52 protein-coding genes, 1 pseudogene and 1 riboswitch (2 of these 54 cut by a window edge) are annotated in these 56,220 nt (G+C 69.4%); of the genes and pseudogenes, 36 read left to right on the top strand and 17 right to left on the bottom strand.

Annotation, left to right across the window (positions count from 1 at the left end):
- A protein-coding gene (gene glyA / locus H4281_RS38685; RefSeq protein WP_182895805.1) for a serine hydroxymethyltransferase crosses the window boundary here: on the top strand, window positions 1-1,224 show its 3' portion. It extends 45 nt beyond the left edge of the window; 1,224 of the gene's 1,269 nt are visible here — the last part of the coding sequence; its start codon lies beyond the left edge, outside the window; the stop codon is at window positions 1,222-1,224.
- Between the two features lie 40 nt (window positions 1,225-1,264).
- Here the strand turns inward: glyA and H4281_RS38680 are convergent, their stop codons facing one another.
- A complete protein-coding gene (locus tag H4281_RS38680) occupies window positions 1,265-2,401 on the bottom strand; it encodes an RNA polymerase sigma factor (protein ID WP_182895804.1) in 1,137 nt (378 codons plus the stop codon).
- Window positions 2,398-2,805 (bottom strand): YciI family protein, encoded by a 408-nt coding sequence (locus H4281_RS38675; RefSeq protein WP_182895803.1) that lies wholly within the window; start codon window positions 2,803-2,805, stop codon window positions 2,398-2,400. The genes H4281_RS38680 and H4281_RS38675 overlap by 4 nt, the downstream gene beginning before the upstream one ends.
- 205 nt (window positions 2,806-3,010) lie before the next feature.
- On the opposite strand from H4281_RS38675, the gene H4281_RS38670 reads away from it, so the two are divergent.
- Window positions 3,011-4,660, top strand: coding sequence for an MDR family MFS transporter (locus H4281_RS38670; protein ID WP_182895802.1), 1,650 nt, complete (start codon window positions 3,011-3,013; stop codon window positions 4,658-4,660).
- Window positions 4,661-4,717: 57 nt separating this feature from the next.
- Here the strand turns inward: H4281_RS38670 and H4281_RS38665 are convergent, their stop codons facing one another.
- Window positions 4,718-5,236 carry an inorganic diphosphatase gene (locus H4281_RS38665; RefSeq protein WP_037369183.1) on the bottom strand — a complete coding sequence of 173 codons (519 nt, stop codon included), beginning with the start codon at window positions 5,234-5,236 and terminating at the stop codon, window positions 4,718-4,720.
- 172 nt (window positions 5,237-5,408) lie between these two features.
- Here H4281_RS38665 and dacB point away from each other — a divergent pair, with 172 nt between their 5' ends.
- The 13 genes from dacB to folK all read left to right on the top strand — a co-directional run bounded on the left by dacB (window position 5,409) and on the right by folK (window position 19,639).
- Window positions 5,409-8,240 (top strand): D-alanyl-D-alanine carboxypeptidase/D-alanyl-D-alanine endopeptidase, encoded by a 2,832-nt coding sequence (gene dacB / locus H4281_RS46705; protein ID WP_312872256.1) that lies wholly within the window; start codon window positions 5,409-5,411, stop codon window positions 8,238-8,240.
- 109 nt (window positions 8,241-8,349) lie between these two features.
- Window positions 8,350-9,366 carry an Rv3626c family coenzyme F420 biosynthesis-associated protein gene (locus H4281_RS38655; RefSeq protein WP_182895870.1) on the top strand — a complete coding sequence of 339 codons (1,017 nt, stop codon included), beginning with the start codon at window positions 8,350-8,352 and terminating at the stop codon, window positions 9,364-9,366.
- Window positions 9,363-10,334, top strand: coding sequence for a tRNA lysidine(34) synthetase TilS (gene tilS / locus H4281_RS38650; RefSeq protein ID WP_182895801.1), 972 nt, complete (start codon window positions 9,363-9,365; stop codon window positions 10,332-10,334). Before H4281_RS38655 ends, tilS begins: the two co-directional genes overlap by 4 nt.
- Window positions 10,335-10,337: 3 nt before the next feature.
- Entirely contained in the window at window positions 10,338-10,892 is a 555-nt protein-coding gene (hpt, locus tag H4281_RS38645; RefSeq protein ID WP_037369179.1) for a hypoxanthine phosphoribosyltransferase, read from the top strand.
- Between the two features lie 171 nt (window positions 10,893-11,063).
- Window positions 11,064-11,432, top strand: coding sequence for a hypothetical protein (locus H4281_RS38640; protein WP_182895800.1), 369 nt, complete (start codon window positions 11,064-11,066; stop codon window positions 11,430-11,432).
- Between the two features lie 23 nt (window positions 11,433-11,455).
- A complete protein-coding gene (locus H4281_RS38635) occupies window positions 11,456-12,877 on the top strand; it encodes a hypothetical protein (protein WP_446680399.1) in 1,422 nt (473 codons plus the stop codon).
- Between the two features lie 79 nt (window positions 12,878-12,956).
- Window positions 12,957-13,760, top strand: a complete 804-nt coding sequence (locus H4281_RS38630; RefSeq protein ID WP_182895799.1) for an ESX secretion-associated protein EspG — start codon at window positions 12,957-12,959, stop codon at window positions 13,758-13,760.
- A 186-nt stretch (window positions 13,761-13,946) separates the two neighbouring features.
- Window positions 13,947-14,768: an ESX secretion-associated protein EspG gene (locus H4281_RS38625; protein WP_182895798.1), complete on the top strand. Its 822-nt coding sequence runs from the start codon at window positions 13,947-13,949 to the stop codon at window positions 14,766-14,768.
- 206 nt (window positions 14,769-14,974) lie between these two features.
- A complete protein-coding gene (gene ftsH / locus H4281_RS38620) occupies window positions 14,975-17,377 on the top strand; it encodes an ATP-dependent zinc metalloprotease FtsH (RefSeq protein WP_182895797.1) in 2,403 nt (800 codons plus the stop codon).
- The gene (folE, locus tag H4281_RS38615; protein WP_182895796.1) at window positions 17,349-17,963 is read left to right on the top strand and encodes a GTP cyclohydrolase I FolE; all 615 of its coding nucleotides are present in this window, start codon (window positions 17,349-17,351) and stop codon (window positions 17,961-17,963) included. The genes ftsH and folE overlap by 29 nt, the downstream gene beginning before the upstream one ends.
- A 26-nt stretch (window positions 17,964-17,989) precedes the next feature.
- Window positions 17,990-18,796, top strand: coding sequence for a dihydropteroate synthase (gene folP, locus H4281_RS38610; RefSeq protein WP_182895795.1), 807 nt, complete (start codon window positions 17,990-17,992; stop codon window positions 18,794-18,796).
- Window positions 18,789-19,148, top strand: coding sequence for a dihydroneopterin aldolase (folB, locus tag H4281_RS38605; RefSeq protein WP_037808275.1), 360 nt, complete (start codon window positions 18,789-18,791; stop codon window positions 19,146-19,148). The genes folP and folB overlap by 8 nt, the downstream gene beginning before the upstream one ends.
- Window positions 19,145-19,639: a 2-amino-4-hydroxy-6-hydroxymethyldihydropteridine diphosphokinase gene (gene folK / locus H4281_RS38600; RefSeq protein WP_182895794.1), complete on the top strand. Its 495-nt coding sequence runs from the start codon at window positions 19,145-19,147 to the stop codon at window positions 19,637-19,639. Before folB ends, folK begins: the two co-directional genes overlap by 4 nt.
- A gap of 14 nt (window positions 19,640-19,653) precedes the next feature.
- Here folK and H4281_RS38595 read toward each other — a convergent pair whose 3' ends face one another.
- Entirely contained in the window at window positions 19,654-20,592 is a 939-nt protein-coding gene (locus H4281_RS38595; protein ID WP_370648138.1) for a helix-turn-helix domain-containing protein, read from the bottom strand.
- A gap of 70 nt (window positions 20,593-20,662) precedes the next feature.
- On the opposite strand from H4281_RS38595, the gene H4281_RS38590 reads away from it, so the two are divergent.
- The 7 genes and pseudogenes from H4281_RS38590 to H4281_RS38560 all read left to right on the top strand — a co-directional run bounded on the left by H4281_RS38590 (window position 20,663) and on the right by H4281_RS38560 (window position 28,161).
- Entirely contained in the window at window positions 20,663-21,115 is a 453-nt protein-coding gene (locus H4281_RS38590) for a DUF3180 domain-containing protein (RefSeq protein WP_182895792.1), read from the top strand.
- 69 nt (window positions 21,116-21,184) lie between these two features.
- Window positions 21,185-23,056 (top strand): DUF6779 domain-containing protein, encoded by a 1,872-nt coding sequence (locus H4281_RS38585; RefSeq protein ID WP_182895791.1) that lies wholly within the window; start codon window positions 21,185-21,187, stop codon window positions 23,054-23,056.
- Between the two features lie 607 nt (window positions 23,057-23,663).
- Window positions 23,664-24,770 (top strand): PrsW family intramembrane metalloprotease, encoded by a 1,107-nt coding sequence (locus tag H4281_RS38580; protein ID WP_037808268.1) that lies wholly within the window; start codon window positions 23,664-23,666, stop codon window positions 24,768-24,770.
- A 253-nt stretch (window positions 24,771-25,023) separates the two neighbouring features.
- Window positions 25,024-25,932 (top strand): annotated as a pseudogene (locus tag H4281_RS38575) (Rossmann-like and DUF2520 domain-containing protein); the annotation flags it as partial.
- Window positions 25,929-26,837 (top strand): pantoate--beta-alanine ligase, encoded by a 909-nt coding sequence (panC, locus tag H4281_RS38570; RefSeq protein ID WP_182895789.1) that lies wholly within the window; start codon window positions 25,929-25,931, stop codon window positions 26,835-26,837. The pseudogene H4281_RS38575 and the gene panC, both read left to right, overlap by 4 nt.
- A 12-nt stretch (window positions 26,838-26,849) precedes the next feature.
- Entirely contained in the window at window positions 26,850-27,344 is a 495-nt protein-coding gene (panD, locus tag H4281_RS38565; RefSeq protein ID WP_182895788.1) for an aspartate 1-decarboxylase, read from the top strand.
- 43 nt (window positions 27,345-27,387) lie between these two features.
- Window positions 27,388-28,161: a type III pantothenate kinase gene (locus tag H4281_RS38560; protein ID WP_182895787.1), complete on the top strand. Its 774-nt coding sequence runs from the start codon at window positions 27,388-27,390 to the stop codon at window positions 28,159-28,161.
- Here H4281_RS38560 and H4281_RS38555 read toward each other — a convergent pair.
- Entirely contained in the window at window positions 28,158-28,892 is a 735-nt protein-coding gene (locus tag H4281_RS38555) for an SDR family oxidoreductase (protein WP_182895786.1), read from the bottom strand. The two genes, H4281_RS38560 and H4281_RS38555, sit on opposite strands and share 4 nt — an antisense overlap.
- Window positions 28,893-29,033: 141 nt before the next feature.
- Here H4281_RS38555 and H4281_RS38550 point away from each other — a divergent pair, with 141 nt between their 5' ends.
- A complete protein-coding gene (locus H4281_RS38550; protein ID WP_182895785.1) occupies window positions 29,034-29,888 on the top strand; it encodes a sigma-70 family RNA polymerase sigma factor in 855 nt (284 codons plus the stop codon).
- A gap of 3 nt (window positions 29,889-29,891) precedes the next feature.
- Here H4281_RS38550 and H4281_RS38545 read toward each other — a convergent pair whose 3' ends face one another.
- Window positions 29,892-30,206 (bottom strand): DMT family transporter, encoded by a 315-nt coding sequence (locus H4281_RS38545; RefSeq protein WP_037808251.1) that lies wholly within the window; start codon window positions 30,204-30,206, stop codon window positions 29,892-29,894.
- Between the two features lie 33 nt (window positions 30,207-30,239).
- A riboswitch (guanidine-III (ykkC-III) riboswitch) is annotated at window positions 30,240-30,302 on the bottom strand.
- 49 nt (window positions 30,303-30,351) lie between these two features.
- Entirely contained in the window at window positions 30,352-31,116 is a 765-nt protein-coding gene (locus H4281_RS38540) for a class I SAM-dependent methyltransferase (RefSeq protein WP_237597483.1), read from the bottom strand.
- Between the two features lie 82 nt (window positions 31,117-31,198).
- Between H4281_RS38540 and lysS the strand changes: the two genes are divergently transcribed.
- Together lysS and H4281_RS38530 are read left to right on the top strand one after the other, a co-directional pair.
- Window positions 31,199-32,707: a lysine--tRNA ligase gene (gene lysS, locus H4281_RS38535; protein WP_182895784.1), complete on the top strand. Its 1,509-nt coding sequence runs from the start codon at window positions 31,199-31,201 to the stop codon at window positions 32,705-32,707.
- 162 nt (window positions 32,708-32,869) lie between these two features.
- Window positions 32,870-33,223, top strand: a complete 354-nt coding sequence (locus tag H4281_RS38530; RefSeq protein ID WP_009084272.1) for a histone-like nucleoid-structuring protein Lsr2 — start codon at window positions 32,870-32,872, stop codon at window positions 33,221-33,223.
- Between the two features lie 139 nt (window positions 33,224-33,362).
- Here H4281_RS38530 and H4281_RS38525 read toward each other — a convergent pair whose 3' ends face one another.
- Complete coding sequence (locus H4281_RS38525; RefSeq protein WP_182895783.1) at window positions 33,363-34,190, bottom strand: helix-turn-helix domain-containing protein; 828 nt, start codon at window positions 34,188-34,190, stop codon at window positions 33,363-33,365.
- Window positions 34,191-34,257: 67 nt separating this feature from the next.
- Here H4281_RS38525 and H4281_RS38520 point away from each other — a divergent pair, with 67 nt between their 5' ends.
- Window positions 34,258-34,827: a TIGR03086 family metal-binding protein gene (locus tag H4281_RS38520; RefSeq protein ID WP_182895782.1), complete on the top strand. Its 570-nt coding sequence runs from the start codon at window positions 34,258-34,260 to the stop codon at window positions 34,825-34,827.
- 18 nt (window positions 34,828-34,845) lie between these two features.
- On the opposite strand, the gene H4281_RS38515 is transcribed toward H4281_RS38520, so the two are convergent.
- Window positions 34,846-35,661: a (2Fe-2S)-binding protein gene (locus tag H4281_RS38515; RefSeq protein WP_182895781.1), complete on the bottom strand. Its 816-nt coding sequence runs from the start codon at window positions 35,659-35,661 to the stop codon at window positions 34,846-34,848.
- Between the two features lie 371 nt (window positions 35,662-36,032).
- Between H4281_RS38515 and H4281_RS38510 the strand changes: the two genes are divergently transcribed.
- From H4281_RS38510 to H4281_RS38500, 3 genes are all read left to right on the top strand, one after another.
- Window positions 36,033-38,582 carry an ATP-dependent Clp protease ATP-binding subunit gene (locus H4281_RS38510; RefSeq protein WP_182895780.1) on the top strand — a complete coding sequence of 850 codons (2,550 nt, stop codon included), beginning with the start codon at window positions 36,033-36,035 and terminating at the stop codon, window positions 38,580-38,582.
- A 63-nt stretch (window positions 38,583-38,645) separates the two neighbouring features.
- Window positions 38,646-39,635, top strand: coding sequence for an aminoglycoside phosphotransferase/choline kinase family protein (locus tag H4281_RS38505; protein WP_182895779.1), 990 nt, complete (start codon window positions 38,646-38,648; stop codon window positions 39,633-39,635).
- Between the two features lie 163 nt (window positions 39,636-39,798).
- Complete coding sequence (locus H4281_RS38500) at window positions 39,799-41,559, top strand: Hsp70 family protein (RefSeq protein ID WP_182895778.1); 1,761 nt, start codon at window positions 39,799-39,801, stop codon at window positions 41,557-41,559.
- Window positions 41,560-41,562: 3 nt separating this feature from the next.
- On the opposite strand, the gene pcp is transcribed toward H4281_RS38500, so the two are convergent.
- A complete protein-coding gene (gene pcp / locus H4281_RS38495; protein WP_182895777.1) occupies window positions 41,563-42,168 on the bottom strand; it encodes a pyroglutamyl-peptidase I in 606 nt (201 codons plus the stop codon).
- On the bottom strand, window positions 42,165-43,610 hold the full coding sequence (locus tag H4281_RS38490; RefSeq protein ID WP_182895776.1) for a M1 family metallopeptidase: 1,446 nt from the start codon (window positions 43,608-43,610) through the stop codon (window positions 42,165-42,167). Before H4281_RS38490 ends, pcp begins: the two co-directional genes overlap by 4 nt.
- A 145-nt stretch (window positions 43,611-43,755) precedes the next feature.
- On the opposite strand from H4281_RS38490, the gene H4281_RS38485 reads away from it, so the two are divergent.
- The 3 genes from H4281_RS38485 (at window position 43,756) to H4281_RS38475 (ending at window position 47,751) form a co-directional block, all read left to right on the top strand.
- Window positions 43,756-46,938, top strand: coding sequence for an AfsR/SARP family transcriptional regulator (locus H4281_RS38485; RefSeq protein ID WP_182895775.1), 3,183 nt, complete (start codon window positions 43,756-43,758; stop codon window positions 46,936-46,938).
- Window positions 46,939-47,168: 230 nt separating this feature from the next.
- The gene (locus tag H4281_RS45975; protein ID WP_237597477.1) at window positions 47,169-47,360 is read left to right on the top strand and encodes a hypothetical protein; all 192 of its coding nucleotides are present in this window, start codon (window positions 47,169-47,171) and stop codon (window positions 47,358-47,360) included.
- Window positions 47,361-47,409: 49 nt separating this feature from the next.
- Window positions 47,410-47,751, top strand: a complete 342-nt coding sequence (locus H4281_RS38475) for an ankyrin repeat domain-containing protein (RefSeq protein WP_182895774.1) — start codon at window positions 47,410-47,412, stop codon at window positions 47,749-47,751.
- Window positions 47,752-47,823: 72 nt separating this feature from the next.
- On the opposite strand, the gene H4281_RS38470 is transcribed toward H4281_RS38475, so the two are convergent.
- Together H4281_RS38470 and H4281_RS38465 are read right to left on the bottom strand one after the other, a co-directional pair.
- Window positions 47,824-48,630 (bottom strand): ABC transporter permease, encoded by an 807-nt coding sequence (locus H4281_RS38470; protein ID WP_182895773.1) that lies wholly within the window; start codon window positions 48,628-48,630, stop codon window positions 47,824-47,826.
- Window positions 48,627-49,604: an ATP-binding cassette domain-containing protein gene (locus H4281_RS38465; protein WP_182895772.1), complete on the bottom strand. Its 978-nt coding sequence runs from the start codon at window positions 49,602-49,604 to the stop codon at window positions 48,627-48,629. The genes H4281_RS38470 and H4281_RS38465 overlap by 4 nt, the downstream gene beginning before the upstream one ends.
- 109 nt (window positions 49,605-49,713) lie before the next feature.
- Between H4281_RS38465 and H4281_RS38460 the strand changes: the two genes are divergently transcribed.
- Window positions 49,714-50,667 carry an endonuclease/exonuclease/phosphatase family protein gene (locus H4281_RS38460; protein WP_182895771.1) on the top strand — a complete coding sequence of 318 codons (954 nt, stop codon included), beginning with the start codon at window positions 49,714-49,716 and terminating at the stop codon, window positions 50,665-50,667.
- Window positions 50,664-51,098 (top strand): GNAT family N-acetyltransferase, encoded by a 435-nt coding sequence (locus H4281_RS38455; protein WP_182895770.1) that lies wholly within the window; start codon window positions 50,664-50,666, stop codon window positions 51,096-51,098. Before H4281_RS38460 ends, H4281_RS38455 begins: the two co-directional genes overlap by 4 nt.
- Here H4281_RS38455 and H4281_RS38450 read toward each other — a convergent pair.
- Together H4281_RS38450 and H4281_RS38445 are read right to left on the bottom strand one after the other, a co-directional pair.
- Window positions 51,085-51,888, bottom strand: coding sequence for an SIR2 family NAD-dependent protein deacylase (locus H4281_RS38450; RefSeq protein WP_182895769.1), 804 nt, complete (start codon window positions 51,886-51,888; stop codon window positions 51,085-51,087). The two genes, H4281_RS38455 and H4281_RS38450, sit on opposite strands and share 14 nt — an antisense overlap.
- A complete protein-coding gene (locus H4281_RS38445) occupies window positions 51,881-52,189 on the bottom strand; it encodes an antibiotic biosynthesis monooxygenase family protein (protein WP_067576852.1) in 309 nt (102 codons plus the stop codon). The genes H4281_RS38450 and H4281_RS38445 overlap by 8 nt, the downstream gene beginning before the upstream one ends.
- A 55-nt stretch (window positions 52,190-52,244) precedes the next feature.
- On the opposite strand from H4281_RS38445, the gene H4281_RS38440 reads away from it, so the two are divergent.
- The gene (locus H4281_RS38440; RefSeq protein ID WP_182895768.1) at window positions 52,245-53,651 is read left to right on the top strand and encodes an AAA family ATPase; all 1,407 of its coding nucleotides are present in this window, start codon (window positions 52,245-52,247) and stop codon (window positions 53,649-53,651) included.
- Here H4281_RS38440 and H4281_RS38435 read toward each other — a convergent pair.
- Window positions 53,627-55,048, bottom strand: coding sequence for a M1 family metallopeptidase (locus H4281_RS38435; protein WP_182895767.1), 1,422 nt, complete (start codon window positions 55,046-55,048; stop codon window positions 53,627-53,629). The two genes, H4281_RS38440 and H4281_RS38435, sit on opposite strands and share 25 nt — an antisense overlap.
- Before the next feature lie 57 nt (window positions 55,049-55,105).
- Here H4281_RS38435 and H4281_RS38430 point away from each other — a divergent pair, with 57 nt between their 5' ends.
- Window positions 55,106-55,858 carry an alpha/beta fold hydrolase gene (locus H4281_RS38430; protein WP_182895766.1) on the top strand — a complete coding sequence of 251 codons (753 nt, stop codon included), beginning with the start codon at window positions 55,106-55,108 and terminating at the stop codon, window positions 55,856-55,858.
- Between the two features lie 46 nt (window positions 55,859-55,904).
- Here the strand turns inward: H4281_RS38430 and H4281_RS38425 are convergent, their stop codons facing one another.
- Window positions 55,905-56,220, bottom strand: the final stretch of a protein-coding gene (locus H4281_RS38425; protein WP_182895765.1) for a peptidoglycan recognition protein family protein. Its footprint extends 638 nt past the window's final position; 316 of the gene's 954 nt are visible here — the last part of the coding sequence; its start codon lies off the right edge, out of view; its stop codon occupies window positions 55,905-55,907.

The raw sequence follows: 56,220 nt of genomic DNA, 5'->3' as shown, positions 1-56,220 counted from the left end.
CAGATCGCCGGCCTGGTCGAGGACGAGGCGAAACGCCAGCACGACAAGATCCGCCTGATCGCGTCCGAGAACTACGTTTCGCAGGCGGTGCTCGAAGCCACCGGCAGCGTGCTCACCAACAAGTACTCCGAGGGCTACGCCGGCAAGCGCTACTACGAGGGCCAGCAGTTCATCGACCAGGTCGAGCAGGTGGCGATCGAGCGCGCGAAGGCCGTCTTCGGCGCCGACCACGCGAACGTCCAGCCGTACTCCGGTTCCCCGGCCAACCTCGCGGTGTACCTGGCGTTCGCCAAGCCGGGCGACACCGTGCTCGGCATGGCGCTGCCCGACGGCGGCCACCTCACGCACGGCTGGAGCGTGTCCGCGACCGGCAAGTGGTTCACGCCGGTCCGCTACGGCGTCCGGAAGGAAACCGGCCGCGTCGACCTCGACCAGGTCCGCGACCTCGCCCGCCAGCACCGGCCGAAGCTGATCTTCGCGGGCGGCACCGCCATCCCGCGCACCATCGACTTCCCGGCGTTCGCCGAGATCGCCCGCGAGGTCGACGCCGTGCTGGTCGCCGACATCGCGCACATCGCCGGCCTGATCGCGGGCGGCGCGCACCCGTCGCCGGTCGGCCACGCGCAGGTCATCACCACGACCACGCACAAGACGCTGCGCGGTCCGCGCGGCGCGATGATCCTTTCCGACGCCGAGCACGCGAAGGCCGTCGACAAGGCGGTGTTCCCCGGTCTGCAGGGCGGCCCGCACAACCACACGACGGCCGCCATCGCGGTCGCGCTGGGGGAGGCGCAGCAGCCGTCGTTCTCCGAGTACGCGCACACCATCGTCGCGAACGCGAAGGCGCTGGCCGAAGCGCTGGTCGAGCGCGGGTACGACCTCGTCTCCGGTGGCACGGACAACCATCTGCTGCTGATCGACCTGACGAACAAGGCGGTGCCGGGCAAGCCCGCCGCGCAGGCGCTGGACCGCGCGGGCATCGAGCTGAACTACAACACCGTGCCGTTCGACCCGCGCAAGCCGTTCGACCCGTCCGGCATCCGGCTGGGCACGTCTGCGATCACCACCCGCGGGCTCAAGCCGGAGCACCAGGTGCAGGTCGCGGACTGGATCGACCGGACGGTGACCGCCGCGGCCGCGCAGCAGGACGGCGCGCTGGACACGATCGCCGCGGAGATCCGCGAGTTCCTGCAGCCGTTCCCGATCCCGGGGTACAGCGAGTGAGGTCGTGAGTGGCGATCACGGTTCTAACCGTGATCGCCACTCACGAGTTGTTAAGCCGCGCCGCCTGCCTGATCAAGTGATCGCGCTCGGCCGCATTGGGTGCTTTCTCCGCCGCTTCGCGGTACAGCCGCGCGGCGGTCGCCAGATCCCCGTCGCGTTCGTGCAGGTAGGCCGCCACCGCGCGATACCGCGGCAGCTTCTCGTCCAGTTCCGCCAGCGCCTTCAGCCCGGCCCGAGGCCCGTCCGCCTCGCCGACCGCGACCGCCCGGTTGAGCCGGACGATCGGGCTGTCGGTCAGCGCGAGGAGTTCGTCGTACCACTCGACGATCTGCACCCAGTCGGTTTCCTCCGCCGCGAGAGCGTCGGCGTGCAGCGCGGCGATCGCGGCTTGGGCCTGGTACTCGCCGAGCTGGTCGCGGGCCAGTGCCGCCTGGAGGATGTCGACGCCCTCGGCGATCAGCCGGGTGTCCCAAACACCGCGGTCCTGTTCGGCGAGCGGCACGAGGCTGCCGTCCGGCTTCGTTCGCGCGGCCCGGCGGGCGTGGTGCAGCAGCATCAACGCGAGCAGACCGGCCACTTCCGGATGGTCGAATCCCGCCGCGAGCTGCCGGGTCAGCCGGATGGCCTCGGCGGCGAGGTCGAGTTCGCCGGAGTAGCCCTCGTTGAACACCAGATACAGCACGCGCAGCACGGTCGCGACGTCGCCGGGCGCGTCGAAGCGCACGGTGGACACCGTCTTCTTCGCGCGGCTGATCCGTTGCGCCATCGTCGCTTCCGGCACCAGATACGCCTGCGCGATCTGCTTTGTGGTCAGCCCGCCGACCGCGCGCAGGGTGAGCGCGACGGCTGACGACGGCGTCAAAGACGGGTGCGCGCACAGGAAGTAGAGCTGGAGCGAATCGTCCACTGCGGACGCCGGACCGGGTCGCGGCTCGGCGTCCATCGCCACTTCCCGGCCCCGGCGCGAGGATTCCGACCGCGTGGCGTCGAGGAACCGGCGCCACGCGGCCGCGATGAGCCACGCCTTCGGGTCGCGCGGCGGGTCGTCCCGCCACGCGTCCAATGCGCGGATCAGCGCTTCCTGCACGGCATCCTCGGCCGACGCGAAGTCCGCTCCGCGCCGGACGAGGATGCCGATCACCGCGGGCACGAGCTCCCGCAGCAACTCCTCGTTCACTCGGTCACCGAGGGAGTCACGCCGTAGCAGGGGCGCAGTTCGAGCCATTCGTGGATCGGCTTGCCGCCCGCGCCGGGAGCAGCGGAGAGCTCTCCGGCCAGTTCGAGCGCGCGCTCGTAGCTGTCGACGTCGATGATCATCCAGCCCGCGATGACGTCCTTGGTCTCGGCGAACGGGCCGTCGGTGACCGGCGGGCGGCCCTCGCCGTCGAAGCGGACCCAGGTGCCTTCCGAGGACAGGGCCTGCTCGCTGACGAACTCGCCGGTCTCCACGAGCCGGTCCGCGAAGTCGCGCATGTACTGGATGTGGGCGGTGACCTCCTCGGGCGTCCACTGGTCCATCGGGACGTCGTTCACCGAAGCCGGCGCGCCGCGGTAGTGCTTGAGCAGCAGGTACTTGGCCATCGTGGTTCTCCTTCGTGCTGGTGGCGGCTCCTTGCCGGCCACGTTCGCGCCAGGGACGGAGCCGTCCGCCCGTTCTCGACATCGCCCGGCGAGAGATTAGCGTCACACGATATTTGGTTGATGAATGCAAGCTTTTCAGGAACAGTTGTGGCGAGCAAGTAGTTGAGAGATACAAGCAACTAGTACGGCGCTGAGGGAGACCACCATGAGCGACACCGCCACTGCGGAAGGGGGCGCCACCACGAACGGACGGCTTTCACACCGGCAGATCCTCACGGTTCTGTCCGGACTGATGCTCGGCATGTTCCTGGCGGCCCTCGACCAGACCATCGTGTCCTCGGCGATGAAGACCATCGCCGACGAACTGCACGGACAGAGCCTCCAGGCCTGGGCCACCACCGCCTACCTGATCACCGCGACGCTTTCCACGCCGCTGTACGGCAAGCTGTCCGACCTCTTCGGCCGCAAGCCGATGTACCTGACCGCGATCTCGCTGTTCCTCGCCGGTTCGCTGGCGAGCGCGATGGCCGGATCGATGTACGAACTGGCCGCGTTCCGCGCGTTCCAGGGCCTTGGCGCCGGCGGACTGATGTCGCTCGCGCTGGCGATCATCACCGACATCACCTCGCCGCGGGAACGCAGCCGCTACCAGGGCTACTTCATGGCCGTGTTCGGCGTCTCGAGCGTCGCGGGCCCGGTCGTCGGCGGGTTCTTCGCCGGACTCGACTCGTTCGCCGGCCTCACCGGCTGGCGCTGGGTGTTCATGGTGAACGTCCCGATCGCGCTTGCCGCGCTGGTCGTCGTGAGCAAGGTGCTGAACCTCCCGCACACCCGCGTCGACCAGAAGGTCGACTTCCTCGGAGCGGGCGCGCTGACGGTCGGCCTCGTGCCGCTGCTGCTCGTCGCTGAGCAGGGCCGCGAATGGGGATGGGGTTCGCCCGCGTCGCTGGCGATGTACCTGGTCGGCGCGCTCGGCGTGGCCCTGTTCGTCTGGCAGGAACGCCGGATGGGCGACGCCGCGCTGCTGCCGCTGCGGCTGTTCCGCAGCGGGGTGTTCCGGGTGTCGACGCTGGTCACCGTGATCCAGGGCATCGGGATGTTCGGCGCGATGATGTCGCTGCCGCTGTACCTGCAGATCGTCAAGGGCGCGACGCCGACCCAGGCCGGGCTGCAGATGCTGCCGCTCACCCTCGGGATCATGGTCGCGAGCCTCGGCAGCGGCCGGATCATCACCAGGACCGGCCGGTACAAGGGCTTCGCGGTCGCCGGACTCGGCCTGATGGCCGCGGCGGTGTACGCGTTCTCGATGATCGGGGTGGACACCGCGCTCGGCGTGGTCATGGCCATCGCGTTCGTCCTCGGTCTCGGCCTCGGCTCGACCATGCAGACGCTGACCCTTGCCGCCACGAACGACGTCACGCCCCGCGACATCGGCGTCGCGACCTCGTCGGTCACGTTCTTCCGGCAGATCGGCGGCACGGCGGGCACCGCGGTGTTCCTGTCGATCCTGTTCAGCACGGTCGGCGACCGGATCGCGGCGGCGGTCCGCTCGGCGATGGCCTCCCCGGCCTACACCGCGGCGCTCGCGCAGCACCCGGAGTTCGCCCGGCAGATGGCGAGCGGCGGGCTCGACGTGAACGACACCTCGTTCCTGTCGACGCTCGACCCGGTGCTCGCCCGGCCGATCCTCGAAGGGTTCTCCAGCTCGATGAGCACGGTATTCCTGATCGGCGGCGCGGTGCTGACCGTCGGGTTCGCGCTGGTCTGGCTGCTGCGGGAGAAGCCGCTCTCGGACAAGTCGGCCATGGAGCAGCGCGCCGAGCAGGAAGCGGGCGAACTGGCCCTCGCGGGCTGAGCGGGCAGTAAAAAGGGGCCGTCCACCAGGCAGGTGGACGGCCCCTTTTCGCGTGCGTCAGTGGTGCTCTTCGCCGTTGATCTCTTCCTTGGCGAGGCGGTCCTTCTCGCGCTCGTACGAACGGGCGATCTCCGACTCGGCGTCGGCGCGGCTCACCCAGGACGAGCCCTCGACGCTCTTGCCCGGCTCGAGGTCCTTGTAGACCTCGAAGAAGTGCTGGATCTCGAGCTTGTGGAACTCGTTCAGGTGGTGGATGTCGCGCAGGTGCTCAAGGCGCGGGTCGTTCGTCGGGACGGCGAGGACCTTGTCGTCCGGGCCCTTCTCGTCGGTCATCCGGAACATGCCGATCGCGCGGCAGCGGATCAGGCAGCCGGGGAACGTCGGCTCCTGGACGAGCACGAGCACGTCGAGCGGGTCGCCGTCCTGGCCGAGCGTGTCGTCGATGAAGCCGTAGTCGGCCGGGTACTGGGTCGCGGTGAACAGGGTCCGGTCGAGCTTGATCCGACCGGTCTTGTGGTCGACCTCGTACTTGTTGCGCTCCCCCTTGGGGATTTCGATCGTGACGTCGAATTCCACGGCCGTCCTCGCTGCTTCTTGAATCTCGGTGTCCCACGCGCTCGTGGGCGGCAACCTAATGACCTCGTTGACGTCACTAGTGTGGACTACGCCCCGTCGGCCGGTCGCGCCGATGTCGGCCAGACGGCATGTGACCTTGGCCCCTCCGGGGGCGGGTGAGAAGGAGTGGTGGGTGCCGGAAAACGACCAGCCGAGGTGGCCCACGGGCGACGAGGACACCTCGTCCCAGGCGGACCGGGCGACCTCCCGCCTCCCCCTGCCCAAGCGCGACGCGGGCGCCACCGCGCAGCTTTCCGTGCCGAATGTCACACCGGGAGACGGACCGGGATCGTGGTTCCGGCCCAAGGTCGAACCGGAGGAGGTCCCCGGGCTCAACGCGCCCTCGGACGCCCCCGCGACGCCGCCGGAACCGCCTAGGTCGAACCTCGCGGACCGGATGAGCGGCACCTCGGTGCCCGCTCGGACCGAGCAGCCGAAACCGCAGGCGCCGTGGGTGCCGGTGGAGGGCCCGACCCGGTTCACGGCCGGGGTGCCGCGGCCGGGCGACAACGCGGGCCGTCCCGACGCTGAGGCGACGGTCGCCGAGGGATCCGCGGAGAAGACTTTTCAGGTTTCGCAGCAGCAGCCGAGGCCGTCCGGGGAAGGGACCGCGGAGCAGACGGTCCGGGCGCAGCCGAACGTTTCGCCTGGTCAGGGTGAGCAGCAGCAGTCCTCGCCCGCGTGGCAGGCCGCGCGGAAGCCGGGGAACTCGCTGTTCGAGCCCGCTGGAGCCGGAGCTTCGGACGAGCGGCAGGGGTGGAATCCGTTCCAGTCCGGCCAGCCCGCCGAGGCCGCCGAGCCCGCGGCGAAGCCAGGGCAGTTCGCCGCGTTCCGGGACGAAACGCCGGGAACGGGCGAAAACAACCAGGGCTGGGCGGCGTTCCGGCCGGTCGTCGCGCGGGACGAACAGGGGCAGGAGCCGGCCAAGGAGGGCTGGACCGCCTTCCGCAACGACTCCGGCGACGCGGCCGGCCCTGCTCAGCCGGGTCGTGGCGGCGACGGGACGCAGGGGGCCCGCGCCGCTGGTCAGGCTCAGTCCGGCCGCGGCGAGGAGCAGAACCACCCGGGCTTCCGGGGCGAATCGGGTCCGGTCCCCGGGTCGGCCGCCGCGCGGCTCAACCCCGCCCAGCCCGGTCGTCCGGGCAATGAAGCTCAGGAACACCGGGGTCAGCCCGAAGGGCGCGGGGACGAACAGGCCAACCGGAACGAATCCGGTTCGGAACCGTGGTCGCAGCAGATCGAGATCCCGGTCCGCCCCGCCCTGCCCGAACCAGCGCCCGGCACTGTCCCGCCGGCGGGCGGCGGCCAGGTGCGGCCGATGCGGATCGATCCGTCCGGAGGCCAGTTCCCGGCCGAGGCGACTGTCGGGATCCCGCGTCCGGCCGAAGGCTTCCGGGTGGCACCCGAGGTGCCGGAGGGGCCGTCCGAGGCGACCGTCGGCATTCCCCGGCCCGCGGACGGATTCGCCGAGCGCCCAGGTCCGGAGCAGATTCCGCCGCGCGCCGATGCGGAGCAGACGCCGCCGGAGCCGCCCGCCGGTGCCGGGCCGGCGCCGGCCGCGGGTGACGCGCCGAAGAAGTCTCGCCGGAAGGCGCTGATCCTGGCGCTCGTCGTGCTGCTTCTGCTGGCCGCCGCGGGCGGCGCGTCGGCCGTGCCCGCCGTGTCCAACCGGCTCGGGTTGCCGTGGGCGCCGAACGCGCCGAAGGGCAGCGCGCCCGACCCCTCCGACGCCAGCCTCGCGCTGCACGGCCCGGACACGTCCGGTCAGGGACCGTCCGCGAACGGTGTCGCCGCGAAGCTCTCCGGGCCGGCTGGGGCGGCCGCGCTTTCGCAGCTCAGCGGCAGCGTGATCGACCCGGCGAACGGCACCGTGCTGTGGGACCACGCGTCGAGCACGCCGCTGACCCCGGCGTCGACCACGAAGATCCTCACCGTCGCCGCGGCGCTGCTCGCGATGGAGCCGACGAAGCGGATCTCCACCAAGATCGTCCAGGGCGCGCAGCCGGGCACGGTCGTCATCGTCGGCGGCGGCGACCCGTCGCTGACCGCGCTGCCGGTCGGCACCGATTCGCCGCTCTACCCGGGCGCGGCGCACGTCGACGACCTCGTCAACCAGGTCAAGAAGGCAGGCGGCGACGTCAAGAAGGTCCAGCTCGACGCGAGCGCCTTCAGCGGTCCGAACACCGCGCCGGGCTGGGAGCCGGGCGACGCGCCGTCGCTGTACGGCGCCCCGATCGTCCCGGCCATGACCGACGGCGGCCGCGGCAACCCGAAGGTCGACGAGACCATGCGCTCGGGCAACCCGGGGACCGCGCTCACCCAGCTCGTCGCGGACAAGCTCGGCGCGAGCCCGGCCGGCGCCGCCAAGGCTCCGGACGGCGCGAAGGTGCTCGGCGAAGTCCAGTCGGCTCCGCTGCCGGATCTCGCGTACGCGCTGCTGCAGATCTCCGACAACGTGCTCGCCGACTCGCTCGGCCGCCAGGTCGCCATGGCCACCGGCGGGGAAGCGTCGTTCGCCGGTGCCTCCGCCGCGGTGAAGAAGGTGTTGGCAGACCACGGTTTCGACGTCAACGGCCTCCAGCTGTTCGACACGAGTGGACTGTCCAATCAGAACAAGGTGCCCGCCAGGCTGCTGGCACAGGTGCTCGCCGCGGCGGCCGGGCCGGACGGCAAGGACCCGAATACGCCGAAGCTGCGTCCGCTGCTGGCGGGCCTTCCGGTCGCGGGCAGCCCGGAAGGCACCCTGCACGGCCGCTACCACTCGGGCGAAACCCAAGGGGGCAAGGGCTGGGTGCGCGCCAAGACCGGCACGCTCACCGGCGTCAACACCCTCGCGGGGTATGTCCTCGACAGCGACAACCGCGTGCTCGCCTTCGCGTTCATGTCCAACGGTTCGGAGAAGAACTCCGGGCAGGCGGCGCTCGACGTGCTGGCGACGGCCTTGCGGGGTTGCGGCTGCAAGTAGCGCGCACTGCGCCGACTCGCTGAACCGGCTCGGCTGAGCTGCCCACAATCTCCGGCCGGAAGGTAGCGTCGGAGGGGTGAGCCAGGAAACCGAGACCCGACGGCGGCCCATGGTCGACTGGGACCGGGCAGCCGCCACCGGCGCGCTGCTGGTGCGCGGCGGCCCGCAGGTCGCGCGCGGCGAAGCGGACCGCGCGGTCGTCGACCTGCGCGAGCTGACCGCCGAGGCGGAAGGGCATGTCCGCGAGCTGACTGGCCTCGGCCAGGACCTGCCGCTGCTGCCGGGCACCGTGGTCGACCGGCCTGGCTGGGTCCGGTCCGCGGCATCGGGTCTCGGCGTGCTCACCGGACGCGCGCTGCCCGCGGCCCAAGGCGGTCCGCTCGGCCCGATCCTGGCGTCCGGCGCCGGCGTGCAGACCGGATTGCTGCTCGCGTTCCTGGCGTCGCGCGTGCTTGGTCAGTACGACCCGTTCGGCGGCCCCGAGAACAAGGGCGAACTGCTGCTCGTCGCGCCGAATGTGGTGGCCGCCGAGCGCGCGATGAAGGTCCCCTCGCACGATTTCCGGCTGTGGGTCTGCCTGCACGAGTGCACGCACCGGCTGCAGTTCACCGCGGTGCCGTGGCTGCGCGACTACTTCGCCGACGAGGTCGAACGGCTCGTGTCCGGGCTCGCGGAGAGCTCCACCGACGGTCTGGCCGAACTGGTCGGCAGGCTGCCCGACGCGCTGCGCAATCGCGGCAAGGGCGGCGGTATCGCGGAGTTGCTGCAATCGCCGAAGGAGCGTTCGGTTTTCGACCGGCTGCTGGCGTTGTCCACGCTGCTGGAGGGCCACGCGGACTACGTGATGGACGCGGTCGGCCCGCAGGTCGTGCCGAGCGTCGAACAGATCCGGGCGCGATTCACCGCGCGACGCCAGGGCGGCGGGCTGTTCGACCGGCTGCTGCGCGCGGTGCTCGGCCTCGACGCGAAGATCCGCCAGTACGAGGAAGGCGCGAAGTTCACGCGGCACGTGGTCGACGCGGTCGGGATGGACGGGTTCAACAAGGTTTGGCGCTCGCCGAACACGTTGCCGACCCGCGCCGAGATCGCCGACCCCGCGGCCTGGGTGCGGCGCCTGCACGGGTGAGCGCGCTCGCCGCGGTCCGGACAGCGGTCCGCGATTTCCTTGCGACAGTCGCTGTCCCCGGCGAAGTGTGCGTCGCGGTGTCGGGCGGCGCGGACTCCCTAGCGCTCGCTGAAGCGACGGCGTACGTCCTTCGGCACCGAGACGTTCGTACGCGGGCGCTCGTCGTCGACCATGGCCTGCAGGCCGATTCAGCCGTCGTTGCGGCCGAAGCGGCAACAGTCGTGAAGAGCCTTGGCATCGACGTCGTCGAAGTGCATGCCGTACACGTCGTGGGCAAAGGCGGTCCCGAAGCAGCCGCGCGCGCCGCGAGGTACCACGCGCTGCGCGAAGCGTTGCCAAACGGCGAAGGGCTCGTACTGCTCGGCCACACCCAAGACGACCAAGCTGAGACGGTGCTGCTCGGTCTAGGTCGCGGTTCTGGACCGCGGTCGCTGGCGGGCATGCGTCCGCACGATCCGCCGTGGGGCCGTCCGCTGCTGGGCATCACTCGCGCGCAAACGGTGGCGGCGTGCACAGAACTCGGCCTAGCGCCGTGGCAAGACCCGCACAACGCCGATCCCCGCTTCACCCGCGTACGGCTGCGTACGGAAGCACTGCCGCTCCTGGAGGACGTGCTGTCGGGTGGAGTCGCTCCAGCTTTAGCCCGTACGGCCGCACAACTGCGCGAGGACACCGAGGCGTTGGACACACTCGCCGCGCGCGTCCACGAGCGCGCGGAGCGCGAAGACGACCTCGACGTAGCCGTGCTCGCAGCCGAGCCCGCTGCGCTGCGCAGACGGGTTCTCCGCAGGTGGCTGCTGGACTCCGGGGTTCGCGAGCTGACCGATGCGCACCTGCGTTCGGTCGACGCGCTCGTGGCCCGCTGGCGGGGTCAGGGCGGAGTGTGGCTGCCGGGCAACTTGGAGGCTCGACGGCGGCGTGGCAGGCTCTCGCTTGCCGGACCCGAACCCACCACCCGAGGGGAATGACCCGTGTACGAGGGCGAGATCGCCTCCGTGCTCATCACCGAGCAGCAGATCAAGGACAAGATCGCGGAGCTGGCGGCGAAAATCGCCGCCGACCACCCGGAAAACGGCCAGGGCGACCTCCTCCTGGTCGGCGTCCTCAAGGGCGCCGTCATGTTCATGACCGACTTCGCGCGGGCGCTTCCGGTGCCGACGCAGCTGGAGTTCATGGCCGTGTCGTCCTACGGGTCTTCGACCTCGTCGTCGGGGGTGGTGCGGATCTTGAAGGACCTCGACCGCGACATCGCCGGGCGCGACGTGCTCATCGTCGAGGACATCGTCGACTCCGGGCTCACCCTGTCCTGGCTGCTGAAGAACCTGGCGAGCCGGAACCCGGCCTCGCTCGAGGTCGTCTCGCTGCTGCGCAAGCCGGAAGCCGTGAAGGTCGAGGTGCCGGTGAAGTACATCGGCTTCGACATCCCCAACGAGTTCGTCGTCGGCTACGGCCTCGACTACGCCGAGCGCTACCGCGACCTGCCCTACATCGGGACGCTCGATCCGCACGTCTACACGTCCGGATAGTCCGGTTCAGCCCGGTTCGCGATAATCCTTTCGGGTGCGGAACCCGGAAGCCCGAAATCGCGTCATAGGGCTCGACCAGGTGCGTTAACCTATGCGAAGACCTATTGCCATGCGGACGAGTGACACCAGCCGACGGGCTGGTCCTCGCGCGGGGGAACGGAGAGAGGGCAGATGGGCAACAACAGCTCGGCGGATGCCGCGGCGTTCAAGAACGCCGCTGTCAACGGCCAGGTCGGGATCGACCCGGATGCCGCGCAGACCGTGCTGAAGAAGATCCGGACCGGACGGGACGCGATCGAAGCTCTCCTGAACAGCGCGGGCACGCTCGCGCAGCCGCCGAAGCTCGGCGCGAACCCGGTCGGCAAGGCGATGGCGACCAAGTTCGTGCAGCGCGCCGACGGCGGCGGCGACTCCTACTCGTCCGCGCTGCAGAACCTGCTCAGCCAGTACCAGGCCGCGGAGGAAGGCATCGTCGCGGCGATGGCCCGCTACCACGAGATCGACCAGTCCGCCGCCGACCCGTTCCGCAACAAGGCCTGACGTCCTAGGGGGATCACGCAGTCATGGCACCGAACACCAACACCTCGGCCCCGGGCGGCTCCGTCCCGGACGGATCGGGCTACAACACCTCCGGCTACGGCACCTCGTCCTCGGTCCCCGCGCCCGGCTCCGCCGTCGCGATGGGCTCGAACTCGGCGGCCAACGACATCGTCGCGTCGGCGCGCAGCAGCTCCGGCGGCTTCGAGATCGGCGGCGACCGCGCGATCGGCAACCCGCCGAACTGGCAGTCGCAGGAGAGCCACCAGCTCTACGTCGGCGCGACCACGGACAACGACCCGGGCACCGCCGAGGCGACCGGGCAGCACTGGGCCAAGCACGGCACCGAGCTGAAGCAGGCGTCCGACGACCTGTACAACGCGATCACCGAACTGGGCAACGTGTGGGTCGGCCACGGTGCCGCGGGTGCGCAGGGCGCGCTCGTGGCGATCGCCAACTCCGGCACGCAGGCCTCTGACGCCGCGCACACGATGGCCGACCGGATGGCCCGCCAGGCCGCCGCGGCCGCCGAGGTCAAGAAGATGCCCGCCCCGCGCGACTACGACCCGAAGCAGGCCATGACGGCCGCGCTCGCGGGCGGCCCGGCCGCGCTGGCCGCGGACCAGAAGGCGCAGGCGGACGCCGCGAACGACGTCAAGGCGCAGCAGGTCGCGTTCTTCAACGCCTACACCCAGGCGATGAGCGAGGTCGACGGCTCCACCCCGAGCTTCGGCCCGGAATCGCTCGGCATGAAGCCGACCGCGACGCACTTCAACGGCAACTCGTTCAACAACGTCAACAACATCGGCCACACCGACGGCCCGGGCGCGCTCGGTTCGCCTGCCAGCTTCGGCACGGTGGGCGCGCACGGCGCGGCCGGCGGTGCGGGGGTCGCCGGGCACGGCGCTCCGGCGCACGTCTCGGCCGACTCGGGCAAGTACGGCACGTCCGGTCTCGAGGGCGGCGCGCTCGCCGGCGGTACCGGAGTGGGCGTCGGCGCCTCTTCCGGCGTCGGTGCGGCCCCGGTCGCGGCCACGCCCGCGAGCACGGGCGGCAGCGGCCTCGGTTCCGCGCTCGGCCTTGGCGCCATCGGCGCGGGCGCCGGGTTCGCCGGCGGCAAGCTCGGCGAGGGCAACCGCAGCGGTTCGCGCAAGGAGGAGGAAGGCAAGACCTCCGCGGCGTCCGAGCACCAGAGCGGGCAGAGCGCCGCGTCGGCGGCTCCGCAGCAGCAGGGCGTCGTCCCGGCGAGCGGCACCATCGGCCAGTCGCAGGGCGGCATGAGCCCGATGGGCGGCATGGGCGGAGCGGGCGCGCACGGCGCGGGCGAAGAGGACGAGGAGCACACGCACGCTTCGTTCCTCATCGAACCGGACCCGGACGACGCGTTCGGGGCCAACCAGGCCACCCCGCCGCCGGTCATCGGCGCGTGGTCGGACGACGACAACTGACGCAGTGCTCGCGGGCGCGTGACCGGACCGGTCACGCGCCCGCGAGCGTTCGCAAACACGTGGGGTAGGGGGTTGGTCGATGCCGAACGCGGAGTTGCTCGCGCCGATCGAGGTGGACTTCCTGTGGGAGTCGGCCGGTTTGGGCGAGCTGCCGTATCCGCTGCGGATCCGTTCGCACGGCGCGACGATGGACGAGCGCTCGGCGCTGCGCACGCGCACACTCGGCGCACTGGCTGACCGGGGGCTCGCGGACGACCGCGGCAGGCCCGCTCCGCACGTCGAGGACTACTTCGGCATCCTCGCGTCGCCAGACGTCAGCCTCGACACCGTCCAGCTGCTCGACCCGAACGGCGAACCGCTGCTCGCGGTCGCGGGCAGCGCGAACGGCGACGGCCTGTTCGCCGTCCAGGACCAGCGCGGGCTGCACCTGCACCCGTGCGCGCCGGACGGACTGGCCACCGCGATCATCTCGCTCCTGCCGGGCGCTCCGCGCGGCACCGAGAAGTCGATCACCGTGCCGCTGGAGCAGCTGGTCGGCGCTTCCGGAGTCGACTTCATGCAGCGGCGCGGCAACCAGGTCGACGCCTCCGGCCGCGCGAGCGTGGACGAGGACCGCAAGGCACTCGCCCGGCTGCACGCCCAGCAGCGCCTGCGCGGCGGCCAGATCGGCGCGAACGCCCGCAACCGCCTCGGCGGCCGCAGCCGGTCGACGGTGCTGAGCTGGTTCGACACCGAAACCGGCCGGTACTTCACGCAGGCGAGCCAGGGTCACGACGGCCGCGACTGGATCACCATCGCGCCCGCCGACCCGGCGACGCTGCGGCACCGGCTCGGCGAAATGCTCGCCGGGGTGGCCGACCAGGCCAGCGCGGGCGCGTTCTGACCCGCGTTGCCCGATCGACTCCCGCTCGGCTGAAAGCGCCCCAATGTGGCATTGGGTGCATCTGACGCACCGAACGCCACTTTGGGTGCGTGGGATGCACCCAAAGTGGCATTGGGGCGCTTGAAGACTGCCGATCCGGCGCTACGCTGGGCCGGAAATCGTTGACCGGAGGGTGAGCAGCACCGGATGCACCAAGAGTTCTTCTCGCCGCTGGCATTCGACTTCCTGTGGGAGTCGATGGAGCTGGGCGAGCTGCCCTACCCGCTGCGCGTGCGCTCGCACGGCGCGACCGAGGACGAGCGCGTGTCGCTGCGCCACCGGGTCGACACTGAGCTGAAGGCCCGCGGCATCCGCGACGCGCGCGGCCGGGTCGAACCCGACGTCGAGGACTGGCTGACGCTGCTCGCGCGCGCCCCGCACTCCATCGACGCGCTGCACATCCCGCAGTTCGAGGCGCATCCGGTCGCGCTGCTCGCGGCGGGCGACGAGCGCACCGGCGTGGTCGCGATCCAGGACGCCGACGGCATCTGGCTGCGCGCGATCCCGGCGGACGGGCTGGTGTCCACGATCGTCGAACTGCTGCCTGGCGGTCCGCGCGGCAGTGAGGCGTCGGTCACGCTTCCGCTGGACGAGGCGCTGCACACCCAGCCGATCCGGGTTCCGGTCGCCGCGGGCGGCGGCCAGCCCGAGGAAAAGGGCGGCCGGCGGGCGAAGCGGCAGTCGCTCAGCGAACGCGCCACGGTCGATCCGCGCGAGACCTACGGGCTCATCGCGGGCCAGCCGCGGCTGCGCGGAGGTCAGCTCGCAGCGAACAGCCGGTCCTCGCTGGGACACCGGCAGCGGTCCCGGGTGCTCGGCTGGTTCGACACCGCCACCGGACGGTATTTGAGCTTGTCGAGGGCGGGTTCGGACGGCCGGGAATGGGTCACCGTCGCCCCGGCGGACCCGGCGACGCTGCGGAGCAGGCTGGGTGAAATGGTGGCTTCGGTGGCGGTGGACACCCGGTAGCCGGGCGACGTCTCCTCCCGGAACGGGAACCCTCGCGCGGGATTGGCCGTTGACCTGCGAGAGGCTCGCCAGGCTTCTCCGCCCGCCCGGACGGTACCCTGGTGGGACGGGTGCCCTGCGGCGCCCACGGGTTGTCAAGATCGCGATGGCGGGTATCACAGGAGCCGCCCAACCAGGGAGGGTCGAGGCCGCAAGGGCCGAGTCGTATGAACCGGAAGAGCGTGCTCAGGAACCCACTGCTGTGGATCGTCGCGGGGTTGCTGGCGTTGTTCGCCTACAACACGATCTTCGACAGCGATCGTGGCTACACCCAGGCTCCTATTTCGACGGCGATGAACCAGGTCGCCCAGAACCACATCAAGGAAGCCAGCCTCGAGGACAAGGAGCAGCAGCTCAAACTGCTGCTCACGCAGAAGATCGACGTCGAGGGCCAGCAGACTGACCAGATCATCGCGCAGTTCCCCGCGAACGCCACGCACGAGATCTACGACAAGCTGATCGCCGCGCAGAACGGCGGCCAGCCCGTCAAGTTCACCACCAAGGTCACCCAGCAGAGCCTGCTGACCCAGATCCTGATCTTCGCGATCCCGCTGGCGCTGGTGCTCGGCCTGCTGATGTGGATGATGAACAACGCGCAGGGCGGCGGGAACCGCGTCCTGAACTTCGGCAAGTCGAAGGCGAAACAGCTCAACAAGGACATGCCGAAGACGACCTTCGGCGACGTCGCGGGCGCTGACGAAGCGGTCGAAGAGCTGTACGAGATCAAGGACTTCCTGCAGAACCCGGCGCGCTACCAGGCGCTCGGGGCGAAGATCCCGAAGGGCGTTCTGCTCTACGGGCCGCCCGGCACCGGCAAGACGCTGCTCGCGCGTGCTGTCGCGGGCGAGGCGGGTGTGCCGTTCTACACGATCTCCGGTTCGGACTTCGTCGAGATGTTCGTCGGTGTCGGTGCGTCTCGTGTCCGCGACCTGTTCGAGCAGGCGAAGCAGAACGCGCCGTGCATCATCTTCGTGGACGAGATCGACGCGGTCGGCCGCCAGCGCGGCGCAGGCCTCGGCGGCGGCCACGACGAGCGCGAGCAGACGCTGAACCAACTGCTGGTCGAGATGGACGGCTTCGACGCCCGCGGCGGCATCATCCTGATCGCGGCCACCAACCGGCCGGACATCCTCGACCCGGCGCTGCTGCGCCCCGGCCGGTTCGACCGGCAGATCCCGGTGTCCGCGCCGGACCTGCTCGGCCGCAAGGCGATCCTCGAGGTGCACGCCAAGGGCAAGCCGATCGCGCAGGGCACCGACCTGACCGGGCTGGCCAAGCGCACGGTCGGCATGTCCGGTGCGGACCTGGCCAACGTGCTGAACGAGGCCGCGCTGCTCACTGCCCGCGAGAACGGGCACGTGATCACCGACGCCGCGCTCGAGGAGTCGGTCGACCGGGTGGTCGGCGGTCCCGCGCGCAAGAGCCGGATCATCTCCGAGAAGGAGAAGAAGATCACCGCCTACCACGAGGGCGGGCACGCGCTCGCCGCGTGGGCGATGCCGGACATCGAACCGGTGTACAAGCTGACGATCTTGCCGCGCGGCCGCACTGGCGGGCACGCCCTGCTGGTGCCCGAGGACGACAAGCAGCTGATGACCCGGTCGGAAATGATCGGTCGGCTGGTGTTCGCGATGGGCGGTCGCACGGCCGAGGAACTCGTGTTCCACGAGCCCACCACCGGTGCGTCGTCGGACATCGAGCAGGCGACGAAGATCGCCCGCGCGATGGTCACCGAATACGGCATGAGCGCGCGGCTGGGCGCGGTGAAGTACGGCCAGGAGCAGGGCGACCCGTTCCTCGGCCGGTCCGCGGGCCGCCAGGCCGACTACTCGCTCGAGGTGGCGCACGAGATCGACGAGGAGGTGCGCAAGCTCATCGAGACCGCGCACACCGAGGCGTGGCACGTGCTGAACACCTACCGCGACGTGCTCGACAACCTGGTCATGGAGCTGCTGGAGAAGGAAACGCTGCAGCGCAAGGACCTCGAGCGGATCTTCGCGACGGTCGAGAAGCGCCCGCACATCACCGTCTTCAACGAGTTCGGCGAGCGCACGCCGTCGGACAAGCCGCCGATCAAGACCCCTGGCGAGCTGGCGATGGAGCGCGGCGAGCCGTGGCCCCCGCCCGCTCCGGAGAAGGAAAAGCCTGCCCTGCAGCCCGCTCCGACCCCGGTCGGCACGGCTCCGGGCGCGGGCGAACTGCCCGGCGGCCCGCCGTACCAGGCCCCGGACCCGAACGCGAACCCGTACGCCCCGCCGCCGAACGGCGGTCGTCCGGGCGGGCCGAACGGCACCGGCCGCTGGGGCCAGCCGTATGGTGGTCAGCAGCAGCCGGGCGGTCCGGCAGGCGGCGGCTACCAGCCCGGTGGCCCGGGCGGTGCGCAGAGCGGACCGCCGAACTACGGGGCGCCTCCGGGCTGGACCCCGGCGACGTCCCCGGGCGGCCAGCAGCCGTGGCGCCCCGCCGAAGACCGTCCGCGTGAGCAGGGCTGGTTCGCCGACGGCGCGAACGGCCAGCAGCCGGACGAGGGGCAGCATCGGCGTGACGTCGACGGATCAGACAAGCAGTAAAGACGGCATCCGCCCGGTCTTTGATTCCGACCGGGCGGAGCGCGCCGTTCGCGAGCTGCTGCTCGCCTGCGGCGAAGACCCGGATCGGGACGGTCTCCAGGACACCCCGGCCCGGGTCGCTCGCGCTTACCAGGAAATGTTCGCCGGCCTCTACACCGATCCGGACGAGGTGCTGGCGCGGACGTTCGACGAATCGCACGAGGAGCTCGTGCTCGTCACGGACATCCCGATGTATTCGAACTGTGAACACCATTTGCTCCCGTTCCACGGAGTAGCCCACGTCGGCTACATCCCGAACGGCGACGGCAAGGTGACCGGGCTCTCGAAGCTCGCCCGGCTGGTCGATCTCTACGCTCGCCGCCCGCAGGTGCAGGAGCGGCTCACCTCGCAGATCGCCGACGCGCTCGTGCGGCGGCTGGAGCCGCGCGGCGTGATCGTGGTCGTCGAGGCCGAGCATTTGTGCATGTCGGTGCGCGGGATCCGCAAGCCGGGTTCACGGACCACGACGTCGGCGGTGCGCGGGATGCTGCGGTCGTCGGCGACGTCGCGGGCCGAGGCGATCGAGCTGATCCGGGGGCGCCGGTGATCCCCCGGCCGGGGCGGTGCGCCGTGATGGGCGTGCTGAACGTGACGCCGGATTCGTTCTCCGACGGCGGCCGCTACCTCGATCTCGACCAGGCGCTGGAGCACGCGCGCGAGATGTGGGCGCGCGGCGCGGACCTGATCGACGTCGGCGGCGAATCGACGCGGCCGGGCGCTTCGCGAGTCGACGCGGAGACTGAGGCCGCGCGCATCTTGCCGGTGATCCGGCAGTTGGCTTCCGAGGGCGTCGTGCTGTCGGTCGACACCACGCGGGCCGCGGTCGCGGAGGCTGCGGTGGCGGCTGGCGCGAAGGTGATCAACGACGTGTCCGGCGGGCTCGCCGATCCGGCGATGGGACGGGTCGCGGCGGAGACCAAGGTGCCGTGGGTGCTGATGCACTGGCGCGGGCACAGCAAGGACATGAACGCGTTGGCCACGTACACCGACGTAGTCGCTGAAGTGCGCGGCGAGCTGCTGCAGCGGGTCGACGAGGCGATCGCGGCTGGGGTCGCCGAAAGCGAGATCGTGCTCGATCCCGGTCTCGGGTTCGCAAAGCACGCCGAGCACGACTGGGCGTTGCTGCACGGACTGGGTTCGTTGCTGGAGTTGGGTTTCCCGGTTCTGGTGGGTGCTTCGCGCAAACGTTTCCTCGGCCGGTTGCTGTCTGGAAAGGACGGCGTGCCGAGGCCGCCGGACGGTCGCGAGGTCGCCACCGCGTCGATCTCGGCGCTGGCCGCGGCTGCGGGTGCTTGGGGCGTGCGAGTGCACGAGGTGGGAGCTTCACTGGACGCCGTGGCGGTGGCCGCGGCCTGGCAGCAAGGACGGGCCGATGGCTGACCGCATCACGCTCACGGGACTGCGCGTGTTCGGCCGGCATGGGGTCTTCGACCACGAGAAGCGCGACGGACAGGAATTCGGCATCGACATCGTCGCGTGGCTCGACCTCGGGCCCGCCGCGGCGTCGGACGACCTGACCAAGACGCTGCACTACGGCGAGCTGGCCGAACTGGCGGCGGGGATCGTCGCCGGGGAGCCGTACGACTTGATCGAGAGCGTCGCCGGGAAGATCGCCGACGAGGTCATGCGCGACGACCGGCTGACCGCCGTCGAGGTCACCGTGCACAAGCCCTCCGCACCGATCCCGCTGACCTTCGACGACGTCGCGGTCACCGTCCGGCGGGAGCGGTGAGCCGCGCGGTCCTGTCGCTGGGCTCCAACCTTGGCGACCGGCTCGGTTACTTGCGCAGCGCGGTGGACGCGGTGCGCCCGGCGCTCGTCGCGGTGTCCGGCGTGTACGAGACGAAAGCCTGGGGCGTCGAAGACCAGCCGGATTTCCTCAATGCGCTGTGCATCGTCGACGACCCGGCGCGCGACCATTGGGCATGGCTGCGCGCCGGGCAGGCGGCCGAACAGGCAGCGGGCCGGGTGCGCGAATTGCGCTGGGGCCCGCGGACGCTGGATGTCGACATAGTGACAGTGCAGGGGGTGCTCTCCGATGATCCGGAGCTGCTGCTGCCGCACCCCGGGACGCCGGACCGGGCGAGCGTGCTGATCCCGTGGCTCGAGATCGACCCGGATGCCGAGGTTCCCGGGCACGGCCGGGCCGCCGACCTGCTCGCTCGGTTGCCGGAAGCCGACCGAGCGGGCGTGGTCTTGCGGCCCGACCTGACCTTGTCTTAGGCCCGGCCAGCCGATTACGAGGCCCGCAGTGCCGCCAGCAGGAACTGCACTTCCTCCTGGCGGCTGGGGATCGCGGGCCAGCCGTTGATGGTCGCGAGCAGTTGCCAGTACCGCTCGGCGCGTGGATCCGCCCCGACGGCGATTCCGTCGGCCATCTTGTAACGGACCGCCGGGTCGGCCGGGTCCTGGTCCGGCCGGGCCGAGGCGGTCGCGATCGCGTCCGCCAGCGCCTGTCCGGCCGGGGAGTCCGGCGCGTGGCCCGCGTCGAGCGCGGACCGGGCGTCGGTCATCCAGGCGGCCCAGTTTTCCTGCTGCGCCTTGGTCGGCTGCTCGTACTCTCCCGCTTCCCGCGTGGCCGAATGCCGCTCGCTCATCGTGCGGATGGATTGCCGGAAGCCCGGGTCCTGCACGAGTTCGGCGAACTCGATCCAGGCCTCCAGCTGTTCCGGCGTCGGATCATCCGGAAGATCCGGTTTCGCCGATTGCATTCGCGCGTAGAACTCGGGATCGACATCAAGCCCCTGCATCATTTCGGCCCAGAACTCCTCCACCAAACGGCGGCGTTCCTCGTCTGGCATTTGGGCGATGCGATTCATCAGTTTCACTTCCTCCAGCTCGGAATCCCGTTTCAGCACCGCGCGCAATACCGCGCGGCGCAGCCGCAACCGCCGGATCTGCTCGTCGAGCGCGTCGACGTGGCTCGTCGCCAGGTCGCGCACCGTCGTCTCGCGCGCCAGTGCGCGGGACACGTCGGGCAGGCCGATGCCCAGCTCGCGCAGCGTCCGCACCAGCTCCAGCCGGGCGAGCGCGTGCGCGTCGTACAGCCGGTAGCCGGCGCCGGTCCGCTGCGTGGGCGGGAGCAGGCCCTCGTCGGAGTAGAACCGGATGGTCTTCACCGGCAGCCCGGTGCGCCGGGACAGTTCGCCGATCGTGAAGACCGTGGTGGCAGGCATGTCAGGCATCGTGGAGTCTCCAGTCACTGGAGAGTCAAGCCTGCCAGAACGGGCTCGGTACGGTGGAGCCATGCACTTCACGCGGTCCCGGGACCTGGTCGTGGCCGCGGTCCTCGGCCTCGCCGTGGTCTACGTGCTGTTCCAGGCCGCTTACGGCGATCTGCCGCAGCTGCCGTTGCTCGCCGGGGTGACCTTCGCGGTGCTCGCGATCGCCGAGGCGGGTTTGGCCCTCTCGATCCGGTCGCGGATCAAGTCGGGCCGGGTGCACGGCGACGCGGTCGGGATCGCGCGGGCGGTGGCGCTGGCGAAGGCGTCGTCGCTGGCCGGAGCGTTTCTCGGCGGCGGCTGGCTGGCCGCGTTCCTCTACGTTTTCCCGCGACGTGACGAACTCGTCGCGGCGGTCTCCGACAGCAAGTCGGCGGTGGTCGGAACGGTGTCGTCGGCGCTGCTCGTAGCTGCCGGTTTATGGCTCGAACACTGCTGCCGGACGCCACCGGAGGACCGCAGGGGAACGACCGGTTAACGCTTCGATGGCGCCGCTCGAAGTACCGACTAGGTCTCATTCGGATCACCGGAAGGTACGGTGTCAGGCATGACTGGCGTGGGTGACGACTCGCACGGCCGCCGCCCTGGCAGGCCGTGGCTTGTCGTCGGATTGCTCCTCGCCGTCGGCGCCACCCTCGCATTGGTGCTCAGCGACGACCTCCGGTACCTCCGGCTCGGGATCGTCGCGGCGCTCTGGGCTGCCCTGATCGGCGCCTTCCTGGCTGTGCGGGCCCGCAAGAACGCGGCGCACAGCGAGGACGCGGTCGCCGAGGCGCAGGCGGTATACGAACTCGAGCTGGAACGCGAGATCGCGGCCCGGCGGGAGTACGAACTCGAACTCGAGACGGAAACGCGCGAGGCCGCGCAGGCACAATCACGCGAAGAATTGGATGCGCTGCGTGCCGAAGTGGCTGCGCTCCGCGAAAGCCTGCAATCGCTGTTCGGCGGCGAAGTGCTGCTCGAACGCGTCGCGCTCACCGCGCAGGCGACCCGGATGCGCGCGCTGAACGACGAGCAGCGGCTCGTTTCGGCCGGTTCGGAAACCAAGAACGGCAATGGCAAGAAACCGGCTCAGCTGCTCGCTCCGAAGAAGCCGGTGGTCGACGTTCCGGAGCGGCCCACCGAATTCATGGACCGGGTTCTCGACGCGGCTCCCGCGGAGCGCCGCCGGACGCCCGCGAACGGGACCGCGAAGACCAATGGCGCCAAGGGGACTTCCGGCGCGAACGGCTCGATCAGCGCTGGATTGAACGGTTCCGGGCCGAATGACGACCGTTCGACTCAGCTGCGTACTCAGCAGATGCCGCGCCTCAAGCCGAAGCGTCCGGAACCGCCCGCCGGGCCGGAGCCGTTCGAGGACGAGGTCGAAGCGGACAGTCCCGCTCCGCGTGGCGGTCGCGATCCGCGGGCCAACCTGGCGGAGGCGTTCGTGCCCCGCGGCGACTCGGGCCCGCACGAGGGACGCGCCAGTGTGGCAGATGCTTTCGCCGCACGGGAGCCGCGAAACGGGGCACCGGAACCGCATGCCGGACGGCCCGCTCGTGGCGGTGCGCCGGAGCCGCAGGCTGAGCGAGGGCCTCGCGGGGCTGCGCCGAAACCGCGCGGTGAGCGGGCACCGGAGCCGTATGAAGCCGAGCGTCGTTCGGCGGGCGACTCTGGGTCGCACGTCATCCCGGAGCCGTTTGAACAGGACGGTCCTGGGGCGCGCAATGTGACTGAGCCGTTGCCGCGCGAGGCTGAGCGGGTCCGGGAGCCTCGGGGGCCGGTGGGTCCGCGGGCTGCTCGGCCGCAGAAGGACGTGCCGGAGCCGCCTCGGCGGCCCGAGGCGCAGCCGACTCGGACTGTCGCGCCGGTGAGCAAGCCGGAGCCGGTCAAGGAGGAGCGAGCGGTGCCTCGGCTGGCGGCGCGGCCCGCGCCGCAGCGGGAGGAGCGGCCGGACGCTGCTGAGCAGACTGCGGTTTCGCGGCCTGCTGAGCCTGCTCGACATGCTGAACCTGCGCCGAAGAAGGCGGAGAAGGCGGTGCCGGAGAAGGAAACCGCGGTTGAGTCGCAGACTCGGGCTCCGTCTCGGTTGGAGCAGTTCTCGCGGTCGGATTTGTCGCCGTTGGCGGAGGACACGCCTACTGGGCGGCATGGGGCTCCTGGGGCGGATGCGGTTAATCCGACATTGCCGGAGTCGGTTCGCAGTTCGGTGAGCAGTGGGACTGGGGGGCGGCGTCGGCGGCCTGAGGCTGAGGCTGCTCCGGCTTCGGGCGGTGGGCGTCGGAGGCGGCCGGAGGGGGAACCGCCTGCTTGGCAGGCGCCTGCTGAGGAGGCTGGTTCGGGGCATCACGCGTCGGGGCGGTCGGTTACTGAATTGCTTGCGGCTAATGGGAAGACTGAGGGGAGTCCTCGGCGGCGGCGTCGGGCGGAGGACTGAGTTGGCTCGTCGCCTGGTGGCGACATCGGCCCGGTCTTGGGTTGCGTGGGGCACCCCGAAGTTTGATTGTGCTGACGGTTCGGGGGTGCTTGTCAAGGCGGGAAAGATGCCTTGACAAGCACCCCCGAACCGCAGGGCGGCTTTGTATCGGGGTTGGGGGAGGGACTGGGTGCCTCGTTGGTTGGGTGCAGCGGCTGCGGTTTGGTGGTGGGGCTTGCGCCCCAATGTGGCATTGGGTGCGTCCCACGCACCGAACGCCACATTGGGTGCGTCACATGCACCCAATGCCACATTGGGGCGCATCCCGGCGGGGCGGGGGGCGGGGGGCGGCGGTCCGTGAAGGGCTCCTTGAGGGAATCTAGGGTCGTGAAGGGGCCTCTCACGGCTGGTGGAGGGTCGTGAGGGAATCAGAGTCAGTGAGGGTGGCCCTCGCGGACTTCTGGGCGGGGGACGAGGGGCGCGGGCGGCATCGCGCGGTGGGCTGAAACCGGTGCGTCCAACCGGCATCCCTTGGGGGGCCTGCGTATGGTGACCGCTCGTGAACGGCACCCTTTCTGCCACGCCGCCTGGGTCTGCGGCCACGGGCTCTCGTTCTCGGCACCTCACCGTGCTCCTTCCGGTGCTCGGGTTGATCGTCGTGGCGTTGTGCGGGCTCTTTCTCTTCGGGCTCGCGACCGCGCGCGTCGGGTGGCTGGCGGTCGCGATCGGGGTGGTCGCTGCGTTGGTGCCGGTGGGCGTGGTGGTCGCTGGGTTGCTCTGGGTCGATCGGTGGGAACCGGAGCCGGCGAAGCTGCTTCTGATCGCTTTCGCTTGGGGCGCTTGCATTGCCACCGTTACCGCGTTGTTGATCAATACCGGGGCCGAGGCGTTCGGTGATCTGCTTCTCGGCGGTGGCAATGGCAGCAAGGTGAGTGCGCTCGTCTCCGCGCCGCTGGTCGAAGAAGCCGCGAAGGGCGTTTTCGTCCTGTTGATCTTCTGGCGGCGCAACGAGGAATTCGACGGGATCGTCGACGGCGTGGTCTACGCGGGTTTCGCGGCCGCCGGGTTCGCCTTCACCGAGAACATCTATTACTTCGGCCGCGCCTTCGCTGACCACGGCTTCGGCAACGGGACCAGCTCTGGCGTGCTCGCCGCTTTCCTCGTGCGGGGCGTGCTTTCGCCGTTCACGCATCCGCTGTTCACCGCGATGACCGGCATCGGATTCGGGATCGCGGCTCGGTACGCGCAGCGGTGGGTTCGGATTCTCGCGCCGCTGGCCGGGTATCTCGCCGGAGTGTTCCTGCACGCGCTCTGGAACGCGGCGGCCACGCTCAACGGCGGAAAGTCCTTCCTCACGCTGTATTTCCTGGTGATTCTGCCGCTGCTGATCGCCGCGATCTACGTGATCGTGTTGCAGCGTCGGCGAGAACAGCGGATCGTCGCCGCCGCACTGCCGAAGATGGCGGCTGCGCGGTGGATCGCGCCGTCGGAGATCGAGTTGCTCGCCAGTTTGCCTGGACGGCGGCAGTGGCGGAAGCAGGCACGCAAGCAGTCCGGGCGGGCGGCGGCTCGGGCGGTGGGGCGATATCAGGCGAGCGTGACTGAGCTCGCATTCTTGCGGCGTACCCGGTTGCGCACCGAGCAGGACCGGCAGCGGCAGGAAGAGTTGTTGCAGGCACTGCGGGACGCGCGGGCGGATGCTGTGCGATTGGCGAACAATCGCGACAGTCGGTGAACATTCCCCGTCCGGGGTAGCTCGACCGTGGCAAAAGTGGCGTTCCACCGGGGGATTCGCGGGCACGGCGACCGCGAGAAGCGGAACGCCAATAAGGTACGGGCGCGATTGGCCGCCCCGGGTGAAGCTGGTCACCCAGGCACCGCGATCCGGCCGGGGCGGGGCTACTCTCGCGCCGTCGTCTGGTACCCGCGACGAAAGAGCGGGACTGGAACGAACATGAGGAGTTTCGAGCCATGAGCGTCCACAGGCGCACGCCATGAACCGACCGGCCCGCCTTGCCGTGGGCGTCGTTTCCGCCGGCCGGGTGGGCAGTGTCCTCGGTGCGGCATTGGCCAGGGCAGGCCACACCGTAGTCGCCGCCTCGGGGCTGTCCGCGGCTTCGCTGAACCGTGCGGAACGGCTGCTGCCGGATGTCCCCTTGCTGCCGCCCGACGAGGTCGTGCGGAGAGCCGATCTCGTCTTGCTCGCGTTGCCCGACGACGCGCTCGCCGGCACCGTCCGTGGTCTGGTCGCTACGAATTCGGTAAGGGCGGGCCAGATCGTGGTGCACACCTCGGGTGCGCACGGCATCGACGTGCTGGCGCCGGTCGCGGAAGCCGGTGCGCTGCCGCTCGCGCTGCATCCGGTGCTCACCTTCACCGGCCGCGAGGAAGACCTGGAACGTCTTGTCGCGGCGAGCATCGGCGTCACCGCCGCGCCGGACGACGACGCGGCGTGGAACGTCGGCGAGGCGCTCGCCGTCGAGATGGGCGCCGAACCGGTGCGGGTTCCCGAATCCGCGCGGGCGCTGTACCACGCGGCGCTGGCGCACGGCGCGAATCACCTGATGACGCTGGTCGCCGACTGCACCGAAACCCTGCGCGACGCCGGAATCGGGCATCCGGAACGACTCGTCGCACCGCTGCTTTCGGCGGCATTGGACAATGTCCTTCGCCACGGGGACCGCGCCCTCACCGGACCGGTCCCGCGTGGTGATCTCGGCACCGTCCGCAAGCACCTCGACGTGCTCACGGACCGGGTGCCGCAGATCGCCCCTGCCTACCGGGCACTGGCCCGGCGCACGGCCGAACGGTCGCGCGCCGCGGGCCTGCTCGATCCCGCGGCCGCGGGCGAACTGACCGATCTTCTCGCCGACCCCGCTGAAGGACAGACCCCGTGACGACACCGAAATTCCAGCGCGGAACGCTCAACACGTTCCAGCCGCCCGAGCACATCAGCAAGGTGACCTGGGGGCTGCGCAGCCTCGGCCGGAAGGTCGCGCTGGTGCCCACGATGGGCGCGCTGCACGCCGGGCACCGCGAGTTGCTGCGCCGTGCGAAGCGGCTGCCGAACACCGTCGTCGCCGCGTCGATCTTCGTGAACCCGTTGCAGTTCGGCGAGGGCGAGGACTTCGAGGCGTACCCGCGCCAGCTCGAAGCCGACTTGGCGACATTGTCCGAAGCGAGGGTCGAACTGGCCTTCACACCGAAGGCTTCGGACCTGTACGCGGACAACGCGATGGTCACCGTGAATCCCGGCCCCCTCGGCGACGAGCTGGAGGGCGCTGCCCGGCCCGGGCATTTCTCCGGGGTGCTGACGGTCGTCGCGAAGCTGTTCAACCTGCTGCGCCCGGATTACGCGTTCTTCGGGGAGAAGGACTACCAGCAGCTGGTGCTGATCAAGAAGATGGTGGAAGACCTGAACATCGGCACCCGCGTGATCGGGGTGCCGACGGTCCGGGAGCGGGACGGCCTCGCGCTGTCCTCGCGCAACGTCTACCTGACGCCGCAGCAGCGGGAAGACGCTGTGGTGCTGTCGGCCGCGCTGACTGCCGGCGCGTACGTCGGGCGGGAGGGAGCTGACGCCGTGCTGGACATGGCGCGGAAGACGCTCGAGGCCCGTCCCCAGGTGGAAGTGGATTACCTGGAATTGAGGGGAACCGATTTGGGGCCGGCTCCCGTCGATGGAGAGGCGCGGTTGCTGGTCGCTGCCCGGGTGGGGAGTACCCGGCTGATCGACAACGCGGGAGTGCTGCTCGGAAAAGCCGTGGAACATCCGAGCGGGGATCCGGACGCAGGGGAATAGGGAGAGTCTGCGATGTATCGCACGATGCTGAAATCGAAGATCCACCGGGCCACGGTGACCCAGGCCGACCTGCACTACGTGGGCTCGGTCACGGTCGACGAGGACCTGATGGAGGCCGCCGATCTGCTCGAAGGCGAGCAGGTGTCCATTGTGGATGTCACGAACGGCGCGCGGCTGGAGACCTATGTCATCACCGGCGAGCGCGGCAGCGGCGTGCTCGGCATCAACGGAGCCGCCGCGCATCTGGTGCACCCCGGCGACCTCGTCATCCTGATCGCCTACGGGCAGATGGACGACGCGGAGGCGCGCGCGTACCGGCCGCGAGTGATCTTTGTGGACGATTACAACCGGATCGTCGAGCGCGGAACCGACCCGGCGCACGCCCCGGACGGATCGGGCCTGCTGAGCGGCACGGTCACGCTGCCCGAAGAGGACACGATGACCTTCCCGGTGGCCGAAACCGCGGACGCGCGCCGGCTCGACGCGTTGCTGCACGCCGAAAACTGACCTGTACCGGCGGCGGTCGCGAGCCGCAGTAAGGAAGACCTCGTTGCTGCTCACTGTCGACGTCGGCAACACCAATATCGTGCTCGGCCTCTACGAGGGCGCCGAATTGGTCGGTGACTGGCGGATGCGCACCGACGCGCGGATGACCGCGGACGAACTCGCGCTCACCGTGCGCGGGCTGCTCGGCCCGCACGCCGACGCGGTCACCGGGATCAGCGCGCTGTCCACGGTTCCCGCGGTGCTGCGCGAATTGCGGGTGATGCTCGGCCGCTATTACGCGCGGGTGCCGAAGGTCGTGGTCGAGCCCGGCGTGCGCACCGGCGTCGCGCTGCTGGTCGACAATCCGAAGGAAGTCGGCGCGGACCGGCTCGTGAACACCCTTGCCGCGCACCATTTGCACGCCACCGCGTGCGTGGTCGTCGATTTCGGAACGTCTACAAATGTCGACGCGATCTCGGCCCGGGGCGAATTCCTCGGCGGGGCGTTCGCCCCGGGCATCGAGATCTCGGTGGACGCGCTCGCCGCTCGCGCGGCCGCGTTGCGCAAGGTGGAACTCGTCCCGCCGCGTTCGGTGATCGGCAAGAACACCGTGGAGTGCCTGCAGTCCGGCATTCTGTACGGGTTCGCCGGTCAGGTCGACGGGCTCGTCCGGCGGATCGTGCGCGAATTGCAGCACGACAGCTCGGATCCGGTCACGGTGATCGCCACCGGCGGGCTCGCCCCGTTGGTGCTGGGCGAATCCGAGACGATCAAGGAGCACGTGCCGGACCTGACGCTGCTCGGCCTGCGGCTGGTGTACGAACGGAATGTGCGTTAGCCGAACTGCTCGGCGAGGTAATCCTCGAAAGTGCGGGTGCCGGTGTCCGCGTCGAGGTTGAGGTTGCCGTCCGCGCGATAGACCTTTCCGGCCGCGCCGGGAATGCGCACCGGCATTTTCAGCCGTCGCCGCCCGCTAGCCCGCAAATATTTATCGACCAGCTCGCCCATGCCGTACACCGTGGGCCCGGCCAGATCCCGAACTCGCCCGGCCGGGCCGCCGAGCGCCAGCCGCGCGATCCGCTCGGCCACTTCCCGTGCGTCGACCGGCTGGAAATTGATCGCGGGAACCGGCACGACCGGCAGTTTCGCCGCTGTCTGCACGGCATTGAGGCAGAAACCGTGGAACTGGGCCGCGCGCAGGATGGTCGACGGCACCTCCGACGCCGCGACAAGCTCTTCGGCCTCGTGCTTGCGGCGGAAATAGCCGAGCGGCACCGCGTCCGCGGCGATCACCGAAATGAAAACCAGGTGGCCGACCCCGGCGCGTTCGGCAGCGCGGACCACATTCGCCGTCGCCACGTCGTCGCCCTTCGGGCCGCCCGCGAGGTGCACGACCACGTCGGCGCCGTCGACCGCGGGGGCCAGGCCTTCGCCGGTCATGAGATCGCAAGCGAACCGGCCGGGGCCGTTCGCGGTGCGGCTGAGGATGCGCACCTTCGCGTCGCCGAGAGCGGGAACGACCAGCTTGCCGAGAGTTCCGGTGCCGCCGGTGACCAAGATCGTCGTCATGACAATTCCTTCCGGGTACAGTGCCGCTGGGCTTGGGCACTGGGGGTGTCCTACTGGGATGAACCCGCCCGTGGCCGAAATGTGACAGCCCGGCTTGCCCGCTCCGTCGAGGCTGGCGGTGGGGCGGGGGAGGGGTGACAGGTGGATGCTCGCGCGCTGCTCGCGGCCCGATTCGAGGAAGAGCGGCCGCGGTTGCGCGGGGTCGCTTACCGCATGCTCGGCTCGCTTGCCGAGGCCGACGACGCGGTGCAGGAAGCCTGGCTGCGCGTCGACAGCGCCGACATTTCCGCAGTGCAGAATTTGCCTGCCTGGCTCACGACCGTGGTGGCCCGGGTGTGCCTGAACCTGTTGCGCACGCGTGAACGCCGCCGCGAGGATTCGCTGGACGCGTTCCCGCTCGACCGCCGCGACGACGGCGCGGACCTCGCCGAAGAAGCCCAGTTGGCCGATTCCGTCGGCCTGGCGATGCTGGTGGTGCTCGACGTTCTGGGCCCGGCCGAGCGGATCGCGTTCGTGCTGCACGACATGTTCGCCGTGCCCTTCGAGGACATCGCGCACATCCTGGACCGCAGTCCGGCGGCTGTCCGGCAGTTGGCCAGCCGGGCCCGCCGCCGGGTGCGTGGCGGCGAAGCAGGGCCGGCCGATGCGAGCAAGCGGCGCGGAGTCGTCGAGGCATACCTGGCTGCTGCTCGCGAGGGAGACTTCGCGGGACTGTTGAAGGTGCTCGACCCCGACGTCGTGCTGCACTCGGACACCGGCGCGGCACCCGTGGTGCTACGCGGCGTCCGAGCGGTCAGCAAGGGCGCGCTGCTCGCTTCGGAAGTCGCGCGCAGCACGCAGGTCGTGGTGGTCGACGGCGTTCCCGGGCTGGTGCTCGCCCCGCGCGGGCGGCTGGCCGTGGTCCTCACGTTCGTTTTCGACGGCGACCGGATTACCGGGATCGACGTGATTTCCGCGCCGGAGCGGCTGCGCGGGCTGGAGATCGCGCTCGGCTGAAGATCAGTGGAACAGTTTCAGCCCGACGACCCCGGCGACAATCAGCACGAGACAGGTGATCCGGCCGACGGTGAGCGGATCGTTCATCGCGACGATCCCGTACACCGCGGTCCCCACCGCGCCGATGCCGACCCACACCGCGTACCCGGTGCCGAGCGGAATTTCGCGCAAGGAATACGCGAGGCCGGACATGCTGAGCAGCAGTGCGCCGCCGAACAGCACGCTCGGCCAGAGCCTGCTGAAGCCTTTCGAGGCGCCGAGCGCCGCGGCCCACACGGTTTCGAGAAATCCGGAAACGACGAGAACGAGCCAGGCCATGATCAAGAACCTTTCGCAGTGACGGATGCGTTCACTGCGCCGTCTTGTCGTCACCGGGTACGACGCGCTCGTCCGGGGCGGGAGCACCGCCGCTTCCGAAATTAGCACTCCGGAGCCGGAGCGAGGTGGTGATTTCGGTCGCCGCTCAACTCCGGCGAGCCCGTAGAACAGTGGTGACCAGCGGGTAATCGAATTCACCTGTTCCGGTCTCCGGAACAGTTTCCAGGTAAGCGCGGGCTTGCGCGAGCAGTTGGCCGCGGTCCTGCTCGGACGCGATCAGCAGATGCGAATGCGTGGCCACGGTCGCCAGCAGCGAATCGATCGAGCGCCGGTGCGTGTGCGCGAACCGGTCCTGTTCGAACGGACCGAAGCCGTCCGCACGCAGCGTTTGCTCCGAATCGGCGAACCCGCGGCTGATGCCGGTGCGGACCAGCCGGGCGAATTCGAGCACCCACGGCACGGATTCGTCCTCGTGATTCCACAGTGCCACCACGGCCCCTCCCGGCCGCAGGACCCGGCGGATCTGCGCGAACGCCGGTGCCAAGTCGAACCAGTGCAGGGCCTGTCCGACGAACACCGCGTCCACCGATTCGTCCGGCAGCGGGATGTCCTCGGCCTTGCCGAGCAGCGCGGGGACGGCCGGAAGCCGCCGGGACAGTTCGGCGAGCATGCCCGGATCGGGTTCCACCGCCGTGACCGAGCGGCCGAGAGCGGCCAGACCCTCGGTGAGTTTTCCGGTGCCCGCCGCGAGGTCCAGCACGTCGCGTACCGGTCGGTTTGCTCCGGACATGCCCCATTCGAGTGCCGCCCGCGGATAGTCCGGCCGGTGCCGGGCGTAGGCGCTCGCCTGGTCCCCGAACGAAGAAGCCCGCCGGGCGTGCAGTTCCGCATCAGTGCCGGGATCGCTCACGAGTAACCACCCTAATACCGTGAGTGCCCCGGAAGGGGAATCCGGTTGACGCGGTTCACCAGCGTGTTCGTACGCTATGGCCATGACCGAATTCCCCGCGTCCGACGCACTGCCCGATGACGACCTGCCCGAACAGATGCGGGTGCGCCGGGACAAGCGCGACCGGATAATCGCGGAGGGCGCCGATCCTTACCCGGTAGAGGTTCCGCGCACGCACACTCTCGCGCAGATCCGTGCCGAACATTCCGGTCTCGAAGCCGACACCAGCACCGGTCAGTCGGTCGGCGTCACCGGTCGCGTCATGTTTCTCCGCAATACGGGCAAACTGTGTTTCGCCACTCTTCGTGAGGGCGACGGCACGGAACTGCAGGCGATGCTGAGCCTCGCGCAGGTTGGGCCCGAGTCTCTCGCTTCGTGGAAGTCCGATGTCGATCTCGGCGATCACGTATTCGTGCACGGCGAGGTGATCACCTCGAAGCGCGGCGAGCTTTCCGTGCTGGCCGACAGCTGGCAGATCGCGGCGAAGTCGCTGCGCCCGCTGCCGGTGGCGTTCAAGGAGCTGGCCGAGGAAACGCGAATCCGCCAGCGTTATGTCGATCTGATTATGCGGCCGAAGGCGCGCGACGTGGTGCGCACGCGCTCCGGCGTGATGCGCTCGCTGCGCGAGTCGTTCCACCGCCGGGGATTCACCGAGGTCGAGACGCCGATGCTGCAGACGCTGCACGGCGGTGCCGCGGCCCGGCCGTTCGTCACGCATTCCAATGCCTTCGACCTCGATCTGTTCCTGCGCATCGCGCCGGAGCTGTACCTCAAGCGCTGTGTGGTCGGCGGGATCGAGAAGGTTTTCGAGATCAACCGGAACTTCCGCAACGAGGGCAGCGACTCCTCGCACTCGCCGGAGTTCGCGATGCTGGAGTACTACGAGGCGTACGCCACTTACGACACGAATGCCGTGATGACCCGCGAACTCATCCAGGAGGCCGCGGAGAACGTGCTCGGCACCCAGGTCGTCACTCTCGCCGACGGAACCGAGTACGACCTTTCCGGCGAATGGACGACACTCGGCATGTACGAGTCGCTCTCGGAAGCACTCGGCGAGGAAGTGACGCCGGATACTCCGGCCGAAGCACTGCACAAGATCGCCGCGGCGCGCGAGATCGAGGTGGATCCCAAGCTAGCGCACGGCAAACTCGTCGAAGAACTGTGGGAACATCTCGTCGGCGACGGACTGCACGAACCCACATTTGTCCGGGATTTCCCGCTCGAGACCTCTCCGCTCACCCGGCAGCACCGCAGCCGCGAGGGCGTGGCCGAGAAGTGGGACCTGTACGTGCGCGGTTTCGAACTCGCGACCGGATACTCCGAGCTGGTGGATCCAGTGGTGGAACGGCAGCGGCTCACCGAACAGGCGCGGCTCGGGGCCGCCGGGGATAGCGAGGCCATGCGTCTCGACGAGGATTTCCTCCGCGCGCTCGAGTACGGAATGCCGCCGAGCGGCGGGGTCGGAATGGGGATCGACCGGCTGCTCATGGCACTGACCGGGCTCGGTATCCGGGAGACGATCCTCTTCCCGCTCGTACGGCCTGAATAGCTCGCGGCCCCGCCGCACGGTCGGATTTTCTCAATGCGGATTTGCCTACGGCGGGGCAAGCGGGTATTAATATGGGTGTCAAAGACTTCTGTAGCTCGGGGCTTGCCCCGAAACCAGATCATGTAGCCAGATCATTCGGGTAAGCCCCGCAGGAGGAATCAGATGGCACAGAAGGTGCTGGTCTCTCTGGTCGACGACCTCGACGGCAGTGAGGCGGAAGAGACCGTTGAGTTCGGTTTGGACGGTGTGAGCTACCAGATCGACCTGTCGGGCGAAAACGCCGAGGAGCTGCGCGACGCGCTCGCACAGTATGTCGAGCACGCTCGCCGCGCCGGCGGCCGCAAGCGCGCGCCGCTGCGTCCGGTCGCGGGCGGCAAGTCCCCGGCCCGCCCGGCCGCGGTCGACCGCGAGCAGAACCAGGCGATTCGCGCGTGGGCCCGCAAGAACGGTTTCCAGGTTTCCGACCGCGGGCGCATCCCGTCGGAGGTCGTCGAGGCTTACCACAAGAAGAACTGACCGGGCATTTCCGGAACTCGCGGATGCGGTCCTCCGGTTAGCGAACCGGGAGAACGCACCGCGGCGGAGACCGAGTCTTCGCGCACTGCACGCCAAACGGCCGTCGGGAACATTCCCGGCGGCCGTTTGGCGTTCCGCATTAGTTTCCCGGCTTTGCGCCGTCCGGCGTGCTCGACATCAGCCGGCGAGCGGAACGGGCGTACTCCGCGGGAGGGGTTCCGGTCACTGCGGCGAAATCGCGGATGAAGTGAGGTTGGTCGCTATAGCCCAGCCGAGTCGCCAGATCTGCGTAATCCGGCGGGATCGGTGCGGCGAGCAACCGCGCGGCTTCGTTGAGGCGGTAAATCCGGATCGCCCACTTCGGCGTTGTTCCGACGTGCTCGGCGAACAACCGCTGCACTGCCCGGACCGACAGTCCGAGTGCCGCCGCCAGTTCCGCGACCCTGGTGATCCCCGGATCCGCGGCGATTGTTTCCACTGCCTCCGCGGCCGTCCGGGGCGCGTGCGGAATGGGACGGCGGCGTGCGATCAGCAAGTTGTCGATTGCAGTGATCATTTCCTCGTCCGTCCGCGCATTCCGGATGGATTCTTCCGCGGCCGCGGCGGCCGGCCCGAAGACCTCGGCCACGTCCGCCGCGCGATCGGCGAGGGTGCGCACCGGGGCGTCGAGGAACGGGCGGAAGCAGCCGGGCCGGATCCTGGCCCCGATGCCGTGCACGCGTCCGTGCAGCCGGTGCGTGAAAAGCTGGTGCGCCGGACCGTAAACCCCGCACGCGCCGGGGAAGAACGTCACGTGCACCGACAGATTGGGCAGCACGTGCTGGTCGTGGGGTTCGGTCAGGTCCCAGCGCAGGATCCAGTGGTGTTCCACGAAATCGCGCAGTTCCGGGGCGGGCGGATGCCGGGTCAGCGTGAACTTGGTGCGAGCCGTCCGCTCGTTGAGGATGCCGCTCGGGATCCGCCGCATGGCTGAAAACAGTAGAGCGTCGCGTAATTTCAAGACGGCCGCCGTGCTGCGTGGTTGGCTTGGGTGCATGTCGAATCACTCCGGACTGCTCGCCCCCGCCGCCGCCGAACTGCGGCGCGTCGCGGCGGCCGCCCCGTCGCTGACCGCGCCCACCGCATGCGCCGAGTACGACGTTCGCGGCCTGCTCAATCACCTTCTTTACTGGGGTCCGTGGCTCGCCGCCGCGATCCGGCACGAGCCCTACGAACCGCCCGCGCCGAGCGAGGCCGAGGCGTCCCTCGTCGGGGACGACTGGCCGAAGGCATTGGAAGCGATGACCGACGACGTGCTCGCCGCGCTCGCTCCGCCGGAAGCGTGGACCGGCACCATCACCTTCGGCGGCTCCGAGCTGCCCGCCGCGGTCGTCGGGGACATGGTGCTCGGTGAACTGGTCGTGCACGCCTGGGACCTCACGCGGGCGAGCGGCACGGAGCTGAACTGTCCGGACGAAACCGCCGAAGTCGTCCTCGCGTTCGCGGCGGGGATGGGCGAAGAGGCCCGCAAGGGCGGTGTTTTCGGTCCGGAAGTCGCGGTGCCGGAAACCGCACCGGTGCTGCATCGGGCGCTGGGCGCGACGGGCCGGGACCCATACGCCTGAAATTCCACTCGATGGAGATCATCGGGGGCAGATGCGCGGACAGCTTTCGCATTCCGCTTCGCCGGGTAGGAGGTAGGAGAAGCAACAGCTCTCCCGCCGCCGTTCCCAAACCCGGTGTCCGTCGTCGTTGACCGCCATCCGCAAGGTGGACGCCGAGGTCAGCGGGCGATACTGCGCGTCGAGCACCAGCGCGGCATCCGCGACGCCAGCGCCTTCGGCCTCGGCTGTCCCGCCTTGCCGGCCAACCCGCCACAGCGCGCCGTCCAACGCGTCTGTGGCGGCCGCCCAGAGCATGCGGCGGCCGAGCCGGGTGCCAGGCGCGTAGGCGCGGACGAAGCGGGCAGCGTGACCGACGAACTGCGCGCGCAGCACCGCGGCAAGCGCGCGCTCGTCGCGTACGACGGTGGCCTCCGGGCGGACGCCGCCCGGGTCGGTGGGCAGGCAGTAGAAGGCGTCGCCGAGCACGGCCATGCCCTCGGGATGCGGCCGGTCGGGGCCGAGACCAAACGCGAGCTGCTCCGGCTTGAGCGACGGCACCCGGCGCTCGTGGTGCAGCAGCAACGCGCCCACGTACGCGGGGACGTACAGGTACCACGACATCACGTAGCTGGCCGCCGTGCGCGCGGGTGCCGCGCCGTGCTGGTCAAGGAGCCAGTCGGTCAGCCGGGACCGCCATTCGACGAACAGCTCGGGCTGTTCCAGGAGGTCAGCGCAGCGGAACCAGCCCTCGGGGACGTCGCGGCGCAGTTCGTACCGGGCGCTGGTGCGCAGCAGGGAGGACTCGAGACCGTCGCCGATCTCGCAGGTGTCGTCGCGCGAGCGCTGCGGGTTCACCGGGCCACCTCCCGTTCTGGCCGTATGCATTAGGTGTGCCTAACCTTACATACGGCTCAAGATTGCGCCAATCGGGTGGCCAAGGAGTGAGACCACCCGGACGCGCGGGGGTGTTCGCGCTGAGCGGACAGGGGTGCCGGGGCGGAATCCTGATCCGGTCCCGTACGTTCGAGAGGGAGTAAAGGTGCAGCGCAACCGGATGAACAGCGGTGACCGACCGGGTCGCCGTCCGGGTGCGAACGGGCCGCCAGAAGCCCTAGTGGTACGCAAGCGCGACCGCTTGGCTACTAGAGTGGTCTCACGGTGCTGTCCGCCGTGGACGCGATCCGCGGAGGATACGGGCCGCCGACGCAGCAGTCGAGGGAGTGCGCATGTTTGAGAGGTTCACCGACCGCGCGAGGCGGGTGGTCGTCCTGGCCCAAGAAGAGGCCCGGATGCTCAACCACAACTACATCGGCACCGAGCACATCCTCCTGGGTCTGATCCACGAGGGTGAGGGTGTCGCCGCCAAGGCGCTGGAGTCGCTGGGCATCGCCCTCGAGGGCGTGCGCCAGCAGGTCGAGGAGATCATCGGCCAGGGCCAGCAGGCGCCGAGCGGGCACATCCCGTTCACGCCGCGGGCGAAGAAGGTGCTGGAGCTGTCGCTGCGCGAGGCGCTGCAGCTCGGCCACAACTACATCGGCACGGAGCACATCCTGCTCGGCCTGATCCGCGAGGGCGAGGGCGTCGCCGCCCAGGTGCTCGTGAAGCTGGGCGCGGACCTCAACCGGGTCCGCCAGCAGGTGCTGCAGCTCCTGTCGGGCTACCAGACCGGCGAGAAGTCCGCCGAGAGCGGCTCCGGCCGCGGCGAGGGCACGCCGTCCTCCTCGCTGGTGCTCGACCAGTTCGGCCGCAACATGACCGTGCTCGCCCGCGAGGGCAAGCTCGACCCGGTCATCGGGCGCGGCAAGGAGATCGAGCGGGTCATGCAGGTGCTGTCCCGCCGGACCAAGAACAACCCGGTGCTCATCGGCGAGCCGGGCGTCGGCAAGACCGCCGTCGTTGAAGGCCTTGCCCAGAGCATCGTCAAGGGCGAGGTGCCCGAGACGCTCAAGGACAAGCAGCTCTACACCCTCGACCTCGGCTCGCTGGTCGCCGGTTCGCGGTACCGCGGCGACTTCGAAGAGCGCCTGAAGAAGGTGCTCAAGGAGATCAAGACCCGCGGCGACATCATCCTGTTCATCGACGAGCTGCACACGCTCGTCGGCGCGGGCGCCGCCGAGGGCGCGATCGACGCGGCCTCGATCCTGAAGCCGATGCTCGCCCGCGGCGAGCTGCAGACGATCGGCGCGACCACGCTCGAGGAGTACCGCAAGTACATCGAGAAGGACGCCGCGCTGGAACGCCGCTTCCAGCCGATCCAGGTGGGCGAGCCGTCGCTCGAGCACACGATCGAGATCCTGAAGGGCCTGCGCGACCGGTACGAGGCGCACCACCGCGTCTCGATCACCGACTCGGCGCTGGTCGCGGCCGCCACGCTGGCCGACCGCTACATCAACGACCGGTTCCTTCCGGACAAGGCGATCGACCTGATCGACGAGGCCGGCGCCCGGATGCGCATCCGCCGGATGACCGCGCCGCCGGACCTGCGCGAGTTCGACGAGAAGATCGCCGACGTGCGCCGGGACAAGGAGTCCGCGATCGACGCGCAGGACTTCGAGCGGGCCGCGCGCCTTCGCGACGAGGAGAAGCAGCTCCTCGGCCAGAAGGGCGAGCGCGAGAAGCAGTGGAAGGACGGCGACCTCGACGTCGTCGCCGAGGTGGACGACGAGCAGATCGCGGAGGTGCTGGCCAACTGGACCGGCATCCCGGTGTTCAAGCTCACCGAGGAGGAGACCACCCGGCTGCTGCGCATGGAGGACGAGCTCCACAAGCGCATCATCGGCCAGGAGGACGCGGTCAAGGCCGTCTCTCAGGCGATCCGCCGTACCCGTGCGGGTCTGAAGGACCCGAAGCGCCCGTCCGGTTCGTTCATCTTCGCCGGTCCGTCCGGTGTCGGTAAGACCGAGCTGTCGAAGGCGCTGGCGTCCTTCCTGTTCGGCGAGGACGACGCGCTCATCCAGATCGACATGGGCGAGTTCCACGACCGCTACACCGCTTCGCGGCTCTTCGGCGCCCCTCCGGGCTACGTCGGCTACGAAGAGGGCGGGCAGCTGACCGAGAAGGTGCGGCGCAAGCCGTTCTCGGTGGTGCTTTTCGACGAGATCGAAAAGGCGCACCAGGAGATCTACAACACCCTGCTGCAGGTGCTCGAAGACGGTCGGCTCACCGACGGCCAGGGCCGGACGGTCGACTTCAAGAACACCGTGCTGATCTTCACCTCGAACCTGGGCACCTCGGACATCTCGAAGTCCGTGAGCCTCGGCTTCTCCTCCGGAGCGGATTCGACGAACCGCTACGAGAAGATGAAGCAGAAGGTCAACGAGGAAATGAAGAAGCATTTCCGCCCGGAGTTCCTGAACCGGATCGACGACATCATCGTCTTCCACCAGCTCAACCAGGAACAGATCATCCAGATGGTGGACCTGATGATCGGCCGGGTCGAGACGCAGCTCAAGGCCAAGGACATGGAGATCGAGCTCACCGAGAAGGCGAAGGCGCTGCTGGCCAAGCGCGGCTTCGACCCGGTGCTCGGCGCCCGGCCGCTGCGTCGCACGATCCAGCGCGAGATCGAGGACCAGCTGTCGGAGAAGATCCTGTTCGGCGAGGTCGAGCCGGGTCAGATCATCGTGGTCGACGTCGAAGGCTGGAGCGGCAACACCGAGGACCGCGACGACGAGGCGCACTTCACCTTCCGCGGGGAGAAGCGTCCGTCTTCGGTTCCCGACGCTCCGCCGGTGAGCATCGGAGCCGCCGAGAACGGCGAGTCCGAGAACGAGTGAGCTAAGTAAAGAAAAAGGGCGGCTCCCAGGTTGGGGAGCCGCCCTTTTCTCTATTGTCGGGTGATGGGGTCTTCTTCGAGAATCTCGCGCCACGCCACGGCGAGCACCGCGCTTTCGCTGCTGAGCGACCGTCAGCTCGCCGAGCGGCTGGAATCCGCTGACGTGGTGTCCGAGGGTATCGGCGGCACCGGTGCCCGGCTGGATGTCGACGGGGTCCCGGTCTTCGCGAAGCGGGTGCCGCTTACCGCGCTGGAGCGGCGGCATCCGCATTCCACGGCCAATCTGTATGGCTTGCCTGCCTTTTGCCATTACGGCCTCGGCTCGCCGGAGGGATCGGCTTGGCGGGAGCTGGCGCTGCACGTCATGGCTAACGGCTGGGTCCTGAGTGGTCAGTGCGAGAACTTCCCTTTACTGCACCATTGGCGGATCCTGCCGGTTCCTTCGGGACGGGTGCCAGATCGCCCGCTGGAGGAAGACGTCGAGTACTGGGGCGGTTCTGATGCGGTCCGCAGGCGGCTCACGGAATTGCGGGACGCGTCGTCGAGCGTGGTTTTGTTCTGCGAGTATTTTCCGGCCAATGTGCATCGGTGGCTGCCTGGCCGTCTGGATCAGGTTGAGCGCCTTGCGTCGCAGATCGCCGATACGCTCTCGTTCCTTCGCGCGCAGGGAGTCCTGCACTTCGACAACCACTTCGAAAACTTCCTGACCGACGGCGATCGGTTCGTCCTGACCGATTTCGGCCTGTCGTTCGCGCGCCGGTTCGATCTGACTGCGCAGGAGGTGGCGTTCGCGGAGCTGAATGCGGGGCATGACCGGGCTTATGGGTCGATGTATTTGGTGAACTGGCTGGTGACCGAGGTGTGCGGAACCTGGGACCGAGAGAGCCGCTTGGCCGCGGTCCGTCAGGCGGCTGCCGGGGAGCTTGCGTTGCCGTCGCCGGTCGCCGAGGTGGTGGCTCGCCATGCTGCGGTGGCGGTGGCGATGAACGACTTTTACGGGCGGCTGCTGGAGGACCGGGAGACGCCTTTTCCGGCGACGCTTTTCGCTGGGTAGCGCGCCGGTCGTGAGTGGCAATCGCGGTTCTAACCGGGATTGCCACTCACGAGGTCGCGGCTGGTCGGCGTCATGGTCACTTAGCTTGGCAACCGTGTTTCGGCGGTAGCTCGCACTCGCGCTCGTGAGACGATTGCGGTGGGGATTTGGGGAGGGGAACTGCGTGGACGTCCTGTCGATCGACTTCGGTACTTCCAGCACGGTCGGCGTCTTGGCGGCCTTCGGGCGCGGGCCGCGGGCTATTGAGGTCGACGGGTCGGTCACCATGTCTTCCGCGGTGTACGCGGAGGAGGACGGACGGCTCGTCGTCGGGCAGGACGCGGAGCGGCGGGCTCGGCTGGATCCCAGCCGGTTCGAGCCTCATCCCAAACGGCGGATCGACGACGGTGAGCTGCTGCTTGGCGACAGGGCGGTGCCAGTGGTCGACGCGTTCGCCGCGGTGTTGCGGCGGATGGGCGAGGAGGCCGAACGGCAGCTTTCCGGGGTTCCGGACGAGGTGCGGTTGTCGCATCCGGCCGGTTGGGGTGCGCAGCGGCAGCAGACGCTTCGGGCGGCGGCGGGCAAGGCCGGGTTCGTTCAGGCGCGGTTGGTGCCGGAGCCGGTCGCGGCGGCGGCGCATTACGCGACTCTGCGCGAAACGGGCGCGCCCAGCGGGCCGATCGCGGTGTACGACCTCGGCGCGGGCACGTTCGACTGTGCGGTTGTCGGCGCGGGGACCGCGGTGCTGGCGGAGGACGGGTTGCCGGATCTCGGCAGCCTGGACATCGACCAAGCCCTGCTGGTCCATATCGGACGATCGGTGTCGCACGCGGATCCGGCGCAGTGGCAACGGCTTCTCCGTCCGCAGACGACCAGTGACCGGCGGCTGCAGCGGGTGCTGCTCCAAGACGTCCGTGATGCCAAGGAAAGTCTTTCCCGGCACGCGCACACTGAGGTGCCGATGCCGGATCCGTTCGGCGATGTTCTCGTCACCCGTGCCGAGTTGGAAGCGTTGGTTCGGCCGAACCTGCTGCGCAGTGCGGAAATGCTCGCGGCGACGATCGCGCGGGCCGGGCTCACGCCGGATCGGCTCGGTGGCGTGTATCTGGTCGGCGGGCCCAGCCGGATGCCGTTGCTGGCCTCGCTGGTCGGGTCGACGCTCGGCGTGGTCCCGACGACCGAGGACCAGCCGGAGACGGCGGTCGCGTTCGGGTTGCATCACGTGGACGAGCGTCCGGCAGCGGCAACGCCGATGCCGGCACCGCAGGCACCGGCATCCTGGCCGCCCGTCCAGTACCAGCCCGGCCCGGTCCAGCGGCCCTCAGCACCCATGCCACCGCCGCCTGGATGGCAGCCACAAAAGAAGAAATCCCGCAAACCGCTGATCATCGGCGCGATCGCGCTGACCGTGCTGGTCGTCGCCGGAATCGTGACCGCCGTTCTCGTCACCCGCGGCGACGACAAACCGGCGGCGAATCAACCAGTCGCCCCGCCGATCACTTGCGCGGGTTCGCAACCAGCGCTCCCCGGCGAAAACGGGCTCACGAAGTGCATCCGCCGCCTGGCCGGTCCGACCATTCAAACCCGCGCCACCTGCTCCGACGACCCGGAACTGGCGAAAGCCTTGGGCGCGGTACGCAGCGCGTTGTGCCGCTTCCCGGACAAGACCACCGTCGCGTTCCACGAAGGACTCACTCTCGCCCAGGTCGAGCCCGGTGCGCGCAAGGACATGACAGGCCGCGTCGAGACCGACACCTGGCGCACGCGCACCGGGCTGAGCGGCCGCTATGTCGCCGGGGTCGGGCCGAAGCTCGGGCTGCTGATCTACCAGGCCGACGGCATCCCGGTGGTCGGCACGGTGATGGACACCAGCCCGTCGCACACCAGCCGACGGCCGCGGGACCTGGTGCAGTTCTTCGAGCAGACCGTCCAGCCTGGCGAATAGAGCTCAGTGCAGGGTGCCTGCCGACGTGGTCACGTCCTCGTGCACGGTCAAAGCGGTGTCCGCCACGATCTCGAGCGCTCGCGCGATCGAGTCCAGTGGCATCCGCGCTTCCTCCGGCACGTGCACGAAACCGCCGCGCAGTCCGGGAAACTCCGTCGCGATCAGATGCATCAAGCCGTAGAAGACTTGATTGCACACGTACGTCCCGGCGGTGTACGACACGGCCGCGGGCAGCCCCGCCGACTCGATCGCCGCGACCGCCGCTTTCACCGGCAGCGTGGTGAAGTATGCGGACGGCCCGCCCCCGACCACTGGCACGTCGACCGGCTGCGCACCGGCGTTGTCCGGGATCCGGGCGTCGATCAGGTTGATCGCCACTCGCTCCGGCGTGACGTGCTCGCGTCCGCCGGCCAGCCCGGCGCAGACGACCAGCTCCGGCCGGTGCGCGAGAATCGCGGCCCGCAGCGCCGGCAGCGACGCGTCGAACTCGCACGGCAGCTCTACCGCCACCGTGTCCGTCCGCCGCACCGCTGCCAGCGAAGCTGCCTGCCAAGAGGGGTTCGTCGCCGCTCCGGCGAAGGGCGCGAACCCCGTCAGCAGAACCGTCATCCGGCGGCCGGCTTCAGGTCGCCCGGGTAAAGGAACTCGTCGGACGGCTTGCCGTTGCCGTAGATCCACGCGTCGAAGAAGCCCTGCAAGTCCATGCCGGACACCTTCTCACAGTACTTCTGGAAGTCCTGCATGCTCGCGTTTCCGTCGTGGTGCACGGAGTTCCAGGTCTTGAGCACCTGGTCGAACGCGTCCTGTCCCAGGTACTTGCTGAGCGCGTGCAGCATGACCGGGCCCTTGGAGTACACGTAGGTGAACTCGTGGCCGGGCCCCATGTCGTACAGCTTGCCGTCCCAGAACGCGTCGCTGGCCGAGGCGACTGTGCTGAGGTACTTGGCGTCGAGATCCGTGCCGTTCTTCTGCGCCCACAGCCACGTCGCGTAGGACGCGAAGCATTCGTTGAGGCAGACGTCCTTCCAGTGGTCGACGGCGACCGTGTCGCCCCACCACTGGTGCGCGTTCTCGTGCACGATCGTGCTGATGTTGCCTGCGCGGCCGGAGTAGATCGGGCGGCTCATCGTCTCGAGCGAGAACCCGATCGGCTCAGTCAGGTAGATGCCGCCCGCGGCGTCCACCGGGTACTTGCCGAACTTCGATTCGAGGAAGTCGATGACCTCCGGCAACTGCGCGTCGGCCTGCTTCGTGGCGTCCGTGGTGCCCGGCGCGTACGCGCTGACGATCGGGGTGCCGTCGGCGCGCTTGCGATTGTTGAACGTCCACTTGTCGATCGCGACCGTGGTCATGTACGACGCGGTCGGGGTGTCCTCCGCCCAGACGTGCGTGGTGCCCGCGCGCGTCCGGTACTTGCCGACCTCGCGTCCGTTGGCGATGACGCCCCACTCGCTCGGGACGGTGATCGACAGCCGGAACTTCGCCTTGTTGCGCGGGGTGTCGTTGACCGGGTACCAGGTGGTGGCCGACTTCGGCTCGCCGGCCGCGAACGCGCCGCCGGACTTGGTGAACTGCCAGCCGTTCTTGCCGAGGTTCGGGTCGTCGATCGCGACCGGGACGCCGTGGTAGGCGACCTCGGTGGTGAACGGCAGGCCCTTCCACAGCGGCATCTTCGGCGTGATCACGAGTTCGTGGTCGCCGGTACGGGTGAACTTCGCGGGCGCGCCGTTGACCCGGACCGCGTCGACGGTGAGGCCGCGGAGGTCGAGGTCGAACGAGCTGAGCGACTGGGTCGCCTTCGCGTGGACCGTCTGGACTCCGGCGAGCTGGTGGGTGTCGGGAGCGTAGTTGATCCTGAGGTCGTAGTCGGAGACCTCGTACCCGCCGTTGCCGTCTTGCGGGTAGTAGCTGTCTCCGGCGCCGTCCGAACCGGGCGTTGGCTTGTCCCAGCCTCCCGGTCCGGCCGACGCGATCCCAGTGCCGAGCGTCAATGCGGTGAGGGTGGCTGCGACGGTCACTGCCGGGCGACGCCAGCGGTGCAGTGCTCTCATGGGCGCTCCTGTGTCTGCGGGTGAATCCTCCGCAACGTAGCGCCGGGAAGCCGGGCAGTAACCGCTTGGCGGCAGATTGTCCCGAAAGTCCACACTTCCGTCGGGCCCCGACACGAGCCGCGCGTTGTCTGGAAAGCTGGACCTCATGCGCGTCGCGCTGCTTGGCCCGCTGCGAGCGGAGGGGGAGGACGGCACGCCGATCGACATCGGCGGAGCCCGCCTTCGCATGCTCCTTTCCCGGCTCGCGCTCGACGCGGGCCGCGCGGTTCCCGCCGAAGCGCTGATCGACGGACTGTGGGGCGCGGAACCTCCTGCGGACGCCGCCAATGCGCTCCAGTCGCTGGTCTCGCGGCTGCGTCGGGTGCTGCGCCCCGCGGGTGCCGAGCTGGAGTCGGTCAACGGCGGTTACCGGCTCGCGGTGCCGCCGGAAGCGGTGGATCTCCACCGGTTCGAGCAGTTGTCCGCCGAAGGGCGCCGTGAACTTGCCGCTGGCCGGGACGGCACTGCCGCCGAATCGCTCGCCGCCGCACTCGCGTTGTGGCGCGGACCGGCGCTCGCGGATGTGCTGGACGCGCCGTTCGCCGCCGCGCCCGCGACGTTGCTGGAAGAGCGGCGCACGGAGACCACTGAGGACTGGTTCGAAGCCGAACTGCGGCTGGGCCGGCACGCGGACGTGCTCGCGGAACTCACCGCCGCCGCGCAGGCGCATCCGCTGCGGGAACGGTTGGCCGGCTTGCGAATCCGTGCGCTTTCCGCCGCTGGACGGCAGGCCGACGCGCTCGCCGCGTACTCCGCGATCCGAACGACGCTGGCGGACGAACTGGGCGTGGACCCGTCGGCGGAACTGCAGGAAGTGCATCTGCGTGCCCTGCGCGGCGAGTACACGCCGGTCGCCGCGGTGGTCGACCGGTTGCCGCAGCGGCTGACCAGCTTCATCGGTCGCACTGACGAACTGAAGCTGCTGGCCGAACTGCTCGAAGGATCCCGGCTGGTCACGCTCGTCGGCCCGGGCGGGGCCGGCAAGACGCGGCTCGCGACGGAAGCGGCTTCGCGGCATCCGGCGCACTCGCGCGGTTTGGTGTGGTTCGTGCCGCTGGCCGGCGTGCGGGATGCGGAAGACGTGCTGGCCGCGCTGCTGAACGCGTTGGAGGTCCGCGACCTTCGGACCACGGAGACCGACGCGCGGCGTCGGCAGGTCGATCCGTTCGAACACGCGGTGGAGACGCTCGGCGGCACGGAAGCGTTGCTGGTGCTGGACAACTGCGAACACCTCGTGGACACCGCCGCGGAGCTGGCCGAGAATTTGCTGCGTCGGCTGCCGGCGTTGCGGGTGCTCGCGACGAGCCGGGAGCCGTTGGCGATCACTGGGGAAGCGTTGTGCCCGCTCGGTCCGCTGCCGGTGCCGGACGAGGCCGCGCCGCCCTCGGACGTCGGCACCCTCGATTCCGTCCGGCTGTTCCTCGATCGCGCGATGGCGGTACGTCCGGGATTCCGGCTCGACGAGTCCACAGTGGACGCAGTACGGCAGATCTGCCGACGGCTCGACGGAATGCCGCTGGCGCTCGAACTGGCCGCCGCGCGACTGCGGTCGATGACCGCCGAACAGATCGCCGAACGCCTCGACGACCGGTTCCGCTTGCTCACCTCCGGCAGCCGGACGGCGTTGCCGCGCCAGCGCACGCTGCGCGCGGTGGTGGAGTGGAGCTGGGATCTGCTGAGTGACGCGGAGGTCCGGCTCGCGCGCAGGCTCGCGGTGTTCGCGGCGAGTTTTTCCGAGGAGGCGGTGGAAAACGTCTGCTCGGACGACGAACTGCCCGCGGAAGAGATCGTGTACGTACTGGGTTCACTGGTGGAGAAGTCCATTGTGGACGTAGTGGGCATGCGTTACCGCCTGCTGGAAACTCTTCGCGCCTACGCGACCGAGCGGCTTGTCGAGTCCGGCGAACAGGATCGGATGCGGGCGGCGATGGTCGCCTATTACACGGAATTGGCCGACCGCAACGAACCGCTGCTGCGCGGACGGGACCAGCTCCAGGCGATCGACGTGTACGAGCACGAAAGCGATAACTTCACCGCTGCGCTGCGGGCGGCGATCGAGTCGGACTCCGCGGGTTCGGCGGCCCGGCTGTTGTTCGGATTGTTCTGGTATCTCAATATCGTCGGCCAGAACGAGCGGGGCGCGCTGTTCGTGGACGAGGTGCTCGAACTGAGCGGAGAGCTGCCGCCGGACATGGCGGCGAGCCTGCGGTTGATCCAGGTGCTGATGCGGGTCATGGCCGGTCCGCACGAGAAGGTGGACGTTCCCGAACTGATCGAGGACTGCGTGCGGACCGGTGCGGTGGAACGGAATCCGTGGCTGTGGGTGGGGTTGCCGATAATCGCCTACCTCAACGGCGAACGCGACCTGGCGAAGCGCGAGATCCGCCGGGCCGTCGAACGGGACGACGTCTGGGGCCGCGCCGCCGGACACTGGGCGGAGAGTTTCGTCCTCGGCGACATGGGCGACCTCGAAGGAGCGGACCGGGCGCGAGAGCTTGCGCACCAAGGCTTTGCCGAGGTCGGCGACCGCTGGGGTCTCGGCATGACACACGGTTTCCGAGCCGCGGCGCTGTCGCAGTCCGGTGACCACGAAGCGGCGATCGCCGCGTACACCGAGGGCCTGCGGCTGGTGATGGAGCTGCGGTCAAAGGACGACATCGTGCAGCAGTGGTGGCGGCTGGCGGTGGAACGCTCGCGGGCTGGCGACCAAGAGGGTGCGTGGCGGGACATGGAGGCCGCGGAACGCTACGCGGCTTCCGGCGGCAACAGCGGATTGCGCCTCATCGTGTTGCTCGGCCGTGCTGAGCTGCTGATCCGCGAGCACAACGTCGCCGAGGCCCGCGAGGTGTTCCGGGAAATGAAGTCGGCGCGCGCGGATTGGCCTGCGCCGGAAGGTTTCGAGGCGGAATGGCTTGGCACCATGGAGGCCGGGTTGCTGCTCGCCGAAGGCCGTCCGGATGATGCGGAACCAGCGGTGTTCGCGGTCATCGAGCAGGCGGCCGGACGATTCGACATGCCGGACCTGGCGGGCGTGGTCGAACTGCTGGCGCGGATCCGGTACCAGCAGGGGCGGCTGGAGTCGTCCGCGCGGCTGCTCGCGCTGAGCGCGGTGGTGCGCGGACGGTTCGACTTGGGAAGCCCGGAGGTCCGGGAGCTCATCGAGAACCTGACCAGCGAGCTGGGCGTGGAACGGTACGAGGCGCTCGTGGCCGAAACCTCGCAGCTGGACCGGGCGGAGGCGATCGAGGCGGTCCAGGCGGAACGCTCGCCTGTTCTCGACGATAACTAACGTCGAGGAGTTGGAACACGCGGTCAGCCTGGGTTCCCGCGGCGCGATGCGGTACGGCCGCACCGGCGACAAACTGGCCGACGCCCCGGAGTTCGACGACCTCTCGGAACCGCCGCATGCCTTCGCGTCCCCCTGCACTTCGGCCCCCAAGCACCGGTGCGGGCGCGGGCAGCGGAACGGTCAGCGAACGCTGGCTGCGTTGGACGGCGGAGGTGGTCGGGACCGGGCGGATGCTCTATTCGAGCGACTATCCCTGCACCTTCCGCACCCGGCCCGGCGGTTTTCCTTACCTGGACACGAGCGGCGGTGTCGCGCGGTCGTTTCCGGAGAAGGCACCGTTCAACGAGGAAGAGAAGGCAGCCATCGGGTCTGGCAATGGGGAGTGGTTGACCGGCCATCTCGCGGTCAACAAGGCGGGATGAAGGCTGCGCGATAACCTGCGGCGCCCACAGAGCGCGAAGGAGTTCCGGCGTGTGGTCAGCAGCTCACCAAGCAGTCGAACTTGAAGACCTGCCTCGCTTGCGGGACATTCTCGACGCCGGTCATGACGTCGAGGACGACAGCGGGGACGGCTGGACGCTGCTGCGGCACGCCATCGACGCCGAAGTCGACAACCACATTCAAAGCGGCAAGCCATTGCACGTTGACGTCACCGCTTTCCTTCTCGCCCGCGGAGCCGACCCGCTCCGTCGCCACCAGGGCCTGTCGGTCCTTGCGGAGGCGCAGGAGCGAGGCCATTGGCTGGCTGTCGACGTCATGCGCGGCTTTATCAGCCGAAATCGGCAGCCATGGACCCCGCCAAAACAAAAGTGAGTGCCTGTGCCCGGCTGTGGAACCCGGACACAGACACTCACCACAGCGTCCCCACCCCCGTGCAGGACGCCCTCAGACCCGCTTGCGGTAGGCCCACGTCGCGAGCGGGAAGAACACCACGACCGCACCGGCCATCCACGCCAGTGCGCCCAGCAGAGAGCCGCCGTAGGCGACGCCGCCGTTGAGCAGGCCGCGCATCACGTCGGACATCAGGCTCACCGGGCTGATGTCCGCCCACGCCTTGAGCCAGCCCGGCATCGTGGCCGTCGGAAGGAACACGTTGCTGCCGAATGTCAGCGGCATGATGAAGACGAACATCAGGCCCTGTGCCGCGCCAGGGGATTTCATCAGCATCCCGACGAACACCGAACCCCAGCAGAAGCACAGGCCGAACGCGACCGCCAGCAGGATCGCGAGGACGAACTCCCCGGGACCGGTCTGCACGCGGAAGCCCATCACGGTCGCCACGGTCAGCAGCACCGCCAGGCACACCACATACCGCACGAGGTCCGCCAGCACCGCGCCCACCAAGGGGGCCGAGCGGGCGATCGGCATGGAGCGGAAGCGGTCGAAGACGCCCTTGGTGATGTCGGTGTTGAGCTGCGTGCCGACCGTCAGCGACGCCTGCAGCACGTTCATCACGATCAGGCCGGGCACGAACGACTGCAGGTAGTTCTCGATCGAACCGCCCAGCGCGTTGCCGAACAGGTAGGTGAACATCAGCAGGAAGATGATCGGCATCAGCGTGACGTCGGCCAGCTGTTCCGGATTCTTGCGGATCTTCAGGATTCCCCGCCAGGCAAGCGAAAACGCGTGCTTCGTGCCCTGGATCGGGCTGATGTGCCGGGGCGGGGCCGCCACGGCGGTTGCGGTGGTCACGACCGGCTCCCTTCGAGTTCGCGCTCCGGCTTCGGGTCTTCGGCGCCATGCCCGGTCAGGGCCAGGAACACCTCGTCGAGGCTGGGCAGCCGCAGCGCCAGTTCGTCGGAGGTGATGCCCGCCGAATCGAGCCGGCGCACCAGCGTGGACAGCAGCACCGGGTCGGACACCGGTGCGGTCAGCAGTCCGGTCGCGTCGTCGCGGACCGGGCGGACGCCGGTGAGTTCGGCCAGGATGCGGTCGACCTCGTCGAGGTCGCGCAGCGACGTCGGCCGCACCTGCAGCGTCTGCCCGCCGACGCGCCGCTTCAGCTCGTCGGCGCGGCCGTCGGCGACCACGTGGCCGTGGTCGAACACGGTGATCCGGTCGGCCAGCTGGTCGGCCTCCTCCAGGTACTGCGTCGTGAGCAGCACCGTCGCCCCGTCGGCGACGAGGCTGCGGACGACCCGCCACACCTCGTTGCGCGCGTGCGGGTCGAGTCCGGTGGTCGGCTCGTCCAGGTACAGCACGGCGGGACGGCCGACGAGGCTCGCCGCCAGGTCGAGCCTGCGCCGCATGCCGCCGGAATACGTCCGGATCGGCCGCTTGGCGGCGTCGGTCAGCTCGAACCGCTCCAGCAGTTCGGCTGCCCGCGCTCGGGCGTCGGCCCGGGACAGGTTCAGCAGCTTCCCGATCAGTACCAGGTTCTCGGTGCCGCTCAGGTCCTCGTCCACCGACGCGTACTGCCCGGTGAGCCCGATCAGCCCGCGCACCCGGACCGGGTCGCGGACCACGTCGTAACCCCCGACCGTGGCGTGTCCCGCGTCCGGTCTCAGCAGGGTGGCCAGGATGCGGACCGCGGTTGTCTTGCCCGCGCCGTTCGGCCCGAGCACCCCGACCACCTTCCCGAACGGGACCTCGAGGTCCACCCCGTCCAGCGCCTTCGTCTCCCCGTAATGCTTGACCAGGCCCTCGGCCTGGATCGCGTGCGACATGATGCCTCCTCCTGTGTCGCTCCAGCACACAGTGGATCCAGGCGCTGGCAAGCCGCGCACACGGCGCTGACACGGACCTGTCAGTGCCTGCCCGGCATACTCTTCGATCATGGTGATGGAGGCGCGGACGCGAACCCGGCTGGTCACGGGCCTGCTCGTGCTGGTCGGACTGCCGTTGCTGACGGTGGCTGTGCTGCGCACGATCGGCTGGGACGGCAGCAGCTGGTACCTGACCGCGCTGCTGGCGCTGACGCCGTACGTCGTGGTCTACGGCGTGCTGCTCGCCGCACTCGCGCTGGTGCTGCGGCGCTGGTGGGCCGGTGGCGTCGCGCTCGCGTTGTCGGCGCTGCTGGCGGTGTACGTCGCGCCGCGGGTGATGTCCGACGACCAGCCGGCGGCGAACGGGAAGACGGTGCGCGTGCTGGCGGCCAACCTCTACCTCGGCCAGGCCGATCCGGCGGCGCTCGTGCGGCTGGTCCGGGAACAGCGGGTCGACGTGCTGAACCTGCTGGAGATGACGCCTGCCGCGATGTCCGGACTGGAGAAAGCCGGGCTTTTCCAGACGCTGCCGTACCGGGTCATGCACCCGGCGTCCGGGGTGGACGGTTCCGGCATCGTGTCGCGGTATCCGCTCACCGAAGAGGACTACACCGGCGATTCGGCCCAGAAACAACCCGGCGCGGCGGCCGACCTCGGCGGCGGGACGACGTTGGAGATCGTTGCCGCGCATCCGCGTTCGCCGGATTCCGGGTACTACCAGTGGGAACAGGAGATGCGGGACCTGTCGCGCGCGATCGGCGAGCACGGCCTGCGCGTGGTGGCAGGCGATTTCAACGCGACTCTCGACCACGCGGCCCTGCGGACGGTGCTGTCCCGCGGATACGTCGACGCGGCGGAGGCACGCGGCGACGGCCTCGTCCCGACCTGGTCGACGTCGGCGGTTCCGCTCGTGCCGCTGGACCACGTGCTGGTGGACCGCCGGGTCGCGATCCGGGACTACCAGGTGCTCGATGTGCCCGGAAGCGATCACCGGGCGGTTTACGCGGAGGTGCAACTGCCATGACGACCTTGCGGCCAAGCAACGGGGAGGTCGAATACCCGCGGCTGCTGGAGATCTGGCGCAGCGCAGTCGAGGCGACGCACCATTTCCTGGCGCCGGCGGACGTCGAGTACTACGCCACGCGCGTCCCGCTCTACTTCCCGGAAGTGGACCTGACCGTGGCGGAGGTCGACGGAATCGCGGCGGGTTTCTCCGGGATCGCCGACGGAAAGCTGGAAATGCTGTTCGTGCACGACGATTTCCGCGGTCGCGGGGTCGGGTCGGCGTTGCTGCGTGCGGCGCTGGACCGGTTCCCGGGGCTCACGCTGGATGTGAACGAACAGAACCCGCAGGCGGTCGGTTTCTATCTGCACCACGGGTTTGAGGTCGTGGGCAGGCAGGAGACCGATTCGGACGGTCGTCCGTTCCCGTTGCTGGCGCTCAAGCGAGCTTGATCAGCGTCTCCAGCGCTCCGGCGGGGATCGAAATCCCGCGTCCGTGCCGGATCCGCGGCTCGCGCGGGTTGATCCGGATCAGTGCGCCCGTTGCCGCGCTGGCGAGTTCGGAATACCGTCGTACGGTCGGAACCGCTTGTCCGGCACCGATTTCGACCACCACCGCGCCGCGATGCGCGCGTCGCCAAGCCGCCAGTTCGTCCAGCTGTTCCTGACTGCGGTCCGGAACCCAGTCGAAATCCCCGAACATCAGGATGTTGGGCCGGGCCAGGCTGCCGCACCGCGGACACGACGGCAACGGCGGCCGGGCGCGCATGGTCGCCTCGTCCAGGTCGACCGCCAGGTCCGCGGCCGACCAGATCTCCCGCGAGCACCCGGCCAGGCACTGCAGGTGGTGGATCGACCCGTGCGCCTCGGCGACGTGCCGGAATCCCGCCGCCTGGAACTGTCCGTCCACATTGGACGTGAAAACCCGCACGCCGCCAGGTTTCGCCAGTCCCCATTCGAGCAGCAGGCCGAACCCGCGGTGCGGCACCGTTTTCCGGTACAGGTCGAGCCGGTGCCCGTAGAAACCCCAGGCCAGTTCCGGGTCCGAGGCGAAATGCCGCGGGTCGGCCAGCTCCTCGAACCGCAGCCCGAGCCCGGCGTACGGCGGATACGCCCGCCAAAACCCTTCCCCGCCACGGAAATCGGGCAGGCCGGAGTCGACGCCCATCCCGGCGCCGGCGCACACGAGCAGCGCGCCGGCGTCCGAGATCAGCTCGGCGGCGCGGGCGAGTTCGTCACTCACCCGGCTTCGATGCCTGCACGACCTCGAATTCCAGCAGGTTCGCGCCGGTCGACACCGGGTTCTTGCGCTCGCCCGCGTGCGCCTCGCGCGCCGGACCGCCCGCCCAGGCCTGGTAGTGCTCCTCGGTTTCCCACTTCGTGTACACGAAGTAGCGCGTCTCGCCCGCGATCGGGCGGAGCAGCTCGAAGCCGAGGAACCCCTCCTGGTTGTCGACGGAGTGCAGCCGCGCGGCGAAGCGCTTCTCCAGCTCCGGGCCGGCGCCTTCGGGGACCTCGATTGCGTTGATCTTGACCACTGCCATGCCCCCAGCGTACTTACGGCTGGCCTGGTTTCGCGGTTCGTGCCACTCTGCTCACATGGGGGACGACGAAGTCTTTAGCACCGAATTGGCCCGCAACCTGCAGCTCCTCGTGAAAGCCGCGGCCGAGTCGGCCGGTTCGGGCGGTTCGAACGAGCTGATCGACCGCGTCACCGGGCACCTCGGCGTGCCGCTCGCGCAGGCGCTGGTGGTCACCCACAGCTTCGAGAACTGGGAGCACGCCACCATCCAGGCCGGGGTCGACGCGTACCTCGCCGAGCACGGGATCGGCACCGACTGGTTCGGCATCGCGGGCGGTCTGCGCGGGCACGAAGACCTGGTCGGCATGCTGGTCACGGCCAAGCAGCACGGCCACTACGAACTGGGCGCGGTGGACTACGCGACGGTCGCGGTCGGACCGGACGAGGCGGCGGACGTCGTCCAGCTCGGGCTGGTCGGCACGGTCGCGCCGGACGGTTCGCCGGTGCTGGTCGGCGTGCGCGGCTCGGCCCCGCAGTACGGCCAGATGAACTGCCGCCTCGAGGTGATCGCCGAGGACCGGCGGGCGGCCACCGAGACCCGCGACCGCATTGAAGCGCTGATGACCGACCACGACGTGCTGCGCGGCCAGGTGATCGCCTTCGGGCTGAGCGAGCACCGCAACAACGAGCTGGTCACCTTCCTGCCGCGGCCGGAGCTGCGCAAGGAGGACGTGGTGCTGCCGGCGGGCGTTCTCGAAGCGGTCGAACGGCACACTTTCGGCATCGCGGAACACGGCGCGCGCCTCGCCGAGGCGGGTCAGCATCTGAAGCGCGGCCTGTTGCTGCATGGTCCGCCGGGCACCGGGAAAACGCACACCGTGCGGTACCTGATGGGCCAGCTCCCGGACTGCACGGTCGTGATCCTGACCGGTGCCGCGATGCGGTTCATCTCGCAAGCCGCTTCGCTGGCGCGCCGGCTGCAGCCGAGCGTCATGGTGCTGGAGGACGTCGACCTGATCGCCGAGGACCGCGACCTCGCGCACGGCCCGACGCCGCTGCTGTTCAGCCTGCTCGACGCGATGGACGGCGTCGGCGGCGACGCGGATGTCACCTTCCTGCTCACCACCAACCGGGCGAGCAGCCTGGAGAAAGCGCTGGCCGACCGGCCCGGCCGCGTCGACTTGGCGGTGGAGGTGCCGCTGCCGGACGCCGCGGGACGGGAAGCGCTGCTGCGGCTGTATTCGCGGGACCTGGAGCTGACGGCCGACCTGACGCCAGTCGTCGAGGCGACGGAAGGCGTCACGGCGTCGTTCATGAAGGAACTGCTTCGCCGGGCGTCGCTGCGCGCGCTGGCGCTCCGACCCGATGAACCCGTGCGGGTCGGCGACCCGGAACTGGGCGCGGCCCTAGCCGAGATGAACGACTCTCGCAGCAGTCTGACCAGGTCGTTGCTCGGCAGTCAGGGCCGCAACGCGCCTGGGTAAAGGTCGGTGTCCGACGGCAGTTTCGACCCGTGGAACCAGTCGTTGAGGAATCCGCTCACATCGCGTCCGGCGACCTTCGACACGAGCTTCTCGAAGTCCGCCCACGTCGCGTTGCCGTTGCGATGCTGGCCGACCCATTCGTGCAGCACCTTCTCGAACCCCGGCTCGCCCAGTTCCCGGCGCAGCGCGTGCACGGCGAGGATGCCCTTGTCGTACGCGCCTTCGAACAGGTGCTCCGGCCCCATGTCGACGAGCTTCTGGCCCCAGAAGTCCGTGCTGCCCTTGGTGATCTCGACGGCCGCGCGGTAGCGGTCGTCCAGGTTCTGGCCCTCGCGTTCGCCCCACATCCACTGCGCGTACGACGCGAAGCACTCGTTGAGGCAGATGTCCGCCCACGAGTTGAGCGACACCGAATCGCCGAACCACTGGTGCGCGTTCTCGTGCACCAAAGTCAGGATTTCCGCCCATTTCGCATAAGTGGGACGGGTCTGCGTTTCCAGGGAGAAGTGGATGTCCTCGTCGAGGTAGATCCCGCCGGCCGCGCTCTGCGGGTATTTGCCGAACTTGCTCTCCAGGAACGAGATCACTTCCGGCAGCCGGTCGCCGGTGGCCTCGCGCGCTTCGGCTCCCGGCGCGTAGCCGGAAACGATCGGCGTGCCGTCCGGGAGCGTGGACCGCTGCACGGTGAACTTGTCGATCGCGATCGTGGTCAGGTAGCTGGCCACCGGATTCGGATCCGCCCACGTCGTGGTGGTTTTGCCGTCCTTGGCGCTGGTGCCCTGCTCCCGGCCGTTGGACATGACCGTCCAGCCGGTGGGCACGTGCGCGGTCAGCGTGAAGGTCGCTTTGTCGCGCGGGGTTTCGTTGACCGGGTACCAGAACGACGCCGAATGCGGCTCGCCGACCAGGTACGCGCCGCCGTCCTCGGAGCGGGCCCAGCCGTTCTCCGATCCGCCGTCGTGCGGGGTTTTCGCCGGAACACCCGAATAGCGCACGCGCGTCCGGAACGTCGAACCCGAGCGCAGCGGTTCGGCCGGAGTCACGACCAGCTTGTTCTTCTCCCGGCTGTACTTCGCCGGTTTCCCGTCGATCTCCACTCCCGAGACGTCCAGCCCGCGCAGGTCGAGATCGAAGCGGCTGAGGTCTTGGGTGGCTTTCGCGGAGACCGTGGTGTCGCCGTCGAGCCGGCCGCTCGGCGGGTCGTAGCTGACGTCGACGTGGTAGTCGAGCGCGTCGTACCCGCCGTTGCCGTCGTCGGGGAAGTACGGGTCGCCCGCGCTGCTCGCACCTGGCTTCGGATGCATCGGCGGCAGTGGAGCGGCGGGTTCGGCAGGGCTGCACGCGGACAGCGCAAGCACGCCGGCGAGGGCGAGGACGGCGGACTGGCGGCTGCGCATTCCTTCACCCTAGGGGCAGATTTGTGATGAGGTAGCCGGGAAAACCCGGGAGGATTAATGCGACCAGGCCTGATCGACTTCGGCGGCGACGAACGCTCTGGCGTGTCGATCTTGCTGTTGCACGGGCTGATGGGCCGCGCTCGCACGTGGTGGCCGGTCGCGCAATGGCTCAAGCGATACGGCCGGGTGCGCGCCCTCGACGCCCGCGGGCACGGCCGGGCGCCGCACATCGGGCCGTGGACCACCGAGCAGTTCGCCGAGGACGTCGCGGACGTGCTGGCTGACGTCGGTCCGTCCGTGCTGATCGGGCATTCGATGGGCGGACTGCACGCGTGGGCCACCGCGGCGAAGCATCCGGAGCTGGTGCGCGCGGTCGTCAGCGAGGATTTCGCGCCGGACCAGCGCGGACGCACCGTCGAGACCTGGCGCGGCTACTTCGAGAGCTGGCCGGTGCCGTTCGAATCGCTGGCTCACGTGCGCGAGTTCTTCGGAGCCGCGGGCGACTACTTCACCGAATGCGTCGAGGAACGCGAGGACGGCTATCACCTGATCGCCGACCTGGAGAACCTGTACGAGATCGCCGCCGAATGGGGTCGCGGGGACTACTGGTCCATTGTGGACGGTATCCGCTGTCCGCTGCTGCTGGTCGAGGGCGAGCACACCGCGATGCCCGCCGGTCAGCAAGCCGAGGTCGCGGCGCGGGTGCCGGGCGCGAAGCACCTGGTCGTGCCCGGTTCGGCGCATGTGCCGCACGCCGAGGCGCCGGAGACCTATCGCGGCGCGGTGGAGGCGTTCCTGTCCGGCCTGTGACGCCCCACGCGTGCCGCCCTCGCTGGCACACGTGAGGCGTCCCCGGTCAGCGGGCCAGCTCGGTGCGCCACGCGGCGGTCGAGCGGTCCGCCGGCACGATCAGCGGCCAGACGTCCGAGCCGAGGTAGCCGGATTCGTCGCTGGCCCGGGCCGCGGTGCAACTGTCGCGGGAAAGCCCGTGCTCAGCGGCCAGCGCGGACACGGCGGCCGCGGTCGCCTTGCCGAACACGCCGTCGGTGGGCACGCCGAACCCGGCGGCGCGCAGGAATCGCTGTGCGGTCATCACCCGCGGCCCGGTGTCACCCGGTTTGAGCAGCGGCCATTCCGGAGCGTCGAGCCGCGCGACGGACAGGCCGAGCTGC

This window comes from Amycolatopsis dendrobii, from assembly GCF_014145675.1.
GTDB classification, from domain to species: domain Bacteria; phylum Actinomycetota; class Actinomycetes; order Mycobacteriales; family Pseudonocardiaceae; genus Amycolatopsis; species Amycolatopsis dendrobii.
Note: the sequence above shows the minus strand (reverse complement) of the source record. Positions and strands in the feature narration are given on the sequence as shown.

Bases quoted from the DNA above. Each gene is read 5' to 3' on its own strand.
- H4281_RS38675 (WP_182895803.1), bottom strand. From the start codon at position 2,805: ATGGCCAAGTACCTGCTGCTCAAGCACTACCGCGGCGCGCCGGCTTCG.
- H4281_RS38670 (WP_182895802.1), top strand. From the start codon at position 3,011: ATGAGCGACACCGCCACTGCGGAAGGGGGCGCCACCACGAACGGACGG.
- H4281_RS38655 (WP_182895870.1), top strand. From the start codon at position 8,350: ATGGTCGACTGGGACCGGGCAGCCGCCACCGGCGCGCTGCTGGTGCGC.
- H4281_RS38640 (WP_182895800.1), top strand. From the start codon at position 11,064: ATGGGCAACAACAGCTCGGCGGATGCCGCGGCGTTCAAGAACGCCGCT.
- H4281_RS38635 (WP_446680399.1), top strand. From the start codon at position 11,456: ATGGCACCGAACACCAACACCTCGGCCCCGGGCGGCTCCGTCCCGGAC.
- H4281_RS38630 (WP_182895799.1), top strand. From the start codon at position 12,957: ATGCCGAACGCGGAGTTGCTCGCGCCGATCGAGGTGGACTTCCTGTGG.
- H4281_RS38625 (WP_182895798.1), top strand. From the start codon at position 13,947: ATGCACCAAGAGTTCTTCTCGCCGCTGGCATTCGACTTCCTGTGGGAG.
- ftsH (WP_182895797.1), top strand. From the start codon at position 14,975: ATGAACCGGAAGAGCGTGCTCAGGAACCCACTGCTGTGGATCGTCGCG.
- folP (WP_182895795.1), top strand. From the start codon at position 17,990: ATGGGCGTGCTGAACGTGACGCCGGATTCGTTCTCCGACGGCGGCCGC.
- folB (WP_037808275.1), top strand. From the start codon at position 18,789: ATGGCTGACCGCATCACGCTCACGGGACTGCGCGTGTTCGGCCGGCAT.
- H4281_RS38595 (WP_370648138.1), bottom strand. From the start codon at position 20,592: ATGCCTGCCACCACGGTCTTCACGATCGGCGAACTGTCCCGGCGCACC.
- H4281_RS38590 (WP_182895792.1), top strand. From the start codon at position 20,663: ATGCACTTCACGCGGTCCCGGGACCTGGTCGTGGCCGCGGTCCTCGGC.
- H4281_RS38585 (WP_182895791.1), top strand. From the start codon at position 21,185: ATGACTGGCGTGGGTGACGACTCGCACGGCCGCCGCCCTGGCAGGCCG.
- panD (WP_182895788.1), top strand. From the start codon at position 26,850: ATGTATCGCACGATGCTGAAATCGAAGATCCACCGGGCCACGGTGACC.
- H4281_RS38555 (WP_182895786.1), bottom strand. From the start codon at position 28,892: ATGACGACGATCTTGGTCACCGGCGGCACCGGAACTCTCGGCAAGCTG.
- H4281_RS38545 (WP_037808251.1), bottom strand. From the start codon at position 30,206: ATGGCCTGGCTCGTTCTCGTCGTTTCCGGATTTCTCGAAACCGTGTGG.
- lysS (WP_182895784.1), top strand. From the start codon at position 31,199: ATGACCGAATTCCCCGCGTCCGACGCACTGCCCGATGACGACCTGCCC.
- H4281_RS38530 (WP_009084272.1), top strand. From the start codon at position 32,870: ATGGCACAGAAGGTGCTGGTCTCTCTGGTCGACGACCTCGACGGCAGT.
- H4281_RS38525 (WP_182895783.1), bottom strand. From the start codon at position 34,190: ATGCGGCGGATCCCGAGCGGCATCCTCAACGAGCGGACGGCTCGCACC.
- H4281_RS38520 (WP_182895782.1), top strand. From the start codon at position 34,258: ATGTCGAATCACTCCGGACTGCTCGCCCCCGCCGCCGCCGAACTGCGG.
- H4281_RS38510 (WP_182895780.1), top strand. From the start codon at position 36,033: ATGTTTGAGAGGTTCACCGACCGCGCGAGGCGGGTGGTCGTCCTGGCC.
- H4281_RS38505 (WP_182895779.1), top strand. From the start codon at position 38,646: ATGGGGTCTTCTTCGAGAATCTCGCGCCACGCCACGGCGAGCACCGCG.
- pcp (WP_182895777.1), bottom strand. From the start codon at position 42,168: ATGACGGTTCTGCTGACGGGGTTCGCGCCCTTCGCCGGAGCGGCGACG.
- H4281_RS38490 (WP_182895776.1), bottom strand. From the start codon at position 43,610: ATGAGAGCACTGCACCGCTGGCGTCGCCCGGCAGTGACCGTCGCAGCC.
- H4281_RS38485 (WP_182895775.1), top strand. From the start codon at position 43,756: ATGCGCGTCGCGCTGCTTGGCCCGCTGCGAGCGGAGGGGGAGGACGGC.
- H4281_RS45975 (WP_237597477.1), top strand. From the start codon at position 47,169: ATGCTCTATTCGAGCGACTATCCCTGCACCTTCCGCACCCGGCCCGGC.
- H4281_RS38465 (WP_182895772.1), bottom strand. From the start codon at position 49,604: ATGTCGCACGCGATCCAGGCCGAGGGCCTGGTCAAGCATTACGGGGAG.
- H4281_RS38460 (WP_182895771.1), top strand. From the start codon at position 49,714: ATGGTGATGGAGGCGCGGACGCGAACCCGGCTGGTCACGGGCCTGCTC.
- H4281_RS38455 (WP_182895770.1), top strand. From the start codon at position 50,664: ATGACGACCTTGCGGCCAAGCAACGGGGAGGTCGAATACCCGCGGCTG.
- H4281_RS38445 (WP_067576852.1), bottom strand. From the start codon at position 52,189: ATGGCAGTGGTCAAGATCAACGCAATCGAGGTCCCCGAAGGCGCCGGC.
- H4281_RS38440 (WP_182895768.1), top strand. From the start codon at position 52,245: ATGGGGGACGACGAAGTCTTTAGCACCGAATTGGCCCGCAACCTGCAG.
- H4281_RS38435 (WP_182895767.1), bottom strand. From the start codon at position 55,048: ATGCGCAGCCGCCAGTCCGCCGTCCTCGCCCTCGCCGGCGTGCTTGCG.
- H4281_RS38430 (WP_182895766.1), top strand. From the start codon at position 55,106: ATGCGACCAGGCCTGATCGACTTCGGCGGCGACGAACGCTCTGGCGTG.